Source organism: Dokdonella sp. (genome assembly GCF_041395345.1).
GTDB lineage: Bacteria > Pseudomonadota > Gammaproteobacteria > Xanthomonadales > Rhodanobacteraceae > Dokdonella.
On record NZ_JAWLAR010000024.1, the window covers coordinates 1 to 44012 of the forward strand.

General features: G+C 61.0%; 34 protein-coding genes and 1 tRNA gene. 10 read left to right on the forward strand and 25 right to left on the reverse strand.

Annotated elements, in window-relative coordinates:
- Positions 1-112: 112 nt before the first annotated feature.
- Positions 113-865: an N-formylglutamate amidohydrolase gene (locus R3F00_RS17090; protein WP_371282938.1), complete on the reverse strand. Its 753-nt coding sequence runs from the start codon at positions 863-865 to the stop codon at positions 113-115.
- Between the two features lie 149 nt (positions 866-1014).
- On the opposite strand from R3F00_RS17090, the gene R3F00_RS17095 reads away from it, so the two are divergent.
- Positions 1015-2541, forward strand: coding sequence for a peptide ligase PGM1-related protein (locus tag R3F00_RS17095; RefSeq protein ID WP_371282939.1), 1527 nt, complete (start codon positions 1015-1017; stop codon positions 2539-2541).
- Positions 2542-2579: 38 nt separating this feature from the next.
- On the opposite strand, the gene R3F00_RS17100 is transcribed toward R3F00_RS17095, so the two are convergent.
- From R3F00_RS17100 to R3F00_RS17120, 5 genes are all read right to left on the reverse strand, one after another.
- On the reverse strand, positions 2580-3446 hold the full coding sequence (locus R3F00_RS17100; RefSeq protein WP_371282940.1) for a beta-lactamase induction protein: 867 nt from the start codon (positions 3444-3446) through the stop codon (positions 2580-2582).
- Positions 3447-3640: 194 nt separating this feature from the next.
- Positions 3641-4606 carry an NAD(+) diphosphatase gene (gene nudC / locus R3F00_RS17105; RefSeq protein WP_371282941.1) on the reverse strand — a complete coding sequence of 322 codons (966 nt, stop codon included), beginning with the start codon at positions 4604-4606 and terminating at the stop codon, positions 3641-3643.
- A gap of 78 nt (positions 4607-4684) precedes the next feature.
- The gene (gene erpA, locus R3F00_RS17110) at positions 4685-5053 is read right to left on the reverse strand and encodes an iron-sulfur cluster insertion protein ErpA (protein WP_371282942.1); all 369 of its coding nucleotides are present in this window, start codon (positions 5051-5053) and stop codon (positions 4685-4687) included.
- A gap of 66 nt (positions 5054-5119) precedes the next feature.
- Complete coding sequence (locus tag R3F00_RS17115; protein ID WP_371282943.1) at positions 5120-5563, reverse strand: polymer-forming cytoskeletal protein; 444 nt, start codon at positions 5561-5563, stop codon at positions 5120-5122.
- Entirely contained in the window at positions 5550-6266 is a 717-nt protein-coding gene (locus R3F00_RS17120; protein WP_371282944.1) for a DUF6776 family protein, read from the reverse strand. Before R3F00_RS17120 ends, R3F00_RS17115 begins: the two co-directional genes overlap by 14 nt.
- Before the next feature lie 351 nt (positions 6267-6617).
- Here R3F00_RS17120 and R3F00_RS17125 point away from each other — a divergent pair, with 351 nt between their 5' ends.
- The 3 genes from R3F00_RS17125 (at position 6618) to R3F00_RS17135 (ending at position 12284) form a co-directional block, all read left to right on the forward strand.
- Positions 6618-7049, forward strand: coding sequence for a CopD family protein (locus R3F00_RS17125; RefSeq protein ID WP_371282945.1), 432 nt, complete (start codon positions 6618-6620; stop codon positions 7047-7049).
- A gap of 121 nt (positions 7050-7170) precedes the next feature.
- Positions 7171-9900, forward strand: coding sequence for an EAL domain-containing protein (locus tag R3F00_RS17130; RefSeq protein WP_371282946.1), 2730 nt, complete (start codon positions 7171-7173; stop codon positions 9898-9900).
- A 14-nt stretch (positions 9901-9914) separates the two neighbouring features.
- The gene (locus R3F00_RS17135; protein ID WP_371282947.1) at positions 9915-12284 is read left to right on the forward strand and encodes an ATP-binding protein; all 2370 of its coding nucleotides are present in this window, start codon (positions 9915-9917) and stop codon (positions 12282-12284) included.
- A gap of 287 nt (positions 12285-12571) precedes the next feature.
- Here R3F00_RS17135 and bfr read toward each other — a convergent pair whose 3' ends face one another.
- From bfr to R3F00_RS17150, 3 genes are all read right to left on the reverse strand, one after another.
- Positions 12572-13042: a bacterioferritin gene (gene bfr, locus R3F00_RS17140; protein ID WP_371282948.1), complete on the reverse strand. Its 471-nt coding sequence runs from the start codon at positions 13040-13042 to the stop codon at positions 12572-12574.
- Between the two features lie 148 nt (positions 13043-13190).
- Positions 13191-13397: a bacterioferritin-associated ferredoxin gene (locus R3F00_RS17145; RefSeq protein WP_371282949.1), complete on the reverse strand. Its 207-nt coding sequence runs from the start codon at positions 13395-13397 to the stop codon at positions 13191-13193.
- A gap of 81 nt (positions 13398-13478) precedes the next feature.
- Positions 13479-14021 (reverse strand): RNA pyrophosphohydrolase, encoded by a 543-nt coding sequence (locus R3F00_RS17150; RefSeq protein ID WP_371282950.1) that lies wholly within the window; start codon positions 14019-14021, stop codon positions 13479-13481.
- 232 nt (positions 14022-14253) lie between these two features.
- On the opposite strand from R3F00_RS17150, the gene R3F00_RS17155 reads away from it, so the two are divergent.
- Positions 14254-14330 (forward strand) — tRNA-Met (locus tag R3F00_RS17155).
- Positions 14331-14698: 368 nt separating this feature from the next.
- On the forward strand, positions 14699-14998 hold the full coding sequence (locus R3F00_RS17160) for a hypothetical protein (protein WP_371282951.1): 300 nt from the start codon (positions 14699-14701) through the stop codon (positions 14996-14998).
- Positions 14999-15228: 230 nt separating this feature from the next.
- Here the strand turns inward: R3F00_RS17160 and R3F00_RS17165 are convergent, their stop codons facing one another.
- From R3F00_RS17165 to R3F00_RS17200, 8 genes are all read right to left on the reverse strand, one after another.
- Positions 15229-17484: an RCC1 domain-containing protein gene (locus R3F00_RS17165; protein WP_371282952.1), complete on the reverse strand. Its 2256-nt coding sequence runs from the start codon at positions 17482-17484 to the stop codon at positions 15229-15231.
- 687 nt (positions 17485-18171) lie between these two features.
- A complete protein-coding gene (locus tag R3F00_RS17170) occupies positions 18172-18510 on the reverse strand; it encodes a transposase (RefSeq protein WP_371282953.1) in 339 nt (112 codons plus the stop codon).
- A 6-nt stretch (positions 18511-18516) separates the two neighbouring features.
- Positions 18517-18699 carry a transposase gene (locus R3F00_RS17175; protein ID WP_371282954.1) on the reverse strand — a complete coding sequence of 61 codons (183 nt, stop codon included), beginning with the start codon at positions 18697-18699 and terminating at the stop codon, positions 18517-18519.
- A 309-nt stretch (positions 18700-19008) separates the two neighbouring features.
- Positions 19009-19563: a hypothetical protein gene (locus tag R3F00_RS17180; protein WP_371282955.1), complete on the reverse strand. Its 555-nt coding sequence runs from the start codon at positions 19561-19563 to the stop codon at positions 19009-19011.
- Positions 19563-20831: an RHS repeat-associated core domain-containing protein gene (locus R3F00_RS17185; RefSeq protein ID WP_371282956.1), complete on the reverse strand. Its 1269-nt coding sequence runs from the start codon at positions 20829-20831 to the stop codon at positions 19563-19565. The genes R3F00_RS17180 and R3F00_RS17185 overlap by 1 nt, the downstream gene beginning before the upstream one ends.
- Positions 20764-28092 carry a SpvB/TcaC N-terminal domain-containing protein gene (locus R3F00_RS17190; protein WP_371282957.1) on the reverse strand — a complete coding sequence of 2443 codons (7329 nt, stop codon included), beginning with the start codon at positions 28090-28092 and terminating at the stop codon, positions 20764-20766. The genes R3F00_RS17185 and R3F00_RS17190 overlap by 68 nt, the downstream gene beginning before the upstream one ends.
- A 70-nt stretch (positions 28093-28162) precedes the next feature.
- The gene (locus R3F00_RS17195; protein ID WP_371282958.1) at positions 28163-28594 is read right to left on the reverse strand and encodes a helix-turn-helix domain-containing protein; all 432 of its coding nucleotides are present in this window, start codon (positions 28592-28594) and stop codon (positions 28163-28165) included.
- 198 nt (positions 28595-28792) lie between these two features.
- Positions 28793-29713, reverse strand: coding sequence for a dimethylarginine dimethylaminohydrolase family protein (locus tag R3F00_RS17200; RefSeq protein ID WP_371282959.1), 921 nt, complete (start codon positions 29711-29713; stop codon positions 28793-28795).
- A 66-nt stretch (positions 29714-29779) separates the two neighbouring features.
- Here R3F00_RS17200 and R3F00_RS17205 point away from each other — a divergent pair, with 66 nt between their 5' ends.
- Together R3F00_RS17205 and R3F00_RS17210 are read left to right on the forward strand one after the other, a co-directional pair.
- Positions 29780-30727: a complex I NDUFA9 subunit family protein gene (locus tag R3F00_RS17205; protein WP_371282960.1), complete on the forward strand. Its 948-nt coding sequence runs from the start codon at positions 29780-29782 to the stop codon at positions 30725-30727.
- A gap of 62 nt (positions 30728-30789) precedes the next feature.
- Entirely contained in the window at positions 30790-32031 is a 1242-nt protein-coding gene (locus R3F00_RS17210) for a multifunctional CCA addition/repair protein (RefSeq protein ID WP_371282961.1), read from the forward strand.
- 773 nt (positions 32032-32804) lie between these two features.
- Here R3F00_RS17210 and R3F00_RS17215 read toward each other — a convergent pair.
- The 3 genes from R3F00_RS17215 to R3F00_RS17225 all read right to left on the reverse strand — a co-directional run bounded on the left by R3F00_RS17215 (position 32805) and on the right by R3F00_RS17225 (position 36056).
- Positions 32805-34115, reverse strand: a complete 1311-nt coding sequence (locus R3F00_RS17215) for an amidohydrolase (RefSeq protein WP_371282962.1) — start codon at positions 34113-34115, stop codon at positions 32805-32807.
- Between the two features lie 151 nt (positions 34116-34266).
- Positions 34267-35361, reverse strand: coding sequence for a cell division protein ZapE (gene zapE / locus R3F00_RS17220; protein WP_371282963.1), 1095 nt, complete (start codon positions 35359-35361; stop codon positions 34267-34269).
- Complete coding sequence (locus R3F00_RS17225) at positions 35358-36056, reverse strand: alpha/beta hydrolase (RefSeq protein ID WP_371282964.1); 699 nt, start codon at positions 36054-36056, stop codon at positions 35358-35360. Before R3F00_RS17225 ends, zapE begins: the two co-directional genes overlap by 4 nt.
- 44 nt (positions 36057-36100) lie before the next feature.
- Between R3F00_RS17225 and R3F00_RS17230 the strand changes: the two genes are divergently transcribed.
- Positions 36101-36700 (forward strand): ACP phosphodiesterase, encoded by a 600-nt coding sequence (locus R3F00_RS17230; protein WP_371282965.1) that lies wholly within the window; start codon positions 36101-36103, stop codon positions 36698-36700.
- Between the two features lie 131 nt (positions 36701-36831).
- On the opposite strand, the gene R3F00_RS17235 is transcribed toward R3F00_RS17230, so the two are convergent.
- The 4 genes from R3F00_RS17235 to glnA all read right to left on the reverse strand — a co-directional run bounded on the left by R3F00_RS17235 (position 36832) and on the right by glnA (position 40834).
- Positions 36832-38115 (reverse strand): ammonium transporter, encoded by a 1284-nt coding sequence (locus tag R3F00_RS17235; protein WP_371282971.1) that lies wholly within the window; start codon positions 38113-38115, stop codon positions 36832-36834.
- A gap of 89 nt (positions 38116-38204) precedes the next feature.
- A complete protein-coding gene (locus R3F00_RS17240; RefSeq protein WP_371282966.1) occupies positions 38205-38543 on the reverse strand; it encodes a P-II family nitrogen regulator in 339 nt (112 codons plus the stop codon).
- A 53-nt stretch (positions 38544-38596) separates the two neighbouring features.
- Positions 38597-39340, reverse strand: a complete 744-nt coding sequence (locus R3F00_RS17245) for a TorF family putative porin (RefSeq protein WP_371282967.1) — start codon at positions 39338-39340, stop codon at positions 38597-38599.
- 84 nt (positions 39341-39424) lie between these two features.
- On the reverse strand, positions 39425-40834 hold the full coding sequence (gene glnA, locus R3F00_RS17250; RefSeq protein ID WP_371282968.1) for a type I glutamate--ammonia ligase: 1410 nt from the start codon (positions 40832-40834) through the stop codon (positions 39425-39427).
- A gap of 316 nt (positions 40835-41150) precedes the next feature.
- Here glnA and R3F00_RS17255 point away from each other — a divergent pair, with 316 nt between their 5' ends.
- Positions 41151-42263 (forward strand): serine hydrolase domain-containing protein, encoded by a 1113-nt coding sequence (locus R3F00_RS17255; RefSeq protein ID WP_371282969.1) that lies wholly within the window; start codon positions 41151-41153, stop codon positions 42261-42263.
- 58 nt (positions 42264-42321) lie between these two features.
- Here R3F00_RS17255 and R3F00_RS17260 read toward each other — a convergent pair.
- Positions 42322-44012 (reverse strand): winged helix-turn-helix domain-containing protein (locus R3F00_RS17260; RefSeq protein WP_371282970.1); only part of this gene is annotated, 1691 nt, incomplete at its 5' end.

Sequence of the window (44012 nt, forward strand, 5' to 3'; positions counted from 1 at the left end):
GGCCCGGCGAGTTGCCCTGCAAGGGCGACACCGTCGTCGGCAACGATGTCTGGCTCGGCCATGAGGCGTTGATCATGCCCGGCCATGTCGAGCTGCCTGAACGCGGCGCGCGTCAGCCGGAGCGCCCGAATCGGGTTTCGATGATCGCCCGGTGCAGTCTCTGGCCCCACGCCTGCTGCTGCTGCGGAGTCGCGATTTCATCGTTGCGGATCTCGAAGATGACATGCGGCAATTGTCGATGCATCGCATGTTGTTCGATCGTATGCCCGCCGAGGATGCGGGCGTCGTAGGGCTGGTTTTCGCCGACTTGAAAGCCCTGCCCGGCAAACCATTCAATCAGCGGAACTATCGGCTCACGCGCTTGCGACCAGAGTACGGCGACCTGCCAGGGGCGTTCGATGCCGCCCATCATCCGATTGAAACTGTGCACCGAAATCACGACCGGCTTCACGCGCCGCGCAAGCAGTTCGTCGAGCATGGCCTCGATGTGGGCATGGTAGGGCGCATAGAAGTGGCGTACGCGCAGCGCGCGTTCTTCATCGCTGACAGAAAGGTTTCCGGGCACGAACGTATTGTCGTTCTCTGCAACGATCGAGCCGGAGTCGTCGATGTCGCGGTTCAGGTCGATCAGCAATCGCGAAGAACCACCCAGTACGGCGGGACAGTCCATCCTTTTCGCAAGCTCCAGGCTGACGCCGCGCGCGCCGATGTCCCAGGCGATGTGCCGTTCAAGATCGCACGGACGCATGCCCAGTGCGTTGTACGACTCGGGAATGGCATTGGAGGCGTGGTCGCACAACACCAGAAAGGCATGGCTTCCACCCGTTTGCACATGAAAGGGCGCGGTGTAGGTATCAACGGCCATGTCCACAGTGTGCCGGATCGCACCACAACCGGGAAGCCGCGCGCTGGTACGTGCGGGAACCGGCGATATACTCGAAGCGAACCGCGGCAAGCATCCCGCCATGCACGTCAGGGCGCTGCCGCCAAACTCCGCCAGGGGAGATCGGGTTGATGCCCAGCTTCACGGACTACGATAGAGCGGCGCTGGCCCGAATTCAGACGAAGCTGCGGCCGATGTTCGAGCGCTTCCAGGACGACCGCCTTGCGCCGCGCACGATTGTCGTCGTACCGGGGCTCAGCCTGGATGCCGACACCCTGGCCAAGATCGATGGCGTACGTCACTACGAGGAACGCCAGCTCAGCATGCTGATGTGGTTGCGCCTGCCGAATACGCGCATCGTGTTCGTGACCAGCGTGCCACTGGATCCGGTAGTCGTCGACTACTACCTGAGCCTGCTGCAGGGAGTGCCGACTGCGCATGCACGCAGCCGGCTGACCTTGCTGTCGGCCTATGATTCCTCGCCGGTTACGCTCACGCGAAAGATACTCGAGCGACCGCGGCTGCTTGCACGCATCCGTGCAGCGATCAGGGATCCCGCGTTTGCGCACATGTCGGTGTTCAACGCCAGCGAACTCGAGGCAGCGCTGGCCATTCAGCTCGGTATTCCGCTGTTTGCCTGTGATCCCGACCTCGCCCACCTCGGCAACAAGAGCGGCAGCCGCAGGGCATTCAAGGCCGCCGGCGTTGACCTTGCCGATGGCGTGGAAGACCTGCGCGACATGGACGACGCCGCAGCTGCCATTGCTTCGCTCAAGCGAGGCAATCCGAGCCTGCGACGTTGCGTGATCAAGCACAACGATGGCTTCTCGGGCGAAGGCAATGCCGTGTTTGATTTCGACGAAGCGACTTCTTCCATAACCACCGAATGGGTACGCAAGGAGTTGCCGCGTCGCCTTCGCTGCGAAGCGGCAAATGAAAGCTTCGAGCACTATTCGGAAAAGTTTCGCGAAATGGGCGGCATCGTCGAGGCCTGGGTCGAGGGAGAAGACAAGTGCTCACCTTCGGTGCAAATGCGCGTGGATCCGCTGAACCGCCTCGAACTGATTTCCACCCATGACCAGACTCTCGGCGGCGAGAGCGGTCAGATATTCCTTGGAAGCACGTTTCCGGCCAGGGAAGCCTATCGGCGCGATCTGCACGAGGCGGGCTGGCGCATCGGTGAAGTGCTGCGCGAACGGGGCGTGCTCGGCCGCTTCGCCATCGACTTCGTCTCCCATCGCACCGCGGCGGGTTGGCAACATGTCGCCATCGAGATCAACTTGCGCAAGGGCGGTACCACGCTTCCGTTCCACATGCTGCAATTCCTGACTTCGGGCAAGTACGACTCCGAAAGCGCACGCTATGTCACGCCCATGGGACAGAACCGCTGCTACTACGCGACCGACACCCTGGTCCGTCCCCACTACCGCTGCTTCACTCCCGAGGACCTGATCGACATCGTGGTCGCCAGACGCCTGCACTTCGACGACACGCGCCAGCGCGGCATCGTGTTCAATCTGCTCGGTGCGCTGTCGGAGTTCGGCAAGCTCGGCGTGGTCTGCATCGCGGAAACCGTGGCCGAGGCCAAGGCGATGTTCGATGAAGCCACCGATATTCTCGACCGCGAGGCGAATGCCCACGGGACCATTGCCGACTAGCTGTCGCCTCTCGTGAAGGCGAACTTCTGCATTTCGGACTAGTTCGCCCAGCCACCCAGCACGATCACGGCGATCACGGCCAGCCACACATACAGCACCCGGCGCAGGATCACGCGCGCATCGGCAAGTTCGGCCATCGGATCGCCGACACTTTCTTCGCCGCCGTCGCCTGCCGCGACGTCCGCGTCGACGCCGGCTCGGGCAATCGCCGGCAGAAAGCCCAGATCGAGCGTGAAATAGCCCTGACCGTGGGCCAGATGGTATTCGCGCCAGGCACGCACCGTCGCATCGAAATCCGATACCAGGGCCAGCGTCCAGGCGATCAGATGCGCGGGCGCCCAATCGAGAATCAGGGCGGTGCGTTCGAACACTTCGCGACGTTCGCCAACCACCTCGCGGAACGAGGGTGAGCGGGCCATCAACTGCACCAGTCGGTATCCGGCTGCCCCCAGCGGGCCCAACAGGGCAAACCAGAACAGCACGCCGAACTGGCGCGAAAGGGCTGCAGCAAAACTGGCCTCGACCAGCGAGGAGGCGCTCAGCGACACCGGCTTCTCGCTGACGCCCCTGGCCAGCATCTGCGCAGCATCGCTGCGTTGCGCACGGTCCGGTGCCTTGAGGACCGCATCGATGTCCATGTCAAGATCGCGCGGACCCCAGCTCATGTAGAGCACCACGACCATGAAGGCGAGCTCGAGAAGGCCGAACCAATGGCGGTGCAGGGCAGCCTGAATCAGCGAGATGACCACCAGGATCAGCAACGGCACGAGCAGGGTGCGGGCCGAGCCACCCTGATCTTCCCCCATCCAGCCGCGCAACCAGGCAAATCGGCGGAAACGCGCCAGGTCAGGCAGCGCATGCATGCTCACCAGCACAAGGACGATCGCGATCAGGGTCTTGGCCATGATTTCCAACTTTGGCGTTGAGGCATGGAGATTGTAGCCCGAGCCAGCCTCAAGGCCGACCCTCACCCTTTCGTCATCCCGGCGCAGCCTCGGATCCAGCTCTTGTTTCCATCTTGGCGAGTCAAGAGCAGAACGGGACCCCGGCCGGCGCCGGGATGAAGAGAGAAGACTCGTTCAGAGCAGCCTTGAAGGAGTCAGGTCCAGGTCGCGGGGGATTTCAGTGCGCCGAGTTCAAGACCGCCGGCCTGCTTCAGCCAGTGCTCGATCAGGCGGTAGGACACCGACAGGGGCGGCGGCAGGCCGAGCGCGCCCGACTCGACGTCATGCACGAATTCATCCACTTCGAACCAGCGCGCCTCGTCGATCTCGTCACCGACCTGAATCCGCGGATCGTCGGCGCGAGCCGTGAATCCGAGCATCAGCGAAGACGGGAATGGCCAGGGTTGTGAAGAGTGGTAGTCGCTGTCGACCACGCGTACACCGGCTTCCTCGAAGACTTCGCGGCGCACCGCATCTTCCAGCGTCTCGCCCGGTTCGACGAAGCCGGCCAGAGTGGAATAGCGCCCTTGCGGCCAGGACGACTGCCGTCCAAGCAGGCAGGCGTCGCGCCAGGTGACGATCACGATGATAGCGGGATCGGTACGCGGGAAGTGCTCGATGCCACAGGCCTTGTTGGTGCAGCGGGCACGATGTCCGGCCCACTCCAGCGAAAGCGCGCTGCCGCAGGCACCGCACCAGCGTGACCGCGACTGCCAGTGCGCCAGGCCGCGCGCGTAGGCAAACAGACCCGCCTCGAAAGCGGGCATGGCAATTCCCGCCCGGCGCAGGTCGAGGAAATGGCCCGCACAGCGCTCGCCCGCGCGGCTGCACGCCTCGTGATCCGGCGTCAGCAGGAAATAGGGATTCTGCTCCGGGTCCACACCGAGCAACGTGGGCGCAAGGTCCGAGAGCAATTCGGCGCGTTCGCCACCGTCCAGCAGGCGCAAGCCGCGGCCCTCGGCATGGCTCAATGCCTTGCCATCCGGTCCCACGACCAGAAATCGCGCCTGCGCCGCGCCTTCGACATCGCGCAGCCAGTCCAGATCGAGACGACGCTCGCTGCAGCGATCCAGCGCGAGCCCGGCGAAGACATTGTTGCGGCTGCGCTGATCGGCACTCAACGGGCGACTCCCTGTTGCCAACCGGCCCTGCGGGAACTGGCAAGGTCGTTCATCGCACTGACCACCACGGATGGAAGCCTATACGGCAAACGACGATCCACACCCGCAGGTCGTCTTCGCGTTCGGATTGCGGATGACGAACTGGGCACCGGTCAGGGATTCCGAATAATCGATCTCGGCCCCGGTCAGGTATTGCAGGCTGAGCGGATCAACCAGCAGGAACACGCCATCGCGCTCGATGGCGAGGTCATCCTCGGCACGCTCTTCGTCAAAGGTGAACCCGTACTGGAATCCGGAACAGCCGCCGCCACTGATATACACGCGCAGACTCAGCTGCGGATTGCCTTCTTCGGCAATCAACTCGGTCACCTTGCTCGCAGCCGCCGCGGTGAACACCATCGGCGCTTCGGTGAAATCCAGGTAGGTGGGTGTGGCTGTACTGTTCATGATCTGTTTCCGGCGCTCACAAAAGCCTGCAGCTGACTACAGGAGATCGTGGCGAAAGCGTCCGATTCAAGCGCGCGCAGGTTCCGCATCGACGGTTTCGTCGCTCTCGGCCTTGACTGTACCCGGCCCGCTGAGCTGCCGCGGCGGTTCGGCCTGATAGATCATCTTGCCATTCAGTTGTGCGCCGGCGGCCATTTCCAGCACCTTGTAGTAGACATTGCCATCGATGCGCGCCTTCTCGGCCAGCTCAAGGCGCTGGCTGACGATGATGTCGCCGGTGACCTTGCCATTGATCACGGCGTTCGGCGCGCGAATCTCGCCCTCTACCCGCCCCTTCTCGCTCAACGTGAACACGGCCTTGTCGCCCTGGGCCGAAATCGCCCCTTCGACCGCGCCGTCCAGATGCAATCCGCCACTGAATTCGACATCACCACGGATGACTGTTCCTTCAGCCACCAGGGTCGTGATCGCCGACATCGAGCGATTGCCTCGCTTGTCATTCCCGAACATTGTCTGACTCCTCGGCTTTCGCCGCATCTTCCCAAGAAAATTCCTGAACACCTCGCCCCCCGCCACCGTCAACGCTCACGCGAACGGTATTCGGCTCGAAGCCTTCCGGAAGCATGATGATGCCGTTGACTTGCTGAAAATACTTGAACGCATAGCCGATTCCGGCACTTTCGGACTCCTGGCTCAAGTCTTTCCACTCCACTGTCTCGATCTTGCCATCGGCGATTCCGGTGACTGAAAGCGTCAATCGACCGGTCGTTTCCGCACCGCGCTTGAAGTTCTGGGTCAGGGTCGCCGAGAAGTTCCAGGCGCGTGAATCGGCAACAGGAGTCAGCCGCAGGGCATGCACCGCCAGGCCCTCGCGCTTGGCGCCACCGACAAGGCGACCGTAGAAGGCCAGATCGGCACGCACGCCGGCGATCTCCTCCTCCCGTTCGCGCAGGGTCTGCTGCAGATCGACCAGGGCCGCCCTGGCCACCTGCTCGGAACGCTCCAGTACCGCAATGCGCATCTTCAATGCCTCGACATCCATGCTGTCGACATTGATCCTGGTGCTGTCCTCCTGCACCGATTTCGACAGAAACAGGCTGGTGCCGACCACGGCGAGGGTAAGCGTTCCCAGCCAGATCAGGGCGGCAAACAGCCAGACCCATCGCGAGCGCGCATGGTTGACCTGACGAATCTCGAAATGCGGAGTACTCATGGACAGTCGCGCCGAGCCGAAACGGGCGTTCGCAAGGGGATTGCGCTTATAGCCACCCCCGCGGAGTGGCGTCAAGCGCAGCTATACTGCGCCCATGGTACCGCGTAGGGCGCTGGCCCGAGCATTTGCCGGACAGGCTTCGTCCCGTCATCCAGGCGGCTCTCGACAGGCGATCGGCGGGTCGCGCCGGAATGGCGGCCTTTCAGGCGTTGCCTTGGCGAAGCTGCGGAAAGTCGCTGGGCCATGGCGGCCCCTGCAGACCGTACCGCTGCTGATTGACCGAGCAGGTTGCCCATCGCGATTTTCCACGTTCACGGCGCGATCCTGCGCCCCATCAAGAGTCGAACCCGCATGCTCTGGCTGAAAGCCTTCCACATCATCTTCGTCGTCACCTGGTTTGCCGGTCTCTTCTATCTGCCGAGGCTGTTCGTCTACGACGTCGAGGCCAGCGAGCCCGAGCTGCGCCAGCGCCTCCGGATCATGCAGCGGCGCTTGCTGATGATCACCCACATCGGCGGCGCGCTGGCGCTGGCGTTCGGCATCGCCCTGATGGCCTGGTGGATGCACAACGCGCCTGAGGCCCTGACCACGGGCGGCTGGTTTCATCTCAAGCTGTTGCTGGTGATTCTTCTCATCGCCTACCACCTGATGCTGGTGCGCCTGACCCGGCAGTTGGCCAACGACAGCTGCACACGATCGAGCCGCTGGCTGCGTCTGTTCAACGAGGTTCCCGCCGTGCTGCTGATCGCGATCGTCATTCTGGTCGTGGTCAAGCCGTTCTGACCACCGTGCCTTCATGGGCGGGGGCCAACGCGGGGACTGGCATGCGCTTCGCACGCCGCCTGAATGGTTCAGGGCAGACCGGCGCGCTGCTATAGTCGCAACCGGTTCCACAGGGGGACCCATGCAGGCCAGGGAACTCATTTCCAGACGACCGCGCTCCCGCGCGACCTACGTCAACCAGATTCCGGCACGCACCGGCGATTTGCGCGCGCGCGCGGAACAGCTGCGCCAGGGAAGCTGGGACATCAATGCGGCCCTGCTTCTGGCCGAGGATGCCGAGGCGCTGGCCAGCAGCTGTCATCTGCTCGACAGGGCGGCAGTCGCCGGCAACCTGGAAGATTTCGCCGAGTGTCTCTGGACCGTTCTGGATCCACCGCGCGTACCTGACAGCGAGACCCTTCAGGAGATGGACAGGCGCCTGCAAGCGCTGGCGAGCGCCGAGCCCTCGTCCGAGCAGGAAAGCCTTCCGGTCGACGATGAGCCAACCACACTGTTCGGCTACGCTACTGCCGAGGCCAATGGATTCCCGCTGCTGGTGCGACCGCCCGCCGACTACTGGCGGCGATTCGCGTCGAAGCCCCCGCCGGCAAGCACCGCGGCCCCCGAACCGACCGTTGCACCCGAGCCGCCGAAAAAGGAACCGGCAACGCTGACCGCGCCGGCAACCGTGCAGGAAAGCGCGCCTGATCCCGTGGCCGAAGCGCCAGCCGTGCCCCAGGCGGCCGCTATCAAGCCACCGGCGCAGCCCGAACCGGAGCCGGAAACCGAAACGGATGTCGCCGTCGAGGCCGATATCGATACGGCTCCGCGCAAGGTGTTCCATCTGGGTGATGGCGCGGATCTCGGCAAGGCACTCGATCAGCAACTACGCGCGCAGGGCAACGAGATCGAAAACCTCCGAACCGTCGATGCGCTGAAGGAATCCATGCACCGCGCAACACCGTCGCTGGTGCTGCTCGAAGGCGGTTTCGAGGAAGCCATCGAGGAAATCGGTGCGTTGGTCCGCGCCGCCCGGACGCGCTCGGGCAAGCGCGTCTTGCTGATCGCCCTGTCCGCCGAAAAGACCGACCTGGCTGCTCGCCTGCGTGCCATGCGCGCCGGCTGCGATGCATACATCGTCCAACCCGGCGGAGCCGACGCGGTCATGGCGCGCCTGCGCGAGTTGACCGCCGCCGAACACGCCGATCCGTTCCGCATCATGATTGTCGAGGATGACCGTTCGCAGGCCTTGTTCGCGGAGTCGATCCTGCGCAAGAACGGCATGGATGCGCTCTCGGTCGACGATGCTTCGGTCGTGCTCGACAAGCTCGACGAGTTCCGGCCGGATCTGATCCTGATGGATCTGAACATGCCGGTGTGCGACGGCATGGAACTGACCGCCCTGATCCGCGAGCGCGAAGCCTATATTTCCACGCCCATCGTGTTTCTGTCCGGCGAAGGCGATACCGAAAAGCATTTCGAAGCGCTGAGCGCCGGCGGTGACGACTTCCTGAGCAAGCCGATCGCCCCGCGTCACCTGATTTCCGCGGTCACGAGCCGGGTCAAGCGGGCCCGCCTGCTCGAGCGTCGTCGACGCGCGGCGCCAAGCACACGCGAGGCGATCAAGGGCGTGCATGACTCGGCGCAGTTGACCCGGCGTCTCGCTGAAATGCTGTCGATGGAAGATGCGGCAACGCGCAAGGGTGGCCTGCTCTATCTCGAACTCGCCGATGCCGCCACCTGCGAGCAGCGCGTCGGGCACTCGGCCTTCCGTACCCTGATCGAACGCCTGACGACCCTGCTGGCCGCCCATATCGGCAACGCCGACATGCTGGCCCGTTCCGGTGGACATGGATTCCTGCTGCTCAATCCGGATCTGTCCGCCGAGGGACTCGAAGATCGTGCCAAGGCCCTGCGCGCGTGCGTGGCGGTCGAGAGTTTCGGCACCACCAAGGTTCCGCAGGAACTGAAGATCGAAGTGGGCATCTGCCCGTTCGAAGCGGTTGCCGGCGATGCCAAGGCCATGATCGACGCCGCCGAAAAAGCCTTGCGTGACGCGCAGGCTGCAGGACGAGGCGGAATCGCCCTGGTCGAAGCCGCCGCCAGCGCAGACAACACCGAAGTCGTCGTCGCCGCCATCCGCAAGGCACTCGAAGATTCCAGCTTCCGGGTCGTCTTCCAGCCGATAGTCTCCCTGCATGGCGAAGAGGAAGAGCAATTCCAGGCCCTGCTGCGCCTGTCGACCGAAGATGGACGCGTCTATGCCGCCGCCGAGCTGGTTCCGGCTGCGGAAGAAGCCGGGCTGATTTCCGACGTCGATCGCTGGATGTTCGGCAGCTGCCTCGCCACGATCGCCGAACACCTGCGCGACGGTCGCCATCTGCGCCTGTTCCTCAGCCTTTCGTCAAGCAGCGTGCTTGATGCGACGCGCGTCGAGTGGATGCGCAACGCGCTCGATACCCACCGTGTACCCGCGGCACAGATCTCGGTCGAACTGCGTCTCGCCGATGCCGCCAAATCGCTGTCGGCGTATATCCGCTTTGCGATGGCCATGAAGCAACTTGGCGTCAGCCTGACCCTGTCCGGCCTCGAAGCCGGCATGCTCGGCACCGAGATGCTGCTCAATCTGCCAGTGGACTTCATCAAGCTCTCGCCACGCTACACCGCCGATCCGGATGACAGCCTGCGCAGCGAGTTGCGTGAACTGGTCAAGCTGGCGCATGCAGGAGGTCGCCGCGTGATTGCGCCGCGCGTCGAGGAAGCCCGCGTGGCCGCCTCGCTCTGGGCCAGCGGCATCGATCTGATCCAGGGCAATTTCGTGCACCAGGCCACACGCGATACCTCCTACGATTTCCATATGACCGGCAACTGAGTCCTCGACCCCGCATGCGCCGACACGCCCAACGCATCGCACAGCAAAGCCAGCGCAGACGCATCGGTGGGCCCGCCTGGCTGATCGTCTTCCTCGCCTTCCTCGCGCTTGCGCTCGGCCTGGGCCTCGTTTTTCTTCCGCATCTGCCTGTCGCAGCCCTCAGCGGCGCGCTGGTGGTCGTCTCGGCGCTGATTGCCGTGACCGCGCTGGTCGGGCTGCGCGCTCCGGATTCGGCAAGGGATGCTGGGGCGAGCGGCGCATCCGGGCAGCCGGCAAGCAGTCGTCCGGCACCTGCCATGCTGGAAGAACTCGAAGCGCTGCGGGCCATGCAACATGATCTGGTCGCCGCCAAGCAGCAGGCCGAAGCAGCGACCATGGCCAAGGGCGAATTCCTGGCCACCATGAGTCACGAGATCCGCACGCCACTGAACGGCATCGTGCCCCTGCTCGACCTGCTCCGCTCGACGCCGCTGCGCCCCGACCAGCAGGAATATCTGGCCACCGCGCACCAGTCGTCGCTGGAACTTCTGCGCATCGTCGATGACATCCTCGATTTCTCGAAACTGGAAGCGAGCAAGCTCGAACTCGAGGATGTCGGCGTCAACCTGAAGGAAGTCGTCGACTCGGTGGCGACCCTGATGGAAGGCAGCGCCACGGCCAAGGGACTGCGCCTGGGCGTGGTCATCGATCCCGCCGTGCGTCTGGCGGTTCGCGGCGATCCGATCCGCCTGCGCCAGGTGTTGACCAACCTGGTCAGCAACGCGATCAAGTTTACCGAGCGCGGCAGCGTCACCATCCAGGTCAGCAAGCGCGCCGAAACGCGCAGCCATCACGAAGTGACATTCGCCGTGCGCGATACCGGCATCGGCATCTCGGAAGCGGCCAAGCAGAAACTGTTCCGACCGTTCTCGCAGGCCGATGCCTCGACCACGCGCGTGTTCGGCGGCACCGGTCTCGGTCTGGTCATCTGCCGGCGTCTGGTCGACCTGATGGAAGGCAAGATCGGCGTGCGATCCGAAGTGGGACGCGGCTCGGTTTTCTGGTTCAACGTGCCCTTGCGCAAGGCGATTGGCGATGTCCGCTCGCGCAGCGACCTGGCCGGTGTGCGCGCCTTGCTGCTGAGCGGCGAAGACGCGTTCCTGCGCCGCGCCGGCAGCCTCGTGGCGCAGCTCGGCATGAGCCACATGCACAGCAATCTCGCGGTGGATGCGCTGAGCAAGCTGCGTGCAAATTCGAGCAAGGGTGAACGCTGGATCTACGAGGTTCTGATAATCGATGTCGCCTCGGTCGGCGCACCCACCGTTGCGCTGATACGCAACATCCGTCGCGACCCCTCGCTCGATTCGCTGTGCATCCTGATCGCGGGCAGCAACGAAGAGGTTCAGGATTTGCGCAGCGACGATCGGCTGACGGCATTGTCCGCCAACTTCGACGAGCGCGAATTGCGCGAAACGCTGGGGCGCCTGCTCGGCGTGGGTCACGGCGAAGAGCCGCGCGAAGCGCCGCTCTTCGGCCAGACCAGCGAGATCGATGAAGCGCAAGCACCCGCGCAGGCCGTGCCGCAATTGCAGGGCCGCGCCTTGCTGGTCGAAGACAATCCGGTCAACGCCCAGGTCGCCGCGCGCCTGCTATCCCTGCTGGGCCTCGAATCCGAAGTCGCCAGTGATGGACAGGCCGCACTGGACAAGCTTGCCCACGGCCACTACGACATCGTCCTGATGGATTGCCAGATGCCGGTGATGGACGGCTATACGGCCACGCGCACGCGACGCACCGAAGAACGCGCGAGGAACCTGCCGCGCCTGCCGATCATTGCGATGACCGCCAATGCCATGGCCGGTGATCGCGAAAAGTGCATCGAAGCGGGCATGGATGACTACCTGACCAAGCCGCTGGATCGACACCTGCTGGCCAGCACACTCGGCGAATGGCTTCCCCGATCGAGCGATCCCGGAGCCAAGCCGAAGCAGCCAGCACCCGCACAAAAAATGGCGCCGCCGGTTCGCGCCGTGGCCGCCGAGCCGAAAGCGCCACTCGCGCGGCAGGCACCGGCGATCGACCAGGCCGTGGTCCAGGAGCTGCTCGAGGTGATGGGCGACGGCTTTGCCGGATTGCTGCAGATCTATCTGGAAGATACCCCGCGCCTGCTTTCACGCTTGCGCGAAGCCTCGGACATGACCGATCACGACGCCATCGCCGAAATCACCCATACCCTGAAATCTTCCAGCGCCAACCTGGGCGCCCTGCCCCTGGCCGAGCTGGCCCGCAACGCCGAAGCCAATGCGCGCGCCAAAAACAGCGATGAACTCGGCTCACTGCCGCATCGCGTCGAAAACGAATTCCAGCGCGTGGTCAGCGCCTTCGACGAACTGGGCCTGCGCTAGCAAAGCCGGGAAGTCCATAGCCGTTCGTCCCCTGCCAAGGTCTGGGGGAGGCTCTGAGTTGAATTGCACTGACTGGACGCCGATTCCGATGTTTCGTCATCCCGGCGAAAGCCCGAGGCGCTTATCGCCAGCCGAATGGCTGGTCATCCATCTTGATCTCAGTGATTTCGAAAATGGTTCCCGGCTTTCGCCGGGATGACGGGCGCTCGAATCAGTGCCGTTCGCCCTGAGTCCGTCGAAGGGCATCGCCACGCAACCGCAGCGTTCAACCGCCCTGAAACAAAACCCTAGCTACCAATCTTGGTCTGCAGATAGTTCGCCTCGCCCAGTTGCGCAATCAGCTCAAGCTGGGTTTCGAGCCAGTCGATGTGCTCTTCTTCCGATTCGAGGATATCGACAAACAACTTGCGGCTGACGAAATCGCCGCAGCTCTCGCAATAGGCAATAGCCGCCTTCAGATCCGGCACGGCCTGCTGCTCCAGCTTCAGATCGCAAGCCATCGCCTCACTCGGCTTCTCGCCGATCAAAAGCTTGCCAAGCTGTTGCAGGTTGGGAAGGCCTTCAAGAAACAGGATGCGCTCGATCAGGCGATCGGCATGCTTCATCTCGTCGATCGATTCCTTGTACTCGTGCTCGGCCAGTTCCGCGTAACCCCAATTGCGGTACATGCGTGAATGCAGAAAGTACTGGTTGATCGCAGTCAGCTCGTTGAGCAAGGACTTGTTCAGGTGCTCAATGACCTTGGCGTCGCCTTTCATGGGCGCATTCTCCGTTCGGGGGTTGAAAGCAGCCGCGCAGAATCAAACGCGCAGCACAGGGCGCGACTATAGCGCCTGTGAAAATTCGGGTGGGTAACGCGAATCGCACGCATTGATGCGTGCAGAAAAAGCGCGGCGCTGGAACGCGCTATGCCGCGATCGCGAGCCGCAGCGGGAACGGGCGAATCAGCGGAGTACGCGCTTCATCGAGGATATCGCGAGCCACATCCGCGCAACTGCCACAGCCGCTGGCCAGGCCCGTGCGCATGGTCAGCTCCTCGAGCGAACTGACGCCGCGCGCAGCCGCTTCGCGGATCGCGTGGTCAGTCACACCGTTGCAGATACACACGTACATCGTCATACCCCGTGCGGGAATGACGCTATTCAATTGCAAATACGAATGATTGTCAACTACCAGGGCCGCCCGGGGCCGATCCTAGCGGGAAAAGGCCGGTTCCGAGTCGCTGGGCGCGGATTCCCCGCCCTCCCGCAAAGGCACCTGGCACAACGCTTCGGCCAGGGGCAGCAGATGGCGCAAGGCCTGCTCGTAGACGCGCCGCTTGAACGCCACCACGTTTTCACTGGGGTACCAGAAATCCACCCAGCGCCAGTGATCGAACTCGGGTTTCTCGTTGGCATCCAGGCGGAAATGGGTTTCCTCGCCCATGAAGCGCAGCAGGAACCAGACCTGCTTCTGGCCCACGCAGGTGGGGCGTACGTTGTGGCGGACATAGCGATGGGGCAGCTTGTAGCGCAACCAGCCCGGCGTGGCCCCCAGCACTTCGACATGCTCGGGCTGCAGGCCGGTCTCCTCTTCGAGCTCCCGATACATCGCCTCGATCGGCGTCTCGTCGGTGCGCATGCCGCCCTGCGGAAACTGCCAGCCATCGCGGTTGACCCGACGCGCCCAGAACACGCGGCCATCATCCCGAATCAGGACGATCCCCACGTTGGGACGGTAGCCATCTGGATCAATCACGCCAATAACCCTCGGTTTTGCTGGCCCTGAAGCCTTTCGGAGCAGGGGCGCCGCAGTATAAGGGGAACCTGAATCCGCCCCGCTTTACTGCTTCCGCTTCGATTCTTCCACAGTGCCGGCGACCGCAGCAAGGCAGCGCGGCTCAAATCCATCAGCGAAAATGCACGCAAACCCTTGACACCGTTGGCCCAGCCTCTAGAATCCGACCCCCCTCAGAGCCTTCGGCTCGCATGGCTATGTAGCTCAGCCGGTTAGAGCACAGCACTCATAATGCTGGGGTCGGTGGTTCGAGTCCACCCATAGCCACCATATCGATCAACGGGTTAAGCGCGTCCAGCGCTCCTCAGCCTTTGTTTCGAGAGCATCATCCTCCGCCAAACCCGGCGGACTTGCGGTCATCACGCGGCTGCATCTTCGCGCTGAGCTCTAAGCACTAAAGTGATGTTCGGGTTCGCTGCACCGGAAGTTCGTCGAGCGATTCGTCGATTCTCCTGCTTTAACGCTTGGTGGCGACCATTCCCTTGCTTGCGCAAGATCTCGTTCATTCATTTGTAGGCTGAAATCCACGAGGAATCGCTAGTGTGATCTGGTTCACGAAGTTGATGTGACCCACAAAGCATGCACAGACATTTATCGAAGGCATCCTGAAGTTGTCCGCCAACTCAGAGGTTGCCGAAATGTTCAACACCGTACCGAATGCGTGCGCATCGACTTCGACGCTGGTGCGAATCGCCGACGCGCAGTGGACGCCGTACATCGCCAACACGCTGCAGAACTGGGCCCACCAGGCACTCGCACATCCGACCTCGTGCACGCAGTGTCGCGCTACCGACTGCCCGCATTGCATGGCCCTGCACAACATCATCGAGATGCCCTGGTCAGTCGCCGTGGCGCATCGAATCCAGGAATTGGCGCGCAATGCCATCGGCCGATCGTCTGGAAGGGAGGTTCTGGCGCTGGTTCGAAATTCGGCCTGAGCCAACTTTCCCGTTCGAAGCGACGTACTTTCGGTTTCGGCGAAGTGCGGACGTTCAATAGGGCACTGCAAACAGGCTACGAGCAAACTGCCAAGCTTCAGCGAACCTCGGGGGCTCTGAAGCTTGGAGGCATCTCAGCCTCGCCTTAGATCACGACAAAGTCGAGACACTCCAGATTGTCCTGGTAGTCGCAGGAATCTGCGTTCGCGAATCGCGCTTCTGGGTTTCCGCTACTCGAATCCAGCTCGAAAAACCACTTCATCGAATAGCACCAGTTCCGGCTCAAGCACCGAGCCAGTTGTACCGTTACCCAATTGGCCAAACACATTTTCGCCCCAGCATTTGGCCAGCCCAGCTTCAGTGATGGCACAACCGCCAAAGTACCCCGCCGATATAGCCGATATCCCCGACTGAAGGCCAACTACGTTCGTTGGCAGGAGTCGCATGAGTTCCTGGCTGCCATCGCCCAACTGACCTATGTCATTCAGTCCCCAGCACTTTGCGGTGCCTGATCCATTGACCGCGCACGCATGTGCGCCTGCAGCGGCTACGCTGAGAACGCCATCGTTGAACCCCACGACATCAACAGGATTCAGAGGACTATTGTCCGTGGTCCCGTTGCCGAGGTTTCCGTTGTAGTTCGATCCCCAACACTTCAGCGCGCTACCGTCGATCGATGCACAGTCAAAATTGCCGCCAGACGCTATCGAGGTCACGTTGGATGCAAGACCCGGCACGTCTACTGGCTCAAGATACGGTCCGCTGCCCGAACCGGAATCAAGGGAACCCCAACACTTGACGCCACCCGTGTCCAGCAACGCGCAGGAATGATAGGACCCTACAGAAATCATCGCGACTCCGGATGCTAGCCCTGTTACATCAGCAGGAACCAAATGGCTCACAGTGGTGCCGTTGCCCAGCGTACCCGTGTCATTGGATCCCCAGCACTTCACTCCGCCTGTGGCCGTCAAGGCACAGCTATGGGCGTTGGCAGTGGCGATTTGACGAACGTCGCTACCCAGGCCGATCACGTCGACAGGCGCAGCTCGCGCTGTCTGAGTGCCGTCACCAAGTTGGCCACGCGTGTTTGCTCCCCAGCATCTTGCGTTCCCGCCCAAGGCAAGTGCGCATGAATGGTCAGCGGCCACTGAGAGCGAAGTAGATTCACTGGAGAGGCCGGAGACAGGTGCAGGCGTCAGGTGCTCGTCGTGCGTCCCGTCACCGAGTTGCCCTTGTGGATTGCCTCCCCAACAGTAGACTGCACCGTTTTTGACTGCGCATGCATGCTGATATCCGAGACCGATCGAACTCGTACCCGCATCCAGACTGGAGACATCGACGGGATTGTTGAAGCTTCCCAGGCTACCAATTCCAATCTGACCGTAGGCGTTGTTGCCCCAACACCAAAACTGGCCTCCATTGGCGATGACACAACTCTGCGTGCCACCTGCATCAATGTGCTCCACTCCCATCGGCTGATTTACAGCCGCCACTGGAATCAAACTGTCATTGCGACCGCCGTCGCCCAGCCGCCCGGTATTGTTGAACCCCCAGCACTTCACAGTTCCTTGCTGGACTGCACAAGTATGATAGCTGCCGGCATCAACCGCAGATACGCCAGAGGCCATCGAAGTCACGTCGACCTGAGTCGGGCGATCTATCGTTGTCGAATCGCCAAGCTGTCCGTATTCATTGCCGCCCCAGCACTTTACCTGGCCGGCCGTCGTAAGGGCGCAACTGTGATTGTAGCCCGAGGTAATGGCGGCCACCCCGGAAGACAGTCCTGTAACTTCAACCGGATATGAGGATTGTGAGAAATCAACATTGCCAAGCTGGCCACGGTCGCCTCGGCCCCAGCACACTGCCATGCCAGAAGCTGTCGTAGCGCACGTGTGATCGCGACCCGCGGAGACGCTGGACAGCCCACTGAGGACATGAACAGGAGCCAGTCGCTGAATAGTTGTCTGGTCTCCCAACTGGCCGCTTGTATTCCAGCCCCAACAATACAATTCCGAAGTACTCGTCAGCGCGCAGGTATGCGCGCGCCCGGCCGTGATGCTGACAATACTGCCAGGCAAACCGACGGGTTCGACGGCAATCGCGCTTGAGTTGGTTGTGTTGTTTCCTAGCTGACCACTCGAGTTGCTACCCCAACACTTGACCGAACCACTCAACGTGACCGCGCACGTGTGAAGGGTGCCGGCCGTGACTGATATCACAGGCTCGTCAAATCCTTGCACCGTTGACGGAACACCACGACTCAGGAATGTTCCATCGCCAAGCTCGCCAAACTGATTGGAACCCCAGCATTTCACGGCGCCTGTATCTGAGATGGCGCAAGTGTGCTGGAAACCAGACGCGATACTCTGGCTTGGAACTACGCCTTGGTTGGCAGCGTCAAGTGCCCACGCGGGCAAATGGAAAACTGCCGCGACGAAAGCTAGAACGTGAATTACAACGAGAACAGCATCCTTGCAGGGTTTCATTATTTCCATCCGAACTGGAGTAGGCGCTTCGATATTATCAGGCGTACCGCGATAGAAGCCAGCCAGCGAGACGATACAAAAGTTCTCGCCTGCGGAACTGAGTCACCCTCGCCGCCTGAACAGACATTTGTCCAAGGCAGCCTTAAGTTGTCCGTCAACTCAGAGGGTACCGAATTGTTCAACAACGTACTCAATGCCTGGGCTTCTGCCTCAACGCTGGCGCGTAGTGGACGCACTAGATCTCGCCGATAGACAAGTGCTCGATGAGCTTTTACCAGAACGACGACTTGCGCAAAACGACGGGGTAAGTTCCAACATCACACCCATGCGGTTGTTGGACTGGTGCGTTGGCATAGCGGCGGACGCGCTGAAGCGTGTCTATCGCCCGCCGCAAACAATCCGACCTTCGCTGGTAAGGAAAAGTCCGAAGTGCTGGGCTATTTGCGAGTAGCTGTATTCGCCAGTCTCCCGGGAAGCGCGAATGGCTTCATTGCGATCAGGATATTGCTTCGCGATCTTGGCCAGTGAGGGTGGCGGCCGTCGGCGCTGTACTTTAGGGATGCTCAGGTCATCGGGACACCCCTGCGCGCGCTCTTGCATGCGCTCGACGAGAGCGTCATCACCCAGGAACACCTGACGATTCAGATGCAGCCATGGTGACTCGGCACCGAATCCCGCCACTACGAATCACCGATAGGCTGTGATCGCCCGCGAACACCGCGTACCAAACTGGGCTAGCAACCCGTCGGTCTCCAGCCATTCTGGCGAATCCGCCTCCCCGACCATTGCGGAATAACTGCTCCACGGCCAATCACCAGGCTGACTGACCATTCCAGCGCGAACCGGGTTGAGAACAACGTAGCGCGTCAGTTCAAGCAGATAGCTGTCGACATCAACCAGAATCGCCTTGAAGCGACCCTGGAACAGATGCCCCGCACGCCGATGACGCCGATTGCCCCATTGCGTGAACACGCCATTGAGCTGGCGCATGCCCTTGGAGAGATTCCCATCCGGCGTGCCGATCACCAGATGTTAGTGATTGCCCATCAGGCAAAAGGCGTGGCTCTGCCAATTGAATACGGAAACCACCTCGCCCAATAGTTCAAGGAAGCGCTCGCGATCTGTATCGTCCTCGAAGATCGTCTCACGACGATCCCCACGCGCCGTCACGTGATACAGCGCTCCGCCAAATTCGATTCGGATAGGCCTTGCCATCGGCTGAGTCAGGCGTAGGCGGTGGCGAAATGGTGACCCCTAGGCGCTGAAGGACTCATGGGCAACGCCTTGCCCAGAGCGGCATAGGTCAGCCGCTCGTATGGCCGCGTCGCGGCCTTTAACAACACCAGTAGATCTTGGGGCTTGAGCTCCATGAGCCATATTCACTATTCGCGAACTGCGAATAGCGTTCATTGAGCGCGCCTTCGCAAGCCGTTACGGTCAGCAGTGGATCACCCCAAAGTACCCGGTCAATTTTCATCGAGCAGCAACACCCGGAGTGGTCCAAAGCGACCCCTTCATCTCCGCTCAAAAACTACGCCACACCTCATCGAATTCCAGGCCCTCAAGATTAGCGGCGCGCCAAGCATCGACGAACTCTTGACCAACAAAAGTGGGACTGACCCTGAAAACGTCACATTTGTAGAGAAGGTGGCCTGCCACAACGTGCTCTTTCATGGAATAGCGCGCAACATGAAAAATCCGACCCGTGTCCAGACGCAATACTTCGCTCTTCGCTTCGTCAAGGCACGGGAGGACGGCATTTGGATTGAAGGCCCACAGGTTTCTTTGCCGACACGCAAGAGGAAGCAGCTCCCCTTGATCTCGAAGCAGGCCTCCAAGCCGCTCCAGAACCCGCTCGCCGAACACAAGGCATCCATCTGTCATCCACGGCGCATCCGATCGTTTCAGTTTGCGACCGAATTCGTCGTCGATAATTATTACATCAAGGGGACTCCAATTGGCAGCCCTCGGCGTGCCGTCAATAAGCACATTGACGATCTCGAAATCACTCTGCTCGCGCGGATGGCAAAGCTCGAAACCGTCCAAAGGTATAGGTAAATAGGAACGTCCTTCTGTCATCATGGAAACGTTCCTGCTTGTAGGCCCTGTCGGATTGCCGCAAGCATTTGCAATGCTTCCTGTCTCGTTGTCGCCTGACTAAGAATGTTGTTCACGGCCTTATAGTACCGCGTCGTGTGGAGTCCCGCATGTTGTGAGGCTAGCAAGAATGCCCCATTTGAGGCTTCGTGCACGTTGATACCAAACCTAGTCAGAACAGCTCGCGCAGGTGCGGCGATTTTCGCTCCCTGTGCAACAATATGGTGAGCATGCACACCAACTGATCGCATCATTCCGGATGCGACCATTGCCCGAGAAAGTTTGCTGCCTCGTGACGCAAATATACCGGCGGCTCTGCCTAAAGCAAGTGCACCCCGAACGATCCCGGAACCCGCCTCTTGGGCGGGACCGATGACTTGAACAATCGATCCAGATTCTGGGTTCACGTAAACATTTAACTTACTAGACGAATATGAGCCTTCCACACCTATGAAGTTGATGTCGGTGAATTCCAAACCGTAGCTGGATGCCGTAGCTTCGAGGTCGATTTCCTGAGCATGAGCGGCCCTGTTGGACATTGAACTGGAATACTCAGTAGCTGCCCCGTTTGGCAGATTTGCCACGCTTCCCTTTTGGTCCGCTGATGCGTTCTGATTGCTGCGGCCCCCGGCGCCTGTAGCGCCTTGGCCAACTGCCCCACTGCTCAAGCTAGCAAGAACCGAACCTGGAACAAGCATTCCCGAAACGGCTGAAATTGATATCTTTCCTCCGCCGTTGTTGCTTACAACTACTCGTCCACTAAACGGATTCGCCGATCGATTGTCATGCATGTTTATGGTGGTGGATTCTCCTTCTTTGATTTCCTCGAGCTGATACCCACTCGGATCTACCCCAGATAACGGGTTATTCATAATGTAGCTATACGGATTCATCGACTGCGTATTCGTCGGAAACTGAATCATTGGATCTACGCTCAGGAAACGTCCGAGCTGGTAGTCGTAGACGCGCCCGTTCATGTGAATCAGGCGCACATCGTCGAGATGCCGGTGATTGGTGAATCCGCGCACGGTATCCGGGAGCAGATCTAAGGTGCCGTCAGCTCTGTCGAGAAATTGCCATTTCGGTTTTCCGAATGCATCGTAGGATCTCGTTTCTGAAGAATTGGGCGCATAGGGTCCAGGTAGTGGCCCATCCTTCTTCAGACAGACAAGTGCCGTTCCCCTATAGGGAGAGCACGCAAGCGCTGCACCGCTGCCGGAACAAGCTTTGACCTCGAAGGCATAGGTCACCTTGATCAGGGCCTGGTGGCCGTGATCGGTCCAAATTGATGCTTGTCCCGGATACGGGCGAGTGCACCAGCGTCTCTGGGACGCCAAACGATTTTCTTTCGCGCACGACATAGCTTGTTGCCATGGCGCTCGCCGTCCAGCTTATCGTGAAGTTGACTGGATCATTCTGATCTACAACCACGCAACCTTGGCCTTGCAGCGAACTGTATATTTCGGCGGGCATCTGCGGAATGCCACTTCCCGACACGGTTTCAACGACAACATTTGATGGCGAGCTGCAATAAACGCGGTCGGCGATCAGACACGCCTTGACGCGATATTCGTATGCACCATTCGGTCGAGTCAGCGTGATGTCGGTGTCGTAGATTGCTAGATCGCCGTCAAGCACCTCTATCCAGTCGCCCGGACTGACTCGTTCCTCGAGCTTGTAGAACGATGTATTCGCCGAAGTACTCCAGCTCAGATCGAATTCACCCGTGCTCTGAATTGGATCCGGCGCATACATCGTCGGTGCTGCCGGCGTGTTTGAGCCGGTAACATTCACGCTCACGGTGTTGCTCGGATTCCCGCAGACGGATCCTGGCCCAATGCAGCTTCGAACCCGATAGTTGTACCCACCCGCCGGCTTGTTGACCGCCTGCCAGGTGCGCGATGAAGAGCCTTGGCTCACGATTCGCCAAGATGGATCCCCGTCGATTTGCTCTTCGAGTGTGTAGGTTTCGGCAGTTGACACCGCCCCCCAGCTCACCGTGAAGTTGCCATCTGCGGGGGCTGTTGCAGTAATTGTGGCTGGTGCTGGCGGGACTACGTAGACGATCAGAGGGCCATTGAAATTGTTGCCGCAGGCACCGACGCAGGCACGGAGTCGATAGGAATGAGCTCCTATCGCTCGCGTGGGCGGACTCCATTGAGTATTCAGTCCGAAATACACCAGTTGCTCGGTTGCACTGCCAATCTGTTCGTACAACTCGTACCGGGTGGCGCCCGGAACGTTCGGCCATGACACCTGATAATTTCCGTCAAAACTTGGGTTGGGGTTGGCCCTCAACGCGGCGCCGCCGGCACCCTCTACCAGCATCACGCTGGACCCCAGCCTATCCCTTAGCGCAGCCTTGAGCGTATCGGTACCGTTTTGGCGGACAACGATGACCGGCCCCAGCTCGTGACGCTGGGTGGGCAAGCCGTTGGCCATGGTGAATTCATAGCCTTCCGGACCAAACCATGTGTTGTGAGACGGTGTCTGGCTTTTAAATACCGCGCCATCAGCCGTGTACGCGAATTCGGCTGTAGTACCGGCGTCTAGGCGCTCGATCTTCCACGGCTGATTGTTGAAATCGTAGCTCGCGCGCAAGGTCGTTCCGCCGGCCACATTCCCGTTGGCATCACACTGATACACATGGTCCGGGCCTGGCCGCATGACGCTGCTGGCTGCATGTGGCCCGCAACCATTCTGACCGTAGCCATAGGCTTGGGGAATTGGATCGCTGTAGTCACTCTTGCTGGCCAGATTGCCATTGGGGTGGTAGCCATAGCTGATTGCCGGAGGGCTGCCGGGAACACCTGACCGTATCGCCTTGGTCAGGCGTTGAAGATTATCGTAAATGAAATATTCACTGGCATTGATGCCGGCCAGGGAAGTGGATTGTGTCCTCAGGTTGCCGAAGCTGTCGTACAGGTAGTCCAATTGATTCAGCGGCCCCGAGCTGTTGCTCCATTTTCTTTGCTTGCTCTGACCGGTGCTTGCGTAGGCTGTGTACTCGCCGTTGATGTCGCCCAGCAATGTTTCCGCCGTGAGATTTCCCCAGGCATCCTTGTCATCGGCCTTCCAATACACGAGTTCACTATCGAAGTTGCTTAACTGGCGCAGGTCGCCGTACTCGGTGTATTCCTTCTTGATGGCCAACCCGCTCGGATAAATTGTTTTCTCTGGTCTTCCGTAGGTGTTGTCGTAGGCATAATGGGTCTGCCAGTTGCTCGCCAGTCCTTGAAGAACGGTTGTCTGTGTTTCAAGACGCTTGCTATGGAGCGCGTAATCGTTTTTCTCGCTCCAGATCAGTTGCAGCGTGTTCTCGCTGGATCCCTTCCGGCGCCTGCTCAATTCGAGCAAACCATCACCACCCGGAGGATCGTAGTCCCAGTTGTCGCGGATATAACGCAGACTGGTATCCAGCGCGTTGGGATGACTGGCGGAGCGCTCGGTGAGGCGACCAAGAACGTCGTGCTCATGATGGGTCACGACGTTGCGTGCGTCGATCTGATCAATTATTTCCCCCAGGGCATTGTAGGTGAACTGCCAATGCCCGGCATCCGGATCCAACAGTGTCTTGCGATGACCGAAATCGTTGTAGGTAGCCCGAATCAGGGCTCCGCCGGGATCCCTCGCGCCAACAGGATTGCCGAGACCGTCATACCAGTAGCTTGACGTTGCATAGGCTGAGTTCGTGCCATTGCCCTGTACTGTCCTGGCCAATCGACCGAGAACATCGTAAGTACGACTCATGTCCATACACACATTGCTGCTATCGGAGCATGCTGATGGGACGCCAGCGGCCGTTCCACGAACCTTGATGGTCGTCTTCAGGCCCGCGTGCACGTAACTTGTCTTGATGTCACCGTGTGTTGAATCGAGCTCTGCGCCTGGCGCGATCTTCTCGACTGGACGATTGAGTCGATCGTAGTTCCACCCCGTGAAGTAGGGGACCTCACCGATGAAGTAGGGCGTGCTCTGCTGGGCGACCGTCCCCATGGTGTCGTAGTCGGTCAGCGTCCCGATGAACTCCTCGGGTCCGGCCCTGAATCCGCGCTCTGTGTGCTTGATATTTCTGCCGAGCACATCGAACCAGTCTGCCATGGTTGGCGAGCCCTGCTGGACGCGAACCACGCGCCATGCTGCACCGGATTGATTGCCTATTTCGCCGAAGCCAGCACAACTGGTTGCATTGCAGTTCGTATAGCTGATAGCAACTGGTGTCGTGAGGCTCGCATTGCTCGCGTCAACGAATGACATTCCAACCAGGCGCCCAAATCCGTCGTAACTGTTGATTGTTTTCAGGCCATTGGGATCGATCGCTTCGACAACCTGACCGTCGCGAGGCGAATGCGTGGTGGTCGACGCGTGTCCAGCCGCATTTCTGGTCGTCAGTACGAAGTAGCCATTGGGTGCGCTTGAGCTGGAGGGAGAACTGCCATCCTCGGTGTAGATGAACGTCGTTGTGCGTGATGTCGCAATTTCTGATCCGGAAATCGTGACTGAACTCGGCAAGCCTGAAGCAGTCGTCGAGTCATAGGCGTACTCTGTGGTTAGACTCGGCGTGCCAGCGACCCCTGTCACGGTTTGTGAGGCGGGGGTCCTGTCTGAGTTCCATGTATAGGCTGTTTTCAGAATTCGCGAAGGTATTGTTACCAAACTTGGAACCGGGTGACCTTCCGCAGCATTGTTATAAGTCTGCGTCGTCGTTGTCACTGTTTCAGTCAGCTTGTCAAGCCACCAGACACCGACCGCCGGGTTGGACTCGAACGTTGAGTGCGTAACCGATTTGTGCTCTGCAATTACCGCGTATGCGCCGACTTCGGCGTTGACTACAACCTGGTCAACGAGGTTGCCATGTGAGTCCCAGCCCGACACTGATGCTCCCGAAGAAGCCGCGTTGACGGTTTCTGTGCGGCTGTAGCGTTTCCCTGTTCCCAGATCAAAATTCTCGACCAGATGAGAATCAAGGAGCGGCGTAAACACGGCCCCCCCGTTGTTGGTCACGGAGAATGCCGGTGTCAAATTGCCCTGTGGACAAGCGCTACGATTCAGAAAGCAAATCCAGTTGTAGGTTTCCCGCTTGATGACTGCCGAGGTGACCGGGTTTAGAACCTCCACGGACTCCGCGCGGCCCGTCAGAGGAAACTTCTGATGAAACGTCGTGCGCGTACGAAGCTTTCGCGCGTCGGACCCGTAGCTCGTCGATGAAATCGACCGAAAGCCCTGGAATCCACGACCACGATGGTGATACATGGCTTCACTGTACGCATAGGACGCGCTTCTTGAGCCGTTCACGGATCCGTTGCCGGAATTCTGGGCCATGCCGTAGACCACGGGCATCGAGCTCTGGAAGTAATAGTGGCTGTCATCGGTGTAGCCGTTAATCTGCCCTCGCGGCAGCACCGAGTAGAACGGCAGCGCCGATGAGCCCGTGCCCCAAGTTGCACGAACCGAGAGCGGGAAGTAGCCCCAGGTGGCAAAGTCGCCTACCCCATTCAGCACACCTGCCAACAAGCCCGGCAGATGCGGAACCGTCAATGAGAGATTGATTCCCGAACCTGGCGATGTCAGCTCTGGCTGTGTCGGAAACTGCGAAGCCGAGAAATCAGGTTCGTCGGTGGAGCCACCCGGAGAGACTATTCCCTGGTTGATATTGGCGTACAGAACGACCTGTTTCTCGAACGATGCCGTCGGTGTCGCGTCGTCGAGATGTGAGGGTCCGAAAGTTTCTCGATCCACAACCGAGCACTTCTGGTGCGACCATGGCGCCGTAGACTGGGTGCCACGCTGTCTCAGTACAACATCCGAGCAGCCGACGGACGTAATCAGATCCGGCAATCCGTCTCCGAAGAGATCATCTGCTAAACCCGTTCTGTCATTCAATCTGGAGATCAACGTCGTTGGCTTGACTTGACCGACGAATGAGCTCGGACCGGTCTGGACAAACTTCAGTTGCGCGAGACGGTAGGTACTGTTGTCTTCGCCCGGACCGTGATTCGGATGGGACGAGTACGCGCTGAACGCAGGAAGATTGTTCCACTGGAATGGGTAACCCGCGTTTTCGCCAGGCGCGGAACCGTTTCGTGGAAGTGGATCACTGCCATCCGGATTGGGTGAGCAGGAGTACGCAGCGCAGACCGCTCCCTCTCCGGGAGCCAGGACCGAGTTGGCACTCATGGTTTGAATGGCCGACGGACACATCGTGCCATCGGCGTTGCTGATCTTGTGCACGCGCTTGACCGTGCACATCTTCAGCGCAAATGCCGCGCTACCCTTCTCCTGTGAAACTATCAGAAGATCAGCCTTTCCATCCGAGTCGACGTCCATCGACGGAAAGCCGTTGGCATAGGTGAACACAGGCCCCGCACTGTCATGCGTGTTCAGGCCAGCACTGCTGCCCGTATTGATTTCCGGCCCAAGCAGGCCATTACCGCGATTGAGATGCAGCGTCCATACGGCATTTCCGGGACGCGCGAGCACGAGATCTTCGAGGCCGTCGGCGTTGACGTCCATCCAGCGGGTTGCGTAGCGGTTGCTCCCCCAGTTGCATTCGTCGCTCAAATTGCTGCCATTGTCAACAAGCCCCAGTTGGGAACAGGTCTTGCGATCGGTAGGTGTTGCGGCACCCTCGGGCTGGGTCAACTCGATGCCGAAAAAGTTACCGGCGTTTCCGTGCGATCCACCCTGTACAAGGTAGAAGTCCGCAAGCCCGTCTCCATTGAAATCCGCTATGTGATCGATCGCTGCTTCGTAGTAACTGAATCCGGTTATGACTCTCGGCAGGCAAAACAATTTTTGTTCCGGAGCAAAGTCCACATCCTGCCCAATAGCAAACTGGGCCGTGGCAATGTTCCGATGCAAGAAGACAGCATCCTTGTGTCCGAGCGCGTCGGCCTGGCATGTGGACTCAGGTCGCACCGTGATGATATCGGTCTTGCCATCCCCGTTGATGTCAGCTGCATGGATCAGACGCGGCTGTCCGAGCGCTGTCGCGCCAGGCACTTCCGGCCACGGAATGTTTGTCTGAACACTGCCGAAAGGGTTGCAGCTTGCGGGTGGATTGCACCTCGCCGGCGTGCCACGAGGGAACAGGTCGTAGTTCCACAGTCCGAATGCAATTTTGCCATTGCTCCCCTCCAAGTCGATCAAGGCCGAGCGCCCGCTGCCATCCATGTCTGCTTCCTGCGAACGCAGCAAGTTGTAAGATAAGGGAATACTGACCGGTGTATGCGCCTGGCGGTTGGCAGTGAATTGCGCCATAAGGATCTGACCGTTGGCAGATCCATCAATTGCCGGTGAGATGACGGTTTCTCGCGTGCCGTCTCCATCGTAGTCGCCACCCATTCTTACGCGATAGGTCCCGTTGGATTCCGCCTCACCAATCGCGGGTTGAGCGAGCCCAAGCGCAGAGAGCGACTTGAGTCGGAAGTTGAGGTTCCCATCGTTATAGGCAAAGGTTGTCTCCGGGTAGCACGGCGCGGAGTCACCGGCGCACTCCCTGATAGCCACCATCAACAGTCGATCACTGTAGTTGGCAATCCGATAGCGCGGTGTGTACTTGCGGACAGTTTGCCCGCCAATGGTCGTCTTGATGGATTTCAAGGCCTGCGTCTGCATCGTCAAACCACCGGCCAATGCGCTCGAGGCAATATCCTTGGCACTACCTGCTGCGCCGCCCAATGCCTGATCACGGCTTTGATATTCGAATTCGACTTTTCTGTTTCCGACTCCGCCTGTTGGCGACCCCGTGTAGATCACACTGGCCAATAGATTCTCGCCATGCCCGGTTGCAGGCACGGTGTATGCGAACGTCTGGAAATTTCCGACACGATCCTGAATCTTGTGTACCAGCCAGCTCAGCGGCTTGCCGCCCGATCCACTTGGCAATACGCGCGAATCGTCCGTCGTCCCGTAGCTGATTACGCGGCCGTCTTTTTGCTCGACTCGGAACGTGGTTGCGCCGTCGGTCAGCGTACCCCCCAGCTGGGTGATTCGTGCGTAGCTGTCAAGCTCGGTCTTGTAGACGGTGCCGGATTGCCCGTAGTTGCCATTCGAGCTGACCTTTACCAGACGTTGCCCATCGAGGCACAAGCGATCTTCAGAAGAATAGGAAACGCCACGCGTCTTGCCATCCTGCTCCGGAGTTTGCGGACAACGATGGATCGAGCTCAGGCCGGAAATGGACCATCCCATTCCGGCAACTCCGTTGCCGCTTCGACTGCTGTAGGACAGTGCAATCGAAGGCTGCATGCCAGCACGCCCTGGAGGCACGATGATGGGAATACGGTATCTTGCTGCACCGCCGTCAGATCCGGCCTGCCCGCCGACAGTCCCCGTGCCAGCTTCATGAGGTGGGGCCGTGTCCAGCGCTACCGCTGTCGGCTGGCTGGCTGTTGCAGCGGCATACGCAGGCTGAGAGGGCGTTAGAGCCGAGAGGCCGCAACCCAAAGTTGCCAGCAACGCAATGACGAACGAAAGCGACGAATGACGCGCAGTACGGAATCCCTTCATGACACACTCCCGGCCCAGTTGTTCCGGAAAGGCTACTCAATTGGAGGGGCGTACGTTCAGTTCGGAATTGTTAGCGCGGCTTCCTTGATTCGGGCAGGCGTGGAGCCGCAAGCTCTTCCGCCATGGACATCAGCAAGCTCCGCCGACTGGTCGGAATCTTCCTGAAAATCGTGAGCAGATTCTCTTCGTCAAGGCAGTGAGCGTACATCTCCAGCGCCAGCGCACTGGCCTCCCCTGCCTTTGATCCCTGCTTGCCTTGCTTGTTGCTTGATCCCAGGAGTAGCCAGTTTGGGCAAGCGCCTGTTATTTCGAGAATGCGCACTACGCTTTGCAACGAGGGCTGAGTTCCATTCGGGTGCTCCCATTGCGCTACAGCGCTCGGGCTTACGCCAATTCTTCGAGCAAACTCCGTTTGTGAAATCGATGCTTTCCTGCGGGCAGAACGGACCCTGTCGGACAACTTCAAACAAGAGTGGGCTTCAGCGGAACTTGGATTTTTCATATAGATATCCTTATCCTTTAGCGGCTCTAAGTTAACTCCTTAACTTTAGTCAATAGGCTGAAGGTCACGCAACGTGAATTAGTGTGTTGCAAATCACACTATTGGAGCTGATGTATATTCCGCACGCGAGTTTCTGGCCAGTTGACTGTGCCTCCAAGAAAAATGATCTAGTGAGCTTTCGGAGATGCAAACGATGCATCAGCCCACGCGCAAGGCCAGGCTCCTGGCCGAGCCGCCGCGCTTGTGAAAGGCATCCAGCGGCGTTTCGATCACGGTAAACCCGGCGTCATCGAGTTCGCGCTTCAAGCGGGCGCTGGCTCTATGCAGCACGAGGGCGCTGCCGAGGTTGATCGCATTGCAGGCGAAGGCCAGGGCATCGTTTTCGCTGATGGCGATGCGGCGCAGCGCATCGATCCTTGATTCGACCAGGGCACGTGAATCGGCATCGAACGCCGGCGGATACCAGAGCAGCACGCCGCCCGGCAACAGGCTGAAGCAGGTATCGAGTCGCTCGAAGCGGGGGTCGGCAAGGCGTAGCGGCACCGTATCGATATCCAGCAGGCGGGCCAGTCCGGCAGCGGCCGGCAGTTCGCAGTGCGGCCCGACGCCGATCCACAACACTTCGAGCGCCGCATCGTGGATCACGTCGCTGGCACCGCCGAAGCGGATCGATTCGGGCAGGTCACACGGTTCGAATCCGAACCCTTCGGCAACATGGCGCAGGTGCAGATCGTCGTGCAGGCGCATGCCGCCGGATGCACGGGCGGGCACCCATTTCCTGCGAAAGGCCAATCCGGCATGCGCCACCAGCGGCGAACAGGCCGGATCCGACCCACTGGCCAGCATCTCGATGCGGCGATGTCGGGCCAGAATTTCATGCAGGCCGTGCCATTGGCGCATGGCGCGGACACTGGCGCCCTGCTGCTGTCGCGAGGTGAGGCCGACGGTGTCGAGGCCGCTTCGGCCAGGCGCACGCATCAGCAGCGGGGGCTGGTGGGGCCGCGATTCCCGGTTGATGCCGGCCGGATTCCGTTGCTGCGCGTGCGGGTTCGCATGAAATGCCGCGCTGCTGCCGGTGTCAATGAGAGTAGGCTGCAGGGATTCAAAGCCCATGTTCATGTTGTTTTCCTTCCTCGATCGTCCTGGAAGGGATTAAATGGCAGCAGTGTGTCAGGAGAATTGCAGATGAAGCCCAGAAAGATCGTCATCCTCGGGGGAACCGGCTTCGTCGGCAGCCACATGGTGCCGCGCCTGCATGCGGATGGGCACCAGATCACGGTGCTCTCGCGTAATCGGGAGCTCAACCTCGGGCTGACTGTGTTGCCGCGCGTTCGGGTGGAAAACGCGGACGTGTACAACCTGGCCCACCTCACCAGGAAGGTTGCCGGTGCCGGTGCGGTGATCAACCTGGTCGGCATCCTCAATGAACGCGGCTCGGATGGCAGCGGATTCCGCAAGGCCCATGTCGAGCTGACCGAAACCGTTGTCGCCGCCTGCAAGGCTGCGGGCGTCCCGCGGCTCCTGCAGATGAGCGCGCTGCGGGCCGGCGAAGGGGCCAGCCACTATCTGCGCACCCGGTTCGATGCGGAATCGCGTGTGCGTGATTCGCGCCTGGACTGGACCCTGTTCAGGCCGTCGGTGATCTTCGGCCCCGGCGACGGCCTGTTCTTCCGTTTCGCTTCCCTGTTGCGTGTGGCGCCGGTTTTGCCGCTGGCCCGGGCCGATGCGAAATTCGCACCGGTTTATGTGGGCGATGTCGCCGAAGCCTTCGCACGAGCGCTGGCGCATCCGCATTCGGTGGGCCACAGCTACGAATTGTTCGGCCCGCGCGTGATCAGCCTGCGCGAGATCGTGCAATGGACCGCGCAACTGATCGGCAAGCGGCGCTGGGTCATCGGCCTGCCGGACGTGCTCGGAAAGATTCAGGCACGCGTCGGCGAATGGCTGCCCGGCAAGCCGATATCGCGTGACAATTTCAAATCCCTGCTGATCGACTCGGTCGGCGACAAGGATGGGCTTGGCGAACTCGGTATCGTATCGACGCCAATGGAGATGATCGTACCGGCCATGCTTAGTGCCGATGAGCGCCAGGGCACGCTTGCGCGTTACCGCGAGCAGCATCGTCCCGTCTGATCCCCGCCGACGGCGGCAGCGGACAGCCCGCCGAACATGCCCCGCTCTGGCACAATCAGCGCATGAAAACCTATCTCGTAGGCGGCGCCGTTCGCGACCGATTGCTGGGCCGGTCCTCCTGTGATCGCGACTTTGTCGTGGTCGGCGCCACCCCGGAGCAGATGCTGGCCGAGGGCTTTCGGCCGGTGGGCAAGGATTTCCCGGTATTCCTGCATCCGCAAGGCAACGAGGAATACGCGCTGGCGCGGACCGAGCGCAAGACCGCGCCGGGTTATCACGGCTTCGCCTTCAATGCCGATCCTTCGGTAACGCTGGAACAGGACCTCGAGCGGCGCGACCTCACCATCAACGCGATGGCCGAGGATGAGGCGGGAGCGCTCGTCGATCCGCATGGCGGCAAGCGCGATCTGGATGCGCGCGTGCTGCGGCATGTGTCGCCGGCGTTCGCCGAAGACCCGGTGCGCATCCTGCGCGTAGCCCGCTTCCACGCCCGCTTCGCCTCGCTGGGCTTCACGATTGCCGATGAAACGATGGCCCTGATGCGGCAGATGGTGAAGCATGGTGAAGTCGATCACCTCGTTGCCGAACGCGTCTGGACTGAAACACGCAAGGCGCTGGCCGAACCGACGCCGTCGGCATTCCTGCGCGCACTGCGCGAATGCGGCGCCCTGCACGTGTTGTTCCCGGAGATCGATGCGCTGTACGGCGTGCCGCAGCGCGCCGAATACCATCCCGAAATCGACACCGGCGTGCACAACGAGATGGTGGTCGACATGGCCGCCAGGCTGGCCCCGGGCGATGACCTGATCGGCTTTTGCGCGATGACGCATGATCTCGGCAAGGCCCTGACTCCTGCGCATGAACTGCCGAAACACATCATGCACGAGGAGCGCGGCGTCGCACCGCTGCGCGCCCTGGCCGAACGCCTGCGCGTGCCGAATGAACACGCGGAGCTGGGCGTGCTCTGCTGTCGCCTGCATCTGCTCGCGCATCGTTTCGCCGAGCTGCGCGCGGAAACCATGCTCGGCCTGCTGGAGAAGCTCGATGCCTTCCGCAAACCGCAGCGCGTCGAACAGTTCATCACGGTTTGCGAAGCGGACAAGCGCGGACGGCTTGGGCTTTCCGATTCCGACTACCCGCAGGGCGAAATGATTCGTTCGGTGTTTTCTGCGGCGTGCGAGGTCAAGGCGGCTGCGTTTGTCGATGCCGGATTGCAGGGGCCGGCGATTGCGGAGGCGATGCGCAAGGAGCGGGTTCGGGTTGTTGGGGAATTGAAGAAAGGGTGGACTCAGGCTGGGGACTGAGTTTTCGCGCCCTGCGCGATTTTGCCCGCTCCGCGCTTGATTGTTGGCTGACAGCTACGCTCGCGCATTTGGCATGAGCAATTTTTTCTGTGTCCGAGTCGGTCCAGCGGGATTCGCAGCGAGATCCTCCGCTTGCCGATGGCTCGCCAGTGCAAGAGCCCCTCATCCGCCTTCGGCACCTTCTCCCGCAGGGCGGGAGAAGGAAAAATCACAAGCAGAGGAAAGCGGCGACCTGACTGGTGGCTGCGTCGGGGTGGCCTTTCTCCTGGTTCCTTCTCTTTGGCCACTCAAGGAGAAGTGACTCGCTCGGCAATGGCGTGCGAAGGCTTTTAACTTCGTTTCGATGCCGACTATGCGAGACCCAACCTGGAGCATCGCGCCTGAAGGCGCTCCTACGGGCATGGCGGGGGAATTGCGCTCGCGCTTGCGATTCGATTCCTTGGGCAGGCGTTCGCTCGCCGCTGGCGTGTGAAGGCTTTGCTCTTCGTCTTGATGGCAACATCGCACGAACCCGCGCCTGGAGCATCGCGCCTGAAGGCGCTCCTACGGGCATGGTGGGGGAATGGCGCACGCGATTGCGATCCGATTCCCTGGGCAGACGTTCGCTCGCCGATAGCGTGTGAAGGCTTTGCTCTTCGTCTCGATGGCAACCTTGCACGAACCCTCGCCTAAAGCATCGCGCCTGAAGGCGCTCCTACTGGAATGGCGGAGGAATCGCGCCGGGTGAGGTGAGCGCGGGGGATGTCTCCCCTGGCCGGGGCTACCAACGGAAGTTACGGAGCCGAGTAGCCCAGAAAATCCAGACTCGCCTGCAACATCGCCTCGGTACCTGTCCTCAACGCGCCTTCATCGACGAAGAAGCGTGGCGAGTGATTGAACGGAACAGTACTGGTGTCCTGATCCTTGGGTGTGCCACCGACAAAGAAGTAGACACTCGGCGCGGAGACACTGATGCCCAGTTGCGGAAAGTCTTCGGAGGCGGTCCAGCGGTCGGCAACCAGGACGGAATCCTTGCCCAGCACCTTGACCAGGCTGGCGGTCACATCCGCAGTCAGCGCCGGATCATTGTAGTTGACCGGATTGGCGGCATCCTCGACCGGTACTTCCAGATCGATCGTGGCGCCGTGGGCGGCGGCGACATGCTCGGCGACCAGGCGCAGATCGGCCAGGGCCTGGTCGCGCATGCCGACGTCGAATGCACGCAACGTGCCTTGCAGGGTTGCCGAATCGGGCACGATATTGAAGCGCTGGCCACCATCGAAGATGCCGAAGGTCAGCACGACCGGATCCTTGTTGATGTCCATGCGCCGGCTGACGATCGACTGCGCCGACATGACGATGTCTGCACCGGCCACGATCGGGTCAATGCCCTTCCAGGGAGTGGCACCGTGTGTCTGGCGCCCGTGCACGACCATGCGGAACGTGTCGGAGCTGGCCATGATGCCGCCGGGGCGCAAGGCCACGGTTCCCACGTGGTACATGGAAGTGACATGCATGCCGAACAGGGCATCGGGCTTGAAGTTTTTGAACACGCCTTCCTTGACCATCAGCGGCGCGCCGCCCTCTTCTCCGGCCGGTGGACCTTCCTCGGCAGGCTGGAAGATCATCATCACTTCGCCCGGCAGATCCTTCTGCAAGCTCGCCAGTGCGCTGGCGACGCCCAGCGTGGACGCCGTGTGCACATCGTGGCCGCAGGCATGCATGACGCCCACTTCCTTGCCCTGATATTCGCCCTTGGCCTTCGAGGCGAACGGCAGATCGACTTCCTCGGTGACCGGCAGTCCGTCCATGTCGGCGCGGATGACCAGCTTCGGTCCGGGCTTGCCGCCTTTCAGAATTCCGACCACGCCCGTATGCGCAATTCCGGTGCTGACTTCGTAACCGAGTCTCTTCAGTTCGGTTGCGACAACCTTCGCCGTGCGTATTTCGCGATTGCTCAGTTCCGGATGCTCGTGCAGGTCGCGCCGGATGCTGGTGATCTGCTCCATGCGTGCTTCGACCAGCGCCGTCGTTGCGGGCTCGGCCGCCATCGCGGAAGTTGAAAGGCTGAGGCAAAGGGCAACGGCGAGCGGGCTATGGCGCATGGTGGTCTCCGGAATTCAGCATTCAGTCAATAGCAACACGACGTTTGATGCAACCCAATTCGATCTCGAGCATGCCAAGGGATTCGTTCGGTTCGTCCCGAGCCGGTCGAAGGACGTCGAGCAGAACGCCACGAATACGCCACGCTTCGGCCTAGCCGTGATGCTCGCGTCCGAGATATTCCTCGCTCTGCATCTCGATCAGGCGCGATTCGGTGCGCGCAAACATCGCGCGATGCTGGCGGCCGTCGTAGAGCTCCACGATCGGTACCGCAGCCGACAACACCAGCTTGACCCCATGGTCGTAGAGTTCGTCGACGAGCTCCACGAAACGTCGGGCTGCGTCTTCTGTCTGTGGCGTGAATTCGGGAACGCCGGAGATCAGCAGCGTGTGGTACGAGCGGGCCAGCTCGATGTAGTCGGCCACGCCACGCGGACCTTCACAGATCGCCTCGAAGTCGAACCAGATGGCGCCATCGCCTTCGCGGCGCACCTGCAAGGGCCGGTCGTTCACGCTGAGGATGAAGCGCTCGCGTTCGCGCCCGCCGACGATGCGATGGAAGATCGACAGCATCGTGCGCTCGGCCGTCGCATCCGGTGGGGTCAGGTAGACCGGCGCCTGCTTGAGTGCACGCAGGCGCCAGTCGGTCGGCGACACCATTTCGCGGACCTCGCAGTGCGCTTGCAGCAGCGCGATGGCGGGCAGGAATCGGGCGCGCTGCAAGCCGTCCTTGTAGAGATTGACCGGATCGGTGTTCGATGTGGTGACCAGCACGACGCCGCGCGCGAACAGGGCCTTGAGCAGGTTGCCGAGGATCATCGCATCGCCGATGTCGAGGACGAAGAATTCGTCAAGGCAGAGCACGCGTGTGGATTCGGCGATCCGGTCGGCCACGCTGACCAGGGGATCGCGCTTGCCGCTCAGGCTGCGCAGTTCCGCGTGGATGCCCTGCATGAAGCGGTGGAAATGCACGCGCGTTCCGGTTTCGCCCGGAAGGCTCTCGTGGAACAGGTCCATGAGGAAGGTCTTGCCACGGCCTACGCTGCCCCAGAGGTAAAGACCCTTCGGCACCTGCGGCGTCTGGCCACGCAGTCGTTCCCAGAACGAGGGCGGCGCGATTTGCGCAAGCGCCTCGTGGATGCGGTCGAATTCCGCCAGTGCGCTCTCCTGCGCAGGATCCTTCTGCCAGCGACCTTCAGCCACCCCTTGCGCGTACAGGGCGCTCGGCTTCGGTGGAGCAGCCGTCATGCGGGATCGGCGGATTGCGGAAGATGCGCGCGCATGGCGTTCTTGATCGCGCCGCGCAGGTCCATGAGGCGTCGATGAAAGAAGTGGCTGGTTTCGGGCATGCGCACCAGTTGCGGCGACACGCTCAAACCCTCGACCCAGCTGAACACCCGCTCGGGATCGACAACTTCGTCTTCCTCTCCCTGCACCACCAGCCACGGACAGTCGGGCAATTCGATGGAATCGAATTCCCAGCGGCCTACCGGTGGAGCAACCGTGATCAGGGCGTCGGCATCCAGTGATCTGGCGTTGCGCAAGGCCACGTAGCTGCCAAACGAGAAACCGGCCAGCCAGAGTGCCGCACCGGGCCGCACCTTTCGCGTCCATTCCACGACAGCGGCGAGATCCTCGCTTTCGCCCTCGCCTTCGTCGAACTCGCCGACCGATTTTCCGATGCCGCGGAAGTTGAAACGCACGGTATCGAAGCCCAGCTCGCGCACGGACCGCTCGATGATCGTGACCACCTTGTTGTGCATGGTGCCACCGTGCAACGGATGCGGATGGCAAATGATGGCGACACCGCAGGACTTTGCGTGTGACTTGGGGTGTGCCGGCTCGCTCGCGACTTCGATGTCGCCAGCCGGGCCCTTCAGCAGAAAGGTGCTGGACTCCGCCGGGAAGGATTCTGGCGCGTTCATGTTGGGATTCTGATTCATGGCGCGCATGATACCGTGAAGCCTGCCGTCAACTCCCGACCCGCATGAACCACCTGGCCCACGCCTTGCTCTCGGGCCCCGAAGCCGATCTGAGGCTTGGCGGGATGATGGGGGATTTCGTGCGCGGCAGCATCGATGCCGGGCTGGATCCCGGTGTTCGCAAAGGCATCGCGCTGCATCGCGCCATCGACAGCCACACCGACGGCCACCCCGAGATCCGGGCACTGCGCCCACTTTTCGAGCCGCCCTACCGGCGCTTTGCCGGAATCCTGATCGATATCTGGTTCGATCACCTGCTGGCGCGCGATTTCGATCGCTGGTCGGAGGTTCCACTGGACAGGTTCAGCGACGACCTGCTCGCCTTGCTCAAGGCCAGGTCGGCGGAACTCCCCGACTCGCTTCAGCGATTCACACGCTATCTGCACTCGCGGCGCTTGCCGGCCGCCTACGCGCGCCGAGACATGATCAGTGAGGTTCTGCTCGGCGTGAGTTCGCGGCTGCAGCGTGCGAATCCGCTGGCGGATGGCCTGATCGAGATTTCCCGCCTGGAAGTGGAACTGGAGGAGACGTTTGCGCGCTTCTTCCCGCAGCTCGTCGAATTCGCCGGGAATTGGCGACGCGATGCCCTGGCCAACACGGGCTAGCCGCCGCTGGCCAGGCCGGGCGCATGGCTCCCATACCGAACCGCGAAGATACGCAAAAAATGGCTTCAGCGGCGCCGCTGCAAATGCTTGCCTGGCAACGCCGCTGAAGCCTCCCCAAAGACAGGCGGTGATCAGGTCTCGTAAGCGGTTTCGCCGTGATAGGTGATGTCGAGACCTTCGCGTTCCTCTTCCTCGCTGACACGGAGCCCGAATGCGAGCTTGGCGATGCCGAAGGAAACAACCGATACGGCGCCGATCCAGACGATCGTGATGCCGACCGCCAGTGCCTGGATACCGACCTGGCCGAAGATCGAGTAGTCCTCGCCGCCGCCACCGCCGAGCGACGGCGCGTGGAAGACGCCGGTGAGCAGGGCGCCGACGATGCCACCGATGCCATGTACGCCGAACACGTCGAGGCTGTCATCGGCGCGCAGCAGTTTCTTCAAGCCGGTAACGCCCCACACGCATACCACGCCGGCGACCGCACCGATGGCGATGGCACCAAACGGTCCGACCAGGCCGGCTGCCGGTGTGATGCCGACCAGGCCGGCGACTGCGCCCGAGGCGACACCGAGCGCGGAAGGCTTGCCCTTGGTGAAACCTTCGGTGATGGCCCAGGCGACGATGGCGGCGGCCGTGGCGAACAGCGTATTGATGAAGGCCAGTGCCGTGCCGGCGTTGGATTCGAGGTTGGATCCGGCGTTGAAACCGAACCAGCCGACCCAGAGCAGGGCCGCACCGACAAAGGTCATCGTCACGTTGTGCGGCTTGATCGCCTCGCGGCCGAAGCCGAGACGCTTGCCGACGAAGTAGGCGCCGACCAATCCGGCCACGCCGGCGTTGATGTGGACGACGGTGCCACCGGCAAAATCAAGCGCACCGAGATCGAGCAGATAGCCACCCGCGCCCCAGACCATGTGCGCGATCGGAACGTAGCCGAAGGTGAACCAGAGCACCGAGAACAGGATCAGTGCGGAGAACTTGATGCGTTCGGCGAACGCACCGACGATCAGCGCACCGGTGATGCCTGCAAAGGTTGCCTGGAACGCAATGAACACGTATTCCGGCAACTTGACGTTCTCGGTAAAGGTGTCGGCCAGCGAATCGACCGTGACTCCGCTGAGGAATGCCTTGTCGAACGATCCGATCACCGCATTGCCGCCGACGAAGGCGAGGCTGTAACCGAATACGGCCCAGAGCAGGATCAGCAGGGAGAAGATCACCATGACCTGGATCAGCACGGAGAGTACGTTCTTCGAACGCACCATGCCGCCGTAGAAGAGCGCGAGTCCCGGTACGGTCATGAGCAGCACGAGCAGGGTGGACGTCAGCATCCAGGCCACGTCGCCCTTGTCGACGGTCGGAACAACCGCCGCCTCCTGCGCGAATGCCGGACCGACCAGGGCCAGAAGCATCAGGCCGGACAGGGCCCCGGCGATGCCGGAGAACCGCACTCCACAAAATGTCTTTGATAAGGTTTTCATGTTGTCCTCGCTAACTGGGGTCAGAGGGCGTCGGCGCCGATTTCTCCGGTGCGGATGCGGATCGCCTGTTCGATTGGCGACACGAAGATCTTTCCGTCACCGGTCTTGCCGGTGCCGGCCACTCCCTGGATGGCCTCGATCACGGCTTCGACGCGATCATCGAGAACCACGGTCTCGATCTTTACCTTGGGCAGGAAATCGACGATGTATTCGGCGCCGCGGTAGAGCTCGGTGTGGCCTTTCTGGCGACCGAATCCCTTGACCTCGGTGACGGTGATGCCGGATACGCCGGCGCTGGACAATGCTTCGCGGACCTCGTCGAGCTTGAAGGGCCGCACGATGGCGGTAATCAGTTTCATGGCCACTCCCGTTGGGTGAGTTGGGCCGGCCGGCGGCACGCCGGCCGACGGCTTCAGAACGCTTTCGACAGGGTCAGCACGCCGGTGGCATCGCCGACGTACTTGCCGAATGCATTGGTGTAGAGATCCTTGCTGGCGTTGGTATCGATGTAGGCGAGTGACACGCCGAAGCCACTGCCGATGTCATACGAGAGACCGAGGCTCCAGTCGGTATAGGAGAGCGCGTTGTCGCCGTCGACCCATTGCCGACCGACATGCGCATCGAAGGTCCATTTTTCGGCGAAGCCCTGGCTCAGGGACAGATCGAGATAGCCGCTGCCTTCGGAATCGGAGATGCCGAACAGGTCGGTGAAGGCGTAGCTGTACTTGAGGGTGAGAATCGACCAGCCCAGCGAGGCGTAGCCTTCCCAGGTGTCGGCGTCGTTGAAGCCGCTCGGGTAGCTGCCCGGATACCAGTAGTACTGCAGGCCGATGTCGTAGCTGACCGCATCGCCCCAGCTGCCGCGGAATCCGGCATAGCCATCGAGTTCGATACTGCTGGAAACACTGTCCTGTCCATCGGACAGCCAGCTGATGTTGCTGCCCCAGGCACCCGTGTAGAAGCCGCTGCTGCTGGCATATTCGATCCCGCCCTGCAGGGCGGGATCGCCGTTGGTCTGGGTCAGACCACGGAACCGGTAGTCGCTGGCGATATCCAGCGAACCACCGAGAGAGGATGGCTCTTCGGCATGGAGCGGCATGGCAGCCAGTCCGGAAAAAGAGACAAGCAGACACGCAACCGGGAATCGGCTCTTCATTGTTCACCTCGACGGTTTGAGAAAACACGCAACGCACAAACAGTCGGCCAATGAAGCGCGGGTACTCCCCAGCCCCGAACCCCTTTAGACCGAGTAGTACATCTGGTACTCCAGTGGATGCGTCGCAGCGCGGAAGCGCGTGACTTCACCCATCTTCAGTTCGATGTAGCCATCGATGAAATCATCCGAGAACACGCCGCCGGCCTTGAGGAACTCGCGATCCTTGTCGAGCGCTTCGAGGGCCTGGTCGAGACTCGAGCAGACCTGTGGAATGTTCTTTTCCTCTTCCGGCGGCAGGTCGTAGAGATCCTTGTCCGATGGCGCGCCGGGATCGATCTTGTTGAGGATGCCGTCGATGCCGGCCATCAGCAGGGCCGAGAACGCGAGGTAGCCGGAGTTCATCGGGTCCGGGAAGCGCATCTCGATGCGCCGCGCCTTCGGATTCGACACGAACGGAATGCGGCAGCTGGCCGAACGGTTGCGCGCGGAATAGGCGAGCATCACCGGCGCCTCGAAACCCGGCACCAGACGCTTGTAGCTGTTCGTGGTCGAATTGGTGAAGGCATTGATCGCGCGTGCGTGCTTGAAAATGCCGCCGATGTACCAGAGCGCGGTCTGCGACAGGCCGCCGTAGAGATCGCCCGAAAACAGATTGACGCCGCCCTTGGACAGGGACTGGTGCACATGCATGCCCGAGCCGTTGTCGCCGACCAGCGGCTTCGGCATGAAGGTCGCCGTCTTGCCATTCTGGTGGGCGACGTTCTTGACCACGTATTTCAGCATCAGCAGTTCGTCGGCTTTCTTGACCAGCGAGTTGAACTGCACGCCGATTTCGCACTGGCCGGCGTTGGCGACTTCGTGATGATGGACTTCGATGACCTGGCCCAGCTCTTCGAGCACGTTACACATCTCGGCGCGCAGATCCTGCAGCGAATCAACCGGCGGGACCGGGAAATAGCCGCCCTTCACGCCGGGGCGATGACCGCTGTTGCCTTCCTCGTAGCGCTTGGAGGACGACCACGCGGCTTCCTGCGATTCCACTTCGAAGAAGGCCTTGCCCATGTCGTTCTGCCAGCGCACCGAATCGAATACGAAGAATTCGGGTTCCGGACCGAAGAACGCCGTGTCGGCGATGCCGGTCGATTTCAGGTAGGCCTCGGCGCGCTTGGCCAGCGAGCGCGGATCGCGCGAGTAGGCCTGCATCGTGTTCGGTTCGAGCACATCGCAATAGAGGACCAGGGTCGGATCGGCGAGAAACGGATCGACCACCGCCGTATCCGGATCGGGCATGAGGACCATGTCCGATTCGTTGATGCCCTTCCAGCCGGAGATCGACGAGCCGTCGAACATCTTGCCGTCCTCGAAGGTCGATTCGTCGATCGAGGAGGCCGGATAGGTGATGTGCTCCTGAACGCCACGGACATCGGCGAAGCGGAAGTCGACGTAGCGGATGTTCTGATCCTGGATCAGCTTGAGTACGTTTGCCGCAGACATGGGAAACCTCGAATGAGTGACTTGTACTCAATCCATAGCAACCCTCATGCCAGATTTGCTGCAACGCAAAAATCCTTTGCTATCCGCAACTTGAACTCGACAAGCCGCAGGATGCAGCGCGCTTGTGCACCGTATTGGTGCGTAGTTGAAAGGGATGGCCCTTTGCTGGTGCGAAGTCACCCTGGGCCCGTGCAGTCCATTCCAATGTGGGGATTCCGCGCTGGCCACGGCGGCTTCAGAAAACTTCATTCGGGCTTCCGACACTTCATTTGTCGGCGTGGCCTGATGCCGTGGTACCTGCATTCAGGAAAACCGCATGAACACCTTGCTCCGCATCACCCTGCCACTGTTGTTCGCGACATCGACCGCCCTGGCAGACAACGGAACGCCTGCTGCACTCGACGACGGCTGGAAGGTGGCCGACGCCGGCAAGCTGGGCTGGAACACCGGGCTCTTCGAATCGGCCGGCAAGAAGATTGCCGACGGCACCTGGAAAGGCACGACCAGCCTGCTTGTCGCGCACAAGGGGCAACTGATCCACGAGAGCTACTACAACGAGGGCAGTCTCGAACATCTGAATGACACGCGCTCATTGACCAAGACGGTCACGGCGATGCTGGTCGGAGCGGCCATCGACCGCGATCTGATCGCCAGCGTCGACGAGCGCGTGTTCGATGCGTTCAAGGATCGGCCGGCGCCGAAGAATCCCGATCCGCGCAAGAACGCAATCACGCTTGAAGACTTGCTGACCATGAGTTCGCTGCTCGAATGCAACGACGAGAATCAATTCTCCTCGGGCAATGAAGAACGCATGTATGTCACTGAAGACTGGATCGGCTTTGTCCTGGACTTGCCGATCAAGGGTTTCGCACCGTGGGACACGAAACCGTCCGACAGCCCGCATGGTCGCTCGTTCGCCTACTGCACGGCGGGTTCCTTTCTGCTCGGCGCCGTCATCGAGCGCGCAAGCGGCAAGCGTCTGGGCGAGTTTTCGGCCGAAGTGCTCGAAGCGCCACTGGGCATCGATCGTGTGCAATGGAACCAGGCACCGGACGGCACCGGGATCGGCGGCGGTGGCACCCGATTTCGCAGCCGCGACCTGGCCAAGCTCGGTGAACTGCTGCGCAAGGGCGGGGAATGGAACGGACAGCGGGTGCTGCCGAAGGACTGGGTCGACAGGATGCTGACCGTGCGTGCCCAGGCGCGTGATGACGCGGACTACGGTTACCAGATCTGGAAGTTCCGGTTTGCGCGCAAGGGCAAGCAGGTCGACACCTGGGCCATGGCGGGCAACGGCGGCAATTACGTCTTCATTGCGCCGTCACTGGATCTGGTCGCGGTCGTGACGAGCACGGCCTACAACCAGCGATTCGCGCATCCGCAATCACAGCAGATCTTCTCCGAGATCGTGCTCGAGGCGATGCCTTGAGGCGACGCTGAACAGAGCACTGCGCGTCATCCCGGCGCAAGCCGGGATGACGGATTGATCAGCGTGGCGTTGATGCGGACAGCAGTTCGGCCGGCAACCAGTCGGCGGCCAGCACGATGGCGCGTTCGTGTGCCACGATTCGGCCGATGCGGTCGATCGCTGCGGCAAAACGGGGCTCGTCGGCCAATGGCTTGAAGAAGGGCGAGACCTGCAGATAGGCACGATCGAGGAATCCGGCCGTGATCGCCGCATCGAGTGCGTCCAGCGCCTCGGAATGCAAACCCAGCCCAAGCGCGAGCACGACCTGCTCGATGTACATCTCCGGAGAGTGCTCACCTGCCTCGATCGCCGCGCGGATCTCGGCTGCCTGTTTCTGCAGCCAGGCCGTGTCCGGCGCACCGCCGGAGTACCGGTGCAAAAGGGTTTGCGGCCAACTCGTATGCGGGCGCAAATCGCGTGCCTGCGCGAATGCCGCTCGTGCCGCTCCTTCATCGCCTCTGAGCAGGGCGAGTTCGCCCTCGAGAATGTATAGCTCCGGGTGGCGCGGACGCTCTTTCGCTTCGTCGACAGCGGCCTGCGCCTCGGCCAGTCGCCCCTGCACATACAGGCTGCGCGGCCAGGCCACATTCGAGTAGACGCTGTCCGGATAGAGCCTGAAACTCTGCGCGTAGCGCTGCTCTGCCACGGCAAGGAATCCCAGCAGTTCGAGGTTGCGCGCGACCTGGATGTCGTGAAAGCGCAGCTGTCCGCGCTTGTCGGAAACTTCGAGGTTGGCTCTGAGTGCATCGGCCAGCCTTCCCTTGACCGCATAGAGATACGCCGCCGAGGCCCTGCTGTCGAAGCGCGCTGCCGGATCCAGCGCGACCGCGCGCTCGTACTCGGTCAGTGCCTGATCGATATACCCTCGGCAATCGTAGGAATAGCCCAGCACATCGTGCGCACGGCTGTTGCGCGCATCCAGATCGAGCACCGCGCGCGCCAGCGACTCCGCGCGCTCCGTCGAAGCCTTGCCACGGTTGTACAGGCACATGCGTGCGCTCAACGCGCGACTGAGCCCGAGCATCGCCTCGATATTTTCGGGATCACCGGCCAGCACGTCCTCGAACAGCGCGATCGCCCGCTCGTTGTTGGCGTCCTGACCAATGCCAGCGTAGTAGAGTGCGCGCTGCATGGGCGTAGTGGCGGAATCCTGAGACCCGACGCGTGCATCCGGCGCTTGCGTGGGTACCCCGCTCGACAGCCACATTGCAGCGGCTACTGCGACGATCAGCACTACCGCCGCTGCGGCGACCATCCAGGCCAGCATGCGACGATGCGATCCCGCTGCAGACGCATCCGTGCCCGGCGTCGCGGCCACGCGCTGCGGTGCACTGCAAAGCTGGTAGCCCTGCCCGCGCACCGAACGCACATAGCGTGGCCGGCGCCCGTCGTCGCCCAGGGCCTGACGCAGCAACTTCACACGCTGCGTCACCGTTTCCTCACCCACCATCGCGGGCGCCCAGACCGCCTGGATCAGGGCATCGAAACGGACGACGCGATCGCCGCATTCGAGCAGATGTGCAAGCAGGCGAAAATTGAGCCCCGCCACATCAAGGCGTACGCCGGCGCGAACGACGGTCTGACGATCAAGGTCGATACGCAGATCGTCGAGCTGGTAGATGCGTTCGACGGACATGTCTCCCACTTTAAGGCATCGCTGATCAGGTGGCGCCATGAAAAACGCCGCCCGAAGGCGGCGTTTGGAATGTT

Excerpts from the sequence above, each read along its gene's own strand:
- R3F00_RS17090 (WP_371282938.1), bottom strand. The coding sequence starts at position 865 with ATGGCCGTTGATACCTACACCGCGCCCTTTCATGTGCAAACGGGTGGA.
- R3F00_RS17215 (WP_371282962.1), bottom strand. The coding sequence starts at position 34,115 with ATGCGCCATAGCCCGCTCGCCGTTGCCCTTTGCCTCAGCCTTTCAACT.
- R3F00_RS17200 (WP_371282959.1), bottom strand. The coding sequence starts at position 29,713 with ATGAACATGGGCTTTGAATCCCTGCAGCCTACTCTCATTGACACCGGC.
- R3F00_RS17120 (WP_371282944.1), bottom strand. The coding sequence starts at position 6,266 with ATGAGTACTCCGCATTTCGAGATTCGTCAGGTCAACCATGCGCGCTCG.
- erpA (WP_371282942.1), bottom strand. The coding sequence starts at position 5,053 with ATGAACAGTACAGCCACACCCACCTACCTGGATTTCACCGAAGCGCCG.
- glnA (WP_371282968.1), bottom strand. The coding sequence starts at position 40,834 with ATGTCTGCGGCAAACGTACTCAAGCTGATCCAGGATCAGAACATCCGC.
- R3F00_RS17195 (WP_371282958.1), bottom strand. The coding sequence starts at position 28,594 with ATGAAAAATCCAAGTTCCGCTGAAGCCCACTCTTGTTTGAAGTTGTCC.
- R3F00_RS17245 (WP_371282967.1), bottom strand. The coding sequence starts at position 39,340 with ATGAAGAGCCGATTCCCGGTTGCGTGTCTGCTTGTCTCTTTTTCCGGA.
- R3F00_RS17210 (WP_371282961.1), top strand. The coding sequence starts at position 30,790 with ATGAAAACCTATCTCGTAGGCGGCGCCGTTCGCGACCGATTGCTGGGC.
- R3F00_RS17175 (WP_371282954.1), bottom strand. The coding sequence starts at position 18,699 with ATGGCAAGGCCTATCCGAATCGAATTTGGCGGAGCGCTGTATCACGTG.
- bfr (WP_371282948.1), bottom strand. The coding sequence starts at position 13,042 with ATGAAAGGCGACGCCAAGGTCATTGAGCACCTGAACAAGTCCTTGCTC.
- R3F00_RS17240 (WP_371282966.1), bottom strand. The coding sequence starts at position 38,543 with ATGAAACTGATTACCGCCATCGTGCGGCCCTTCAAGCTCGACGAGGTC.
- R3F00_RS17205 (WP_371282960.1), top strand. The coding sequence starts at position 29,780 with ATGAAGCCCAGAAAGATCGTCATCCTCGGGGGAACCGGCTTCGTCGGC.
- R3F00_RS17135 (WP_371282947.1), top strand. The coding sequence starts at position 9,915 with ATGCGCCGACACGCCCAACGCATCGCACAGCAAAGCCAGCGCAGACGC.
- zapE (WP_371282963.1), bottom strand. The coding sequence starts at position 35,361 with ATGACGGCTGCTCCACCGAAGCCGAGCGCCCTGTACGCGCAAGGGGTG.
- R3F00_RS17190 (WP_371282957.1), bottom strand. The coding sequence starts at position 28,092 with ATGAAGGGATTCCGTACTGCGCGTCATTCGTCGCTTTCGTTCGTCATT.
- R3F00_RS17125 (WP_371282945.1), top strand. The coding sequence starts at position 6,618 with ATGCTCTGGCTGAAAGCCTTCCACATCATCTTCGTCGTCACCTGGTTT.
- R3F00_RS17255 (WP_371282969.1), top strand. The coding sequence starts at position 41,151 with ATGAACACCTTGCTCCGCATCACCCTGCCACTGTTGTTCGCGACATCG.
- R3F00_RS17165 (WP_371282952.1), bottom strand. The coding sequence starts at position 17,484 with ATGAAACCCTGCAAGGATGCTGTTCTCGTTGTAATTCACGTTCTAGCT.
- R3F00_RS17160 (WP_371282951.1), top strand. The coding sequence starts at position 14,699 with ATGTTCAACACCGTACCGAATGCGTGCGCATCGACTTCGACGCTGGTG.
- R3F00_RS17095 (WP_371282939.1), top strand. The coding sequence starts at position 1,015 with ATGCCCAGCTTCACGGACTACGATAGAGCGGCGCTGGCCCGAATTCAG.
- R3F00_RS17115 (WP_371282943.1), bottom strand. The coding sequence starts at position 5,563 with ATGTTCGGGAATGACAAGCGAGGCAATCGCTCGATGTCGGCGATCACG.
- R3F00_RS17100 (WP_371282940.1), bottom strand. The coding sequence starts at position 3,446 with ATGGCCAAGACCCTGATCGCGATCGTCCTTGTGCTGGTGAGCATGCAT.
- R3F00_RS17235 (WP_371282971.1), bottom strand. The coding sequence starts at position 38,115 with ATGCTTCTGGCCCTGGTCGGTCCGGCATTCGCGCAGGAGGCGGCGGTT.
- R3F00_RS17230 (WP_371282965.1), top strand. The coding sequence starts at position 36,101 with ATGAACCACCTGGCCCACGCCTTGCTCTCGGGCCCCGAAGCCGATCTG.
- R3F00_RS17180 (WP_371282955.1), bottom strand. The coding sequence starts at position 19,563 with ATGACAGAAGGACGTTCCTATTTACCTATACCTTTGGACGGTTTCGAG.
- R3F00_RS17130 (WP_371282946.1), top strand. The coding sequence starts at position 7,171 with ATGCAGGCCAGGGAACTCATTTCCAGACGACCGCGCTCCCGCGCGACC.
- R3F00_RS17145 (WP_371282949.1), bottom strand. The coding sequence starts at position 13,397 with ATGTACGTGTGTATCTGCAACGGTGTGACTGACCACGCGATCCGCGAA.
- R3F00_RS17225 (WP_371282964.1), bottom strand. The coding sequence starts at position 36,056 with ATGAATCAGAATCCCAACATGAACGCGCCAGAATCCTTCCCGGCGGAG.